The sequence below is a fragment of the Maritimibacter sp. genome (assembly GCF_016774595.1).
GTDB lineage: Bacteria > Pseudomonadota > Alphaproteobacteria > Rhodobacterales > Rhodobacteraceae > Maritimibacter > Maritimibacter alkaliphilus.
This window is the reverse complement of record NZ_JACBWT010000001.1, coordinates 2110061-2165964: the sequence shown is the minus strand read 5'-3', so window position 1 is coordinate 2165964 and position 55904 is coordinate 2110061. Positions and strand designations below refer to the sequence as shown.

Here is a 55904-nt window from a genome sequence, read left to right as displayed (position 1 = left end):
GACGGCCATCGGTGTCGGCGTGGTCGGGGAAGGCGACGGGTTCGTGTCGCTAGGAACGTCAGGTGTGCTCTTCGCCGCGACGGAAGGATACCGCCCGAATGCCGCGAGCGCGGTTCACACGTTCTGCCATGCCCTGCCAAACACTTGGCACCAGATGGGGGTGATCCTGTCTGCGGCCTCGGCGCTGGATTGGTTCGCAGGGATCACGGGGCATCCGGCGAAGGCGCTGACCGATGCGCTTGGCGCGGACCTTCGTGGTCCGGGGCAGGTGCGGTTCCTGCCTTACCTGTCCGGCGAACGCACGCCGCACAACGACCCGCACCTTGTGGGCAGCTTCGACGGGATGACACACGCGACGGATCGCGCGGCCATGACCCATGCCGTTCTTGAAGGGGTCGCCTTCGCCCTCGCCGAAAACCTCGACGCGCTCGAAGCCGCCGGAACCCGGCTGTCGTCGATACTGGCCGTCGGGGGCGGCTCACGGTCGCGATATTGGCTGGAACTGATCGCAACCATCCTCGGCGTCGAAATCAAACGACCCGCAGATGGGGATTTCGGGGCTGCATTCGGGGCTGCACGCTTGGGGATGATGACGACCGGCGCGAAAGCGACCAACGTTCTGACACCCCCTGCGATTAGCGAAACCATCGCGCCGAACGAGGTACTCCGCGCATCGTATCAGGACGCGCGGAGCGGATTTGCCGCCCGCAGGACGGCGCAGCTTTCTGTTCGTGGGTCGCGCTAGCCTTTCAGAAACGCGATGACCGACTCGACGATCAGTTCACGCACGCGCTTCTGACCCTCGTCCGTGAAGAATTCGCCGCCGAACTTCGTCGAATAGCTCGGCCGGTTCGCAACGTTGTAAAAGCACTGCGCCTGTATCTGCCAATGCAGGAACCGTCCGTCCACATCGGTGCGGAAGATGCCCTCGGCCTGACCGCGTTCGAGAACCTGACTGATACGCCTGAGCGACATCAAGTTGAGATCCCGGATGAAGTCCGACTTTTTGAGATAGGCCGCATGATTGACGTTCTCGTTCATCACCATACGGACGAGGTTCGGCTGCGATCTGTGATGGTCGAAGGTGAAACGGACGAGTTCCTGCATCGCCTCGACGGGGCCGAGCGCGTCGATTTCGATGTTTTCCTCACCGCCGCGCACACGCGCATAGGCGGCCTCGAGCGCGGCCAGATACAGCCCTTCCTTGTCACCGAAGTAGTAATAGATCATGCGTTTCGACGTTTTCGTCTTTTCGGCGATTTCGTCGATCCGGGCACCGGCAAGCCCGTGGTCCGCGAATTCGTCCATCGCGACCATCAGGATGTCGTGTTTAACGCCCTCTGCGTCCTGCTTCCAGGTCTTGCGCAGCTTTTCGTCTTTCATTTTTCTGCTCGCTCATACCCAATTTTCCACTGCCCTCAGAAGTTGACTTTTAACATAGTCTTTAATTTCCGCAAGGTAGGGTTACCCACATCATTCTAAATAGTTTATCATGATCAATGGGTTAGTCCGTGCCCGTTCGCGAAGCGTGAAAAGCCGAACGAGTCTTTGGTTAACAACGGGTTAACGGGGCAGCCGACGATGTCACACCCGGCAAACCGCGATCTCGTAGAAATCGGAAAGACCGACATAGTGCGAGACCCCTCATGACCCAGGCTTCCCCACGGCTCACGCTGCCCTTTTTGCAACCCGCGCAGGCCCAAAAACACGTGACCCACAACGAAGCACTTCGCTTGTTGGACACGCTCGTTCAGCTGACTCTGGCCTCCATCGGCACGACGACCCCTCCGTCAACGCCCGCGAACGGCGAAGCCCACGCAATCGGCGCAAGCGCCTCGGGCGACTGGGCGGGCCACGACGGCGAGGTCGCGACATGGTTCGATGCTGCATGGTATTTCCAGACGCCCAAATCGGGATGGATCGGCACGGTCGTAGGCGGAACCGACATCTACATCCACGACGGTTCGGACTGGGCGCTCGCCACCGCATCGGTCGATCTGGATAACGTGGCGGGCGTCGGCATCAACACGACCTCCGATGGCACCAACCGACTTGCGGTGCAGTCCCCCGCGACGCTTCTCACCCACGAAGGGTCCGGCCACCAGCTCAAGATCAACAAGGCGGGCGTGTCGGATACGGCATCTCTTTTGTTCCAGACGAACTGGTCGGGACGTGCCGAGATGGGCATCGCCGGGAACGACAGCTTCTCGATCAAGGTCAGCGGGGACGGGTCGTCTTGGGACGAGGTGTTGAAGGTCGGTCCCGGAGAAGGCGTGGTGACAACCGCGAACATGGTGGGAACGGTCGCGAACCCGGCAGGTCCGGGCGACGCCGTCTTCGAAACAGGGTCAGGCACGAACGGCAGCTTCACGAAATTGGCCGATGGCACCCTGAATTGCCAGATATCAGAGTTCCAGACCGCGTCCGGTGCCGCCACCACTTGGACCCTTCCCGAACCCTTCGCCTCGGCAAGCTACAGCGTCACCGCCTCGATCCTCGGATCGACCCCTGGCGTCGCGACGATTTCCGCGCAATCTGCCACATCGGTGGACATCGAAAGCTTCGACCTGATCGGCGACGATACCGTGGCACCCGATGTGAATCTGATCGCCATTGGCCGCTGGTTCTGACCAATTCGCCACGGCTGGCGGGAAAACAGGCGGTTTCGTCTCGGCCTTTGCGAAAACCCATGCTATGCGACGCCAACTTGAAGGGCGGAGCATATGTCGAAGACGATCCACATTCTGAACGGGCCGAACCTCAACCTGCTGGGCAAGCGCCAGCCGGAAATCTATGGCGCCGACACTTTGGCCGATGTAGAAAAGGCCTGCGCCGAACTCGCCGCCGATCTGGGCCTTTCGACCGAGCTTTTTCAATCGAACCACGAAGGCGAGATCGTCGGGCAGATACATCGCGCCCGTGACGAGGCTGCGGGGATCGTCATCAACGCCGGAGCCTACACCCACACGTCGGTTGCGATCCTCGACGCGCTCAACACGTTCGAGGGGCCGGTGATCGAGGTTCACATCTCGAACATCCATGCGCGCGAGCCGTTCCGGCACCATTCCTACATCTCGGCCCGTGCTCAGGGCGTGATCGTCGGCTGTGGGGTCGAAGGCTACGAATTTGCCGTGCGGCGGATGGCGACACTCCTCGCATGACCGACCGTTACGCGGTGTTCGGTCACCCACTTGGCCACACCAAATCCCCCTTCATCCACACCGAATTCGCCCGGCAGTTCGGCGAAGATCTGACCTATGAGGCGATCGAAGCGCCGGTCGATGGGTTCGAGTCCGCGCTGCGCCGGTTCATCGACGACGGCGGGGTCGGCGCCAACGTCACTGTGCCGTTCAAGCTCGAAGCCTTCGGTCTGGCCGACCACGCGAAAGACGCCGCTCGGATCTGCGGGGCGGCCAATACGCTGCGCTTCGTGGACGGCAGGATCGAAGCTGACAATACCGACGGTGTGGGTCTGGTGCGCGATATCACCCAAAATCTGGGCGTCCCGCTTTCCGGTGCTCGCGTCCTTTTTGCGGGCGCAGGTGGTGCGACGCGCGGGGCGGTGGCCCCGTTCCTTGCACAGGGGGCCGAGATCACCATTGCGAACCGCACGGTCGCCAAAGGGCATGAGATCGAGGCGCTTCTGGGGGACCGGGGGCCGGTCCGCGCGGTGTCTTATGAGAACCTGTCGGGGTTCTTCGACATCGTCCTGAACTCGACCACCCTTAGCCTGACGGGCAAAGCCCCGCCGCTGCCCGACACGGTGTTCGAAGGGGCGCGGCTGGCCTATGATCTGGTCTACGGAAAGGGGCTGACCCCATTCCTCGCAAAGGCCGAAGCGCGTGGCGCGCAGGTTGCGGACGGGGTCGGTATGCTGGTCGAACAGGCCGCCGAAGCCTTTGCATGGTGGCGCGGCAAGCGGCCGGACACGGCGCCAGTCATCAAGGCGATGACCGTCCCGCTGGTGTGAATCCGGTCAGACCATCCCTTTGAACAATCCGTGAAACCACGAAATCGGCAGGTGTTGCCCGACCGTGAACATGAGCGAGAACGGTTTGGGGAAGCTGTAGGAAAACACCCGCTTGTCGATGGCCTTGAGCACATGGGCGGCGGCCTCGTCCGGTTCCATCAGTTGCGGCATGTTGAACTCGTTCTTCTCCGTCAGGCGCGTCTTGATGAAGCCGGGGTTCATCCGCTGAACGAGGATGTCGGTTTTCGACAGGTCGATGCGAAGGTTTTCTGCCGTGTGCATGACCGCAGCTTTGGACAGGCCATAACCGACGGCACCGGGCAAGCCACGAAAACCCGAGAGCGACCCGATCAGCGCGATGTGACCCCGGTTCATCTCAACGAAACGCGGCACGACTTCCCCCAACACGTTGAGGCACCCGGTGATGTTGGTCGCAACCATCATCCGCGCGGCGTCGCCGTCCCATTCCGTCGATTTCATCGGCTCGTAGGCACCGACCGAATAGATGAACCCGTCGAAATCCCCCGCGTTTTTGGCCGCATTAGACACTGATTCAGGGTCGGTGACGTCAATCGGAACCACGGTCGCATCGCGCAGGCCCGAGGCAAGGTCTTTCAGCCGATCTTCGCTTCGCGCTGACAGGATCAGGGACGCACCGCGCGCATCCAGCGCCTCGGCCAGTGCGCGGCCAAGCCCCTCGCTTGCACCGACGATCCAGTAGCGTTTTGCCGGGAGGTCTTTGGCCATGTTCAGGTCACTTCCTGTGTCGGGGGTGGTGTGCGTTTGCGGAACGTGGCGCCCTTGATCTTGAGTTTCGCGGCCTGCCACAGGATGAGCGCCATCACACGAAGGGCGCCCGTCGGCCGCCGGACCGCCATTGTGATCACGGAACGCGTGGTCAACGGCGCAAGCGGTCCCGAGAGCGTTGCGATCAACCCCTTGTTCCCGTCTACGAGGTCGATGGTGATGTCGATCCGTTCATCGGACACATCGAAGCGGAAACGGTAATCGCCCGAGATGTCCTGAAACGGCGAGACGTGGAACTCCTTCTTCGACGTCAGAACGTCCTTCCCCCCGATGGGCACGAACCCTTCGTGGGCACACAGATAACTGTGGCGGTCGCCCATCGTGTTGTTCACCTCGGCGATAACGGCGACAAGATCCTCACCGCGCATCGCCAGCCAGAACGCGACCGGGTTGAACCAGAAACCCGCGAAACGGGGCTGGGCCAGGAGCAAAAGCTTGACCCCCGCCATGTCGAGACCCGCGTTACCCAACACCTTCTGCGCCCAAGACACACCTTCGCCATCACCGCGCACACCGCCGTGGTCCCGATCATGGAGCGAGAAAAGACCGGCGGAGTTGCGGGAAAAAAGCGGGGCGATGTCACGTGTGTCGTCCGGGTCGATCAAAAGGTAATCGACCGCGTAGCGAAATCGGTTACGGATCGCATCCTTGCGAGCATGCATAGTCTCGCCACGCATATGCCGGGGCGCAAAGCTCATGCGGCTATGACTTCCTGTGCGGGCTGAATGCGCTCGGCGATGGCCACCGCCGAGGCGAATCCATCCTCGTGGAACCCGTGACGGGTATAGGCCCCGGCGAACCACGTGTTGTTGTGGCCCTGAATCGCCTTGAGGTCTTTCTGCGCGCGCAGCGCCGCACGGTCGAACACCGGATGGCGGAACATCACCTCGTCATAAATCGCTTCCTGCCGGATGTCGGAGGACGGATTGAGCGAAATGAACATCGGGTCGTTGTCGGGAATGTTCTGAAGCCGGTTCATCCAGTACGTCACTCCGATCTGCGTGTCTTCGCCCGCCGTTTCGGCCTTGTAGGTCCACGACGACCAGCAGCGACGCCGCAAAGGCATCTGGCTGCTGTCGCTGTGAAGAAACGCGCGGTTGTCCTGATAGTTCAGATTGCCCAGCGCGGCCTCTTCCGAAGCGGTGGGGTTTTCGATCAGCCGGAGGGCATCGTCGGAGTGCGTCGCGAAGATCACCTGATCGAACGTCTCGGGCAACGAGCCTTGCGCCCGAACGGTCACCAGACCGGGATCGCGGCGAACGGATTGAACCGGCGTGCCGGGGCGGAGCGACACGCCGCGAACACGCAGATCGTTCGTCAGGCGGTTCACATACTGGATCGAACCGCCGTCGATCGTTTTCCACTGGTGTTGCTTCCACCCCAGAAGCGAGTGGTTCTTGAAAAAGTTGACCAGCGTTTTGGCCGGGAAGGCCCCGACATCCATCGTCGGCGTCGACCAGATCGCGCCGCAGATCGGCATCAGGTAATAACGCGCGAACCAGTCGCCCAGCCCAAGCGTCTCGACCAGTTCAGCGATGGTCACGTCATCGCTGTCGGCGGCTTCCTCGGCCTCGTTGTTGAACCGGATGAGATCCCGGATCATGCCGACGAAGGCCGGTCGCCCCAGATTGCGGCGCTGACCGAAGATCGTGTTGAGCGTCTGGAGCGAATACTCCACCCGACCGCGATCGACCGTCGCGCCGAAGCTCATGTTTGAATCCGCCACCGGAACGTCGAGCTTTTTCAGCATGTCCGTGAAGTGCGGATAGTTCACCTCGTTGAACACGATGAAGCCCGTGTCGACCGGCTGATCCCCGTTTCGCCCGGCCACCACCGTCCGCGCGTGACCACCCAGCCGGGGCGCCGCTTCGTAGAGGGTGACATCGTTTTGCGGGGCAAGCAGCCATGCGGCGGCAAGACCGGAAACGCCGCCGCCGATCACGGCGATGCGTTGCGGTCGAAGGGGTGGTGCGTCGAATGACATGCGAAATCCTCGTTTGTGCAGGCTGAGTTACGGCTCGCAAAAAGATACGGATCATTTCTGATCCAAGTTTCACCTGTCCCCGTAATGTTGGTATGCTGCGTCTCGACGAAGATACCCGCGATCATGACCTCGCCCCGCCTGCGGGGTTGGTCGCTACTGCTGTAATTGGGAAGACGGGGCGCCGCGTGGCGACGACGACGACAGAAGACCCGAAGCCGTTTTCAGAGCAGACCCTCTGGATGCTGGCGATCCGGGACAAACGTGACAAATACGCCTTCGGGCAGCTGTTCGACCATTTCGCGCCGCGGCTGAAAGGGTTCGTGATCCGCAGCGGGGCGCCCGCCGGTCAGGCCGAAGACATCGTTCAGGACGTGATGATGTCGGTCTGGCGCAAGGCGCACCTGTTCGATCCCGAGCGGGCCCAGGTGTCGAGCTGGATCTACCAGATCGCCCGGAACCGCCAGATCGACATCGTGCGGAAAGAGGGCCGGCCGATGCCGGAAGCCCTGAAGGCCGAACAGGACGACGGCACCCCCGATGCAGGGCAGGTGCTTGCGCTGGAGCAGGAAACGGACGTGTTGCGCGACGCGCTGAACCGTCTGAACCCCGACCAGCGCGAAATGATCGAGAAAGCCTACCTGGGTGAGCTTTCGCATAGTGACATTGCCGAGGCGACAGGACTGCCGCTCGGCACCATCAAGTCCCGCATCCGGTTGGGCCTCGACCGACTGCGGCATGAATTGAAGGATCTGAGGTAAGAAATGACTGATACGATCTCGCATCACATCCCCGACGCCGTGATGGCGGCTTATGTGGCCGGGAACCTACCCAAAGCCTTTTCGCTGGTCGTCGCCACGCATGTTTCTATGTGCGACGACTGCCGTGCAAATCTTCACGCGCACGAGGCGGCAGGTGGCGCCGTGCTCGACAGCATGGCCGAAGCACCGCTGTCCGGCGACCTTCGCGCTCAGATCATGGGCCGTCTGGACGACGCCATTGACCTCGACCGCGAGGAAGACGAGACGCCTGTTCGCGACGGCATCTATCCCGGTCCCGTGATGGCAGCGCTCAAGGGCAAGAAGCCGAAATGGAAGCGGCTGGGCGGCGGCGTGCGCCAGTGCATCGTGGATATGGACCGCGAAGGCTCCGCCCGGCTCCTCCACATCCCCGCTGGAAAGCCGGTGCCGGAGCACACGCACGGCGGGCTTGAGCTGACGCTGGTGCTTCAGGGCGGATTCTCCGACGCGACCGGGCATTTCGATGTCGGCGACGTCGAAGTCGCGAACGACGATCTGGAACACGTTCCGGTCGCCGACGAAGGTGTCGACTGCATATGTCTGGCCGCAACCGATGCGCCCCTGCGATTCTCGGCCTTCGTGCCGCGCATCCTTCAACCTCTGTTCGCGATATGAGTTTTTCGCGTTTGCGGTAACGCGGACCTACGTAGTTTCCCGTAGGGCAGCCTACATAATGACCCGGATGCGACGAATTTAACCGCCGCGTCCGGGTCTTTTCGTTTGAATATCCAAGACTTCCGGGTAGGGTGTGGCAGGCTGCGGGCAGGGAACCCGCACCGATAACAACGAAAAGACAAGACGTCTTATTGGAGGAGGAACCATGGAACGTCGTAAGTTTCTGAAGGGTGCCGCGCTTGGCACCGCCGGTACCGCATTGGCCGCTCCGGCGATCGCTGCCAGCCACGCAACGACCATGACCATCGTGTCGACCTGGCCCCGTGACTTCCCGGGTCTCGGTGTTTCGGCACAGCGTCTGGCCGCGCGCATCACCGAACTGTCGGAAGGTGCCATTCAGACCGAATATTTCGCCGCTGGCGAACGTGTGGGCGCGCTCGACGTGTTCGACGAAGTCGCGAACGGCAACTCGCAGGCCTACATCGGCGCCGACTACTACTGGACCGGCAAAGACCCGTCGCTGGCCTATTTCACCGCTGTGCCGTTCGGCATGACCTTCGCTGAAATCAACGCATGGTGCATCTACGGCGAAGGCCGCGCCCTGTGGGACGAAGTGCAGGATCAGTTCGGCCTCTACGGCCTTCCCGCCGGCAACACCGGCACGCAGGCCGGCGGCTGGTTCAACAAGGAAATCGAATCCGCTGACGACCTCAAGGGTCTGAAAATGCGTATTCCGGGCCTTGGCGGTCAGGTTCTGTCGAAACTCGGCGCGTCGACCGTGTCGCTTCCGGGTGGTCAGATCTACGAAAACCTCGTCTCCGGTTCGATCGAAGCGACCGAGTGGGTGGGTCCGTACAACGACTACTTCATGAAGTTCTACGAAGCCGCCAAGTTCTACTACACCGGCGGTATGCACGAGCCGGGCGCGCAGCTCTCGCTCACCTCGAACAAGTCGTGGTGGTCGGGTCTGACCGACACCCAGCGTGCGATCATCACGGCCGCCGCGCTGGAAGAGAACGCCAACTCCTACTACGAAGCGACCGCGCTGAACGGCGAGTACCTGAACAAGCTTCAGGACGAGCAGGGCGTGGAAGTGAAAGAGTTCAACGAAGACGTGTGGGACGCCATGGGCGAAGCCGCGATGGAAGTCTTCGAAGAGACGGCCGCCTACTCCGACCTCGCCGCGCGCGTGAACGAGAGCTGCCAGAAGCAGATGCGCGACTTCGGCCGCGGCATCGCACTCTTCGAAGGTCAGTTCGTCGCGAACCGCAACCGGATCTTCGACATCGGCTGATTGCGGTGGAATAACGCATCAAAAAGTGAAAAGCGGGGCTTCGGTCCCGCTTTTTTTCTGATAAACGACCGCGAAATCACGCTCACTTGCGTCCACGGGAGGGGCCATGACTGAGGTCTTCGATCACACAGAGATTCCGCGCCACGGACGGCCAGCGGTTCTGCAACGTCTGTTCGGCTGGATCACGCTTGGCGTGCTGGCCGCGTTTCTCATCAACAATGTTCTCGTGGTCTACTTCGGGTTCCCCGGAACGGCCGCGCTTGGCGGCGAAGGCGCGGGGCTGGCCTGGGTTCAGGCCGCGCTTTACCTGATCGGGGTCGCCATCGCGGCGGTCTTCGTCCTGTCGACGCAGGACCGGGCGATCCGGTGGGATGCGCACCGCGTCCATATGTTCAACGTCTACCTGATCCGGGCATTGTTCTGGTCGGTCTTTCTGGTGGGCATCGCCGACGCGACCATCGCGTTCATGCGCACCGAAGACATGATCGAGCCGATCCTCGGCACCGACATTTCGCGCCAGTTCGCCCGCGCCAACTGGGTCGGACCGTGGGTGCACGGACCGCTCATCGTGGTCGGCTTCATCCTCGCCCTGTTCACCCGCACGCTCGGTTTCGTCTGGCTCTCGCTCCTGATCGTGGCCGCCGAACTTCTGATCGTCATCTCGCGCTTCGTGTTCTCGTATGAACAGGCGCTGATGGGCGACCTCGTTCGCTATTGGTACGCCGCGCTGTTCCTCTTCGCTTCGGCCTACACGCTGTTCGACGAAGGTCACGTGCGGGTCGACATCCTTTATGCGGGCTTCGGCCGCACCAAGAAGGGTTTCGCCAACGCCTTCGGCACCATCCTTCTCGGGATGAGCACGGTCTGGGTGATCCTCGCCATTGGCTTCGGCGGCAAGCAATCGATCATCAACGCACCGCTGACCAGTTTCGAGGTCAGTCAGGCCGGGCCGTTCGGCATGTTCGTGAAATACCAGATGGCCGCCTTCATCGGCCTGTTCGGGATCACCATGCTGATCCAGTTCGTCAGCTATTTCTTCGACGCCGTTGCAGATGCCCGGGATGAACCGGGCCATCGCGAACCCGCGCAAGACGCCGGACACTGAGGGGACACCGGAACAATGGAAATCTTCTTCCTTCTTCTGCTGATCGTCATCATGGCGGCCGCGCTGGGCTCCGGTTTCCCGGTCGCCTTCGCGCTTCCGGGTGCCGCGATCATCACCATCGGTCTCGCCGCAGGGACCGGTTATCTGTTCGAGGGCAACACGGACGCCTACTTCCATTCCGGCGGTCCGCAACAGTGGCTGACGGCGGGGGTCACGAACCTCCGAGGGGTCTATTGGGAGGTCGAGAGGGATACGCTCATCGCCATCCCGCTCTTCATCTTCATGGGCATCATGCTCCAGCGGTCCAAGATCGCCGAAGACCTGCTTGTCACCATGGCCCAGCTTTTCGGCCCCGTTCCGGGCGGCCTGGGTATTTCGGTCGTCTTCGTGGGCGCGCTTCTTGCCGCGACCACCGGCATCGTCGGCGCCACCGTCGTCGCGATGGGTATGATCTCGCTCCCGGCCATGTTGCGGTCGAACTATTCGACACCGCTCGCAACGGGTACGATCGCGGCCTCCGGCACGCTCGGTCAGATCATTCCGCCGTCCATCGTGCTCATCATCCTTGCCGACCAGTTGGCGAGCGCCGCCGATCAGGCCTCGACGCTGCGCAAGAACCTCTACACCGACGCCACCGGCGACCTTCAGATGCCCTCGACCTTCGGGGTCAGCGGCACGTCGGCCGGTGAAATGTTTCTGGGTGCTCTCATTCCGGGTCTCGTCCTCGTCGGCATCTACATGATCTACATTCTGGTCTACGCGGTTATCCGGCCCAAAGCCGCGCCCGCCGTGCATGACAAGAGCCAGAAATGGAATCTCGCGTTCTGGGGCCGTGTCAGCCTGTCGTTGATCCCGCCGCTCGCGCTGATCTTCCTCGTGCTCGGCTCGATCATCGGCGGTATCGCCACGGTGAACCAGGCCGGCGCCATCGGTGCCGCAGGTGCGCTCATCATGGCCTCCTACCGATTGCCGCCCTCCGGCAGCCGGATGCTGTTCGGACCTGCGCTCGTCGCCATTGCGGGCCTCGTCCTGATTGCGGTCGCGCTTTCCATGTTCGAAATGAACGTGAAGGCGGTCGATAGCGCGCAGGACCAGCTTGGCATCGCAATCGGTGCCCTTGCGACCATCCTGATCGTCGCCGCCCTGATCTGGTCGGCGGTCCGTGCGATCCGGATCGAGTTCACGCTTCAGGGTGTGATGCTCGAGACGGCCAAGACCACATCGCTCGTGTTCATCATTCTGCTCGGCGCTGCCATGCTGACAGCCGCCTTCCGTGGCTTCGGCGGGGAAGAGCTGGTGCGTGAATTCCTGAACAGCATGCCCGGCGGGTTCTGGACCCAGTTCGTCATCGTCATGGCGGTGATCTTCGTCCTCGGCTTCTTCCTCGACTTCATCGAGATCGCCGTGGTCGTCGTGCCCATCGTCGCGCCGATCCTGCTGGCCGACCCCGGCGCCAACGTGACAGCCGTGTGGCTGGGCGTGATGATCGGCCTGAACATCCAGACGTCGTTCCTGACACCACCCTTCGGCTTCGCGTTGTTCTATCTGCGCGGCGTCGCACCCGCGGTGGTCAAGACGCTCCAGATCTACAAGGGCGTCGTGCCGTTCATCCTGCTGCAGCTCCTTGCTCTGGCAATCGTCGGGTCTTACCCGCCGCTGGTGAACTACCTCCCCAACCGCGTGAGCCTGTTGGGTGAAACCGCACCGCCGCCGCGCAACCCGCAGCTTCAGCTGTGCCTCGAAGACTACGTGGGTCAGCAGCTTGCGAGCAGCACGAGAACGGCCGATGCCGTCGCCGCCGCGAAAACGCTGGACCTCTCGGCGCTTCCCGAAGACATGCGCGATGACTTCAACGAAGGCGTCGAGGCAGGGGAAACCGCGCTCGCCCAGATGGATGCGATCCACGAGGCCGAGGCTGCGGTGGATGCCGCCACGCCGGAGTATCGCCCGCAACTCATTGCCGTTCGGAATCTCGAAAAGCAGATCCGGCGGCTCGAAGAGGAACGGGACGAGGATCAGACGCTTCTCAATCGTCTCGAAGCCGATAGCGAAAGCCGTGGGCCGCTCGAGGCGCGCGTCGCCGAGATCGACGAAGAAATCGCCGCGCTCGAAGCCCAGATCCCGGACGGGTGGGAGGCAGCGCATGACGCCTTCGTCGAACTGACGACCGCCGAGGATGCCGCGCGTAACCAGTATCGCCGTGCAGCCGACGATGCCTATTCGGGCCCGGCGGAAGTTCTGGCGGTGCTCGAAGACTACGACGCGTTCGTGGCGCTCGAGGCGCCGCTCAACGACCTTCGCTCTCTCATGGAGACGGGCGCGGGCGAAGCGGATGCGTTGAAAGTCGAAGAGGTCGAAGACCTCATCGGCGAAGTCGAGGGCGCGGGCGACGTGAAGTCCGCACTCGCCAAGGCCCGCCGCGAACTCGACGAGGACGAACCGGACCGCGAAGAGGTGTTGTCGAACTACGAAGACGCACTGGCCGAATACGCGGCTCAGGCCCAATGGCGCGCAGATGCCCAAGCAGCCCTGCCCGGCGTCCGCAACTACGTCGACGGCGTGATCGGCACCTTCGGTATCCGGTCGCAGGACCGGTTCACCCGGAAGCAGGCGCTCGCCATGGCGTCCTGTTCGGCCAACCACCGCGACGTGTCGCTGAACTTCTGATCCATCGCGGATCGCAAAAAATCACCGGCGCGGCCCTCCGCGCCGGTTTTCTTTTGGCCTCGGGCCCGATCCGATGCATGATCCCGCCATGCTGATTTTTCTCAACGGATATCCCGGCACCGGGAAGCTCACCATCGGTCAGGCGCTCATGGATCGTCTGGGCGGTCGACTGCTCGACGTTCACACCCAGATGAACCTCGCCTATGCCCTGACCGAGTTCAAAAGCGACGCGTTCTACGACACCGTGCGCGCCGTCTGGGACATCGCGGACAAGCGGATCGCAGAGATGCCGTCGGACGTGCCGCTCATCATGACCGACACCCTGCGCAGAGATTCGGATTGGTCGGCGGAAGCCTGGGCGCGGATCGAGAAACTGGCGGAAACGCACGGTCCGCTGCATGTCGTCCACGTCCATTGCGACCCCGACGAAAACGCACGCCGGATCGGGTCGGCGGGCCGCGAGGCGATGACCAAATCACGCAAACGGGCGCTGGCGCTCCAGTATCACGAACAGGGTCAGATCCTCATGGGCGGCGAGGCCGAGCGCGTGTTCCAGCTGGACACGACCGAACTCACCGCCGAGGAATGTGCCGAAAGCATCGCGGACTGGATCGCGACGGTCGCCGATTAGATCGGCAGGCCGTCCAGCCCCTGAACGTCGATCACCACGTCCTGAAAGTCGTTGTCCCAAGCGGAGGCGTCTTCGAACCCGATGCGGATCGTGTCTGCGCGACCGCCGTGTCCGATGACCGCATGGTTGGCCGCATCGCTGTTGCGGGACGTGTCCATGTGCCAGATGAACCGGTCGCTTTCGACTCCGTTCACGAGCAGCGATCCGTCGCTGTCGATTGAAAGCGGCTGGCGACCCAGCGTGGCCGCAAGATCCGCCCCGTCTTTAAAGAAGATGTGTTCATCAGGCATTCAAAGCGCCATCGCCGCCCAATCTTTTGGCAGAAATCCAGCTTGCGCCAGCCATTGCGGCGGCCGTGGCAAGGCAAAGAGGCAGCCCGCCGATCTGATAGCTGATGCCCGAGGCCAGCGTTCCGATCAACCGCCCGGCGGCGTTCGACATATAGTAGAACCCCACATCCATCGTGACCCGCTCCGCCTGTGAAAAGGCGAGGATAAGGTAGGAGTGGAGCGACGAGTTGATCGCGAAGACGAACCCGAAGGCCAAAAGGCCCGCGACGAGCACGCCGGCGATCCATGTCGCGGGCGTCAGCGACAGGGCGGCGAGCACCGCGATGATCGCGGTCAGGATGCCGACCCACCGGATCGCGAGGCGGACGGCCACCCGGCTTTCATGCGCGGCCTGTCCGAGCAATCGTGGCGCCGAGGCCTGCACCGCGCCATAGGCGATGATCCAGAGCGCCATGAAACCGCCGACAAGGAAGAACGCGGCGCGGTTGCCGTCCTCGCTCCCGTCCGAAATCAGGGCTGTGAAGTAGATCGGAATGCCCACGACGAACCACGTGTCGCGCGCGCCGAACAGGAACATCCGGGCCAGTGACAGCCGGTTTATGTTCCGGTCCTTGGACCAGACTTGGGTGAACTTGGCTGATTTAGAGCCTTTCGGCAGGCCCGCGGGCATGAACAGCACCACCGCGACAAGGATCACGGTCAGCACCACCGCCATCGACAGAACCGCGGCCTTGAACCCGATGGTGGCGAGCAGTCCGGCACCTAGGAAAAACCCGATACCCTTCACCGCGTTCTTCGATCCCGTCAGCACCGCGACCCATCGGAAAAGGCCGCCCCCTGCGGATGGTGCGAGGATCTTGACCGCCGACTTGGACGACATTTTCGCAAGATCCTTGGCAACCCCCGACATCCCCTGAACGATCATCACGAACGGGACCGACACCGCGACAGCCCAGCCGGGGTTCAACCGGGACAAAGCGACGAGCGCGACGATCTGGATCGAAAGACCGGCATAAAGCGTCGTGGTCAGACCGAACCGTGCCGCGATCCACCCGGCCGACAGGTTCGTGACCATTCCGGCGACCTCGTAGAGCAGGAACAACCACGCCAGCGTGATCGGCGAAAATCCAAGGTCGTGAAAGTGCAACAGCACCAGCATCCGCAACGCGCCGTCGGTCAGCATGAAGGCCCAGTAGGCCGCCGTCACCGCGACATAGGCCGCAAGTGCATTCTCCGGTTTCCCGGTCATATCGGTCACGTCAGTTCTTTCGCTGGAAGTAGAGGGGGCGCATGGTCCCGGCGACGAAAAGCTCGAGCGATGAGGCGTCGACATGGCTGACCAGAACGCAGCGATCCTCGCCCCCGTCGCGCGACACCAGCCGGAAGGCGGGTCCGCTCGACGGATTGTCCGGGCATCCGGTCTGGAAGTGCATCAAAAGCGGCATGTCCGGCATTTGCTGATAGTATTCCTCGAAGCTGGACCCATGGATCAGCACCTCGTAATTCGCATCGTCCTCGGACTGCCAGTAGCCCTGAATCGCTTGCCGGGTGGTTTGAAAGACGTCCGGTTGCGCGAATGAATAGTCGCTGATTGTAACAGTCGCTTCCGTCCCCTCGTAAAACATCATGTCGCCGGAAATGGTGATCGGGACATTCGTGCCCAGCGCCTCGAGCTCTTCCAGAACTGCGACCGGGGTCGGATCGTAGGATGAAGCGACGTAACTCCAGCCGTCGGCGAGCACGGTGCACCCGACCCCGGCATCGTACCAGTCGCAATGGCTGAGAATCCCCGTGATCGTATAGGGTTCGCCATGGGTGCCCGGCGGGTCTGCCACCACGTCGGATGCAGCGCTGTCGTATTGCTCGTCGGGATAGACGATCCCCTCTTCGGGGTCGCGCGGGCCGTGGTCAGCGATGTTGTCTTCCCGCCCGTCACCCGTATGCGTCAGGTTCATCGTGAAGGTGGTGAAACCTTCGGTCTCGATCTCGTTGAAGCCCTCGCGGTCATAGCCACGCGCCGTGCAATCCTCATCACCGATGATGGTGAAGACCTCGTCGCTGGTGCAGAACATGAAATTGGCATGGGACCACGACAGGTCACGGCTTTCCGCCCGCCAGTAATAATGCGTCTTGTCCAGATCGCGCGAGATGACGGTTTTGCAGGCACCCGCGTCGATGTTCCACCATCCCTCGGACATCCATCCGTCAGCGGATTTGTAGCCGATGGCGACAGAGGCCGATGAACCCGTCTGGTTGCAGAACTCAAGCCCCGCCTGAGCCACCGACGGCAGGCACGCGGCACCCGCGACCAATAACCACTTCATCCCATGTCCCCTTCGTTCCCCATGCAGCACCCGTCACGGCGCGCGATTCATCACCACCGGCTCGCTGAAGTCGTCGACGAACAGCAGCTCCATCTGAGTGTCGTCGATGTAGGACAGGAAGAAACAGGTCTCGGGGTCGTTCTCGTCCGACGGCATGAGCCGAACACCGACCCCGTCGCCCTGCGCGCCCGGGCAGCCATTCCGGAAATGCATGAAGCTCGACATTTCGGGTTCGCCCGTGAAGCTTTCGGTGAAGAAACTGCCGTAGATCTCGATCTCATAGTCCCGATTGGTCGCCCCGACCCAGCGGCCCTGCATCGCGTCGCGATCCGAAGCGAACTCATCGTCCGCGATGACCATGTAATCCGACAGTGCCAAAAGGGCGCGCCCATTCCCGCTTTCCATCACATCGCCCGAGAATTGCATGGCCGTATTGACCGGACGGGTCACCAGATCGTCGATAAGGGCCTGTGGGGTCGGTCCGGCCTCGGCCACGCCGACAACCCAGCCTTGGGTCGAGAAGAAACAGACCCGATCCGAGCCGTAGTCACCGCAATGACTGAACAACCCGGCATAGGTTCCGTATTCGCCATGGGTGCCCGGCGGATCGGCGTCAGCCGAGGGGGAGGTGTCGAGCAGGTTGTCGAAAAGGGACGGCACATCATCGTCGCGCTCGGTCTGGGCCGAAGGTTGCCCTTCGCGCCCACCGTCGCCGGTTATGTCGATGGTGAAGCCGGGCCGCCCCTCCATCGCGATTTCATTGAAGCCTTCGCGGTCGTAACCGCGGCTTTCGCAATTCGTGTCCCCGACAATCGTGAACACGTCGTCGGATGTGCAGAACATATAGGTATCATGCTCGAACGCGTAGGCGCCGGATTCGACCCGGTAGTAGTAATGGCTCTTGGGCGTATTCCCCGGCAGAACGGTCCGGCAATCGCCGGGATCGACGTTCCACCAGCCTTCCGACACCCAATCGGCGTCACCCTTGTATCCGATGGCCACCGAAACGACGGCATCGGTCGAATTGCAGAATTCCACGTCGGCGAATGCGGCAGCCGGGCAGAGCGAAAACAGGACGAACAGAAAACGTGGGTTCATGACAGCCCCCGAAAGTCATGGATCAAATGGATGCCAGAACCATCCGAGCCACGTCGGCAAGGCGGCAGGCATAGCCCCATTCATTATCATACCAAGCGTAGATTTTCACCTGAGTCCCGTTCACGACCATCGTGGAGGGCGCGTCGATGATCGAGGAACGCGGATCGTTCGTGTAATCGGTCGAGACGAGCGGGCGCGTCTCGTATCCGAGAATGCCTTTGAGGGGGCCATTCGCCGCCGCTTCGAGGGCCCCGTTCACCTCTTCGACCGTCGTGTCGCGCTCCACCTCGAAAACGCAATCGGTGAGGGACGCGTTCAGCAAGGGCACCCGCACCGCGTGCCCGTTCAAACGGCCGGTCAGCTCGGGAAAAATCTGGGTGATCGCCTTGGCCGAACCCGTCGTCGTGGGGATGAGCGAGTTCAGGGCCGACCGTGCGCGGCGCAGATCCTTGGCCGGGCGATCCACGATGGTCTGCGTGTTCGTCACGTCATGGATCGTCGTGATCGAGCCGTGCTTGATCCCGAATGCCTCGTGAATGACCTTGACCACCGGGGCGAGGCAATTGGTCGTGCAGGACGCGGCAGTGACGAGGTCCTGATCCGTATAAAGGTCGCTGTTCACGCCGTAGACGACATTCAGCGCATTCTCTTCTTTTACCGGGGCCGAGACGACCACCTTTTTCACGCCCGCCGCGTAATAGGGCGCCAGTTTCGCGTTGGTCTTGAACGCGCCCGTGCAGTCGATGACCAGGTCGATGCCGTCGAGCGGCAGGTCTTCGATCGTCCAGCTTGCTGTCAGGGGAATCTCGGTCCCGTTGATGGTGACCGATGCGTCGCTGTGCGAGATGTCGGCATCCCAGCGCCCGTGGACCGTATCGAACTCGAACAGATGGGCGTGAATCTCCGGTGTGCCGACCGGATCGTTCAACAGGGCGATCTCGGCCGCCACCCCGTTGTCGATCAACTCACGAAGTACGAGCTTTCCGATGCGGCCAAGGCCGTTGATGGCGATGCGTGTCATGTGAACCTCCGGTGATCGGTCGCGGGCTATCGGCCCGATGTAACGGTTTCATGACAAATCCACGAGACAAAGGAAAACCGCCGGAATGTCTGATCGACGTTCCGGCGGCTCCCGAAGATTGGCGTGAGTCTGGCTTACAGGGAAATCTTGCTGTAGATGCGCCGGCGCAGTTCGTCGCGCGCTTCCTCCCGCTTGATGCGATCCGCGTTGCGGATACGGTGTTCGCGTTCGAATCCGGTCTCGCGACGGGCCTCCGCCCCGGTTGCAGTGCGAATGACGTGGTTCATGATACCCAACATGGCGTTTCTCCTTTCCGCGTTGCATGAAAGGACCATGCGGGATTCGAGGGGTTCAAGCGAGTTTCTAAACTTTCAAAGTTGTAAGTTTCACTTACAGTAAAGGGATGGACTGGTCCCGAATCCCATCTCTCGCCGCGCTCCGCGCCTTCGAGGCCTTGGCGCGCCACAACTCCCTGTCCGCCGCCGCGCGTGACCTGAACGTGACCCATGCGGCCATCGCGCAGCACCTTCGCGCGCTCGAGACGCATTTTGGCGAAAGCCTTGCCACCCGCGACGGTCAGACGATGAAACTGACGGAGACGGGGCGCGATCTGGCGGATGCGCTGGGCGAGGGGTTCGGGCGGATCGCCGAGGGCGTGACGGACATCATGGACCGCAACGCCATCCGCCCGATCACGGTGACGCTCACCCCATCCTTCGCGGAAGCCTGGCTGATGCCGAGAATGGGCCAGTTCTGGTCGCAACATCCCGAGGTCGAGGTGCGGCTCGTGCCGTCGATGGCGCTGGCGAACCTGCGCCGCGATGGCATCGACCTCGCCATACGGTTCGGAAACGGCGACTGGCCCGGCAACGATGTCGAACCGCTCGCGGTCAGTCAGTTCGTCGTCGTCGCGGCCCCGACCTATACCAAGGCCCGCACCTTGGATGAATTGGGCGGACTTAGCGCGCACGACTGGTTCTTTTCAGCCGCCGCGAACGAGCAGCGCGTCTGGGGCAAGGCCATCGGCGTGGATTTCGATAAGGTTGGGGCGCAGGACATGGCGAACAACGGTATGGTCCTGTCGGCGGCCCGCGCCGGACTGGGCCTTTCGATCCAGTCAAAGGCGCTCGTCGCGCCCGATCTGGACTCAGGCCAGCTTACGACCCTTTACGAAGGCGACCCCGAAGGCTTGGGTTACTACATCGTCACGCGGCCCGGCGTTCTAAGCCCCGGCGCGCGCGCCTTCAGGGCATGGCTGCGGAAAATGGCTCAGGCACAGGTCTGACCGGCGCTTTCGCCCGCCGTTTTCCAACCGACGAACCGTTCGGAGGAAAAGGTCAGGATCAGACCATCCCAATCCAGTTGGCGGGCGATGCCCGGCGCACAGCCGGCAAGCGGGAGCGCACGCCCCGCGCCGAGTTCCCGTTCGAGAACCGGGATCATCCCCCTTGGGCTGCGACCGAAATCCATCCGCTGCCCAGTGCCGGAAACCAGAAGCCCCTGAGCATCCGGCGTGAAACTCACACCCTGCCGGGCGGGCGCAACATTCGAAGCTGTTCCGGCACAGCCCGCCAACAAGACACAGGCGACCGCCAGCGCGGCCTTCATTTCGGCGAGCGTTTCGCGAGGATACGTTGCAGGGTCCGGCGATGCATGTTCAGGCGGCGCGCCGTCTCCGACACGTTGCGGTCGCAAAGTTCGTAAACGCGCTGAATGTGTTCCCACCGGACGCGATCCGCGCTCATCGGGTTTTCCGGCGGCGGCGGCAAATCTTCACCGTTGGCGAGCAGAGCCTTGACCACGTCATCGGCATCGGCGGGCTTCGACAAGTAGTCGGTCGCCCCGATCTTGACCGCGGCTACCGCCGTCGCGATGGCACCGTAGCCCGTCAGCACGACGATCCGCGACTCCGGCCGCCGTTCGCGCAACGTCTCCACGACGTCGAGCCCGTTGCCGTCGCCAAGACGCAAATCGACGACCGCATAGGCCGGGGGCCGCCCGGTCGCGATGGCCTTGCCGCCCGCGACACTGTCGGCCGTCTCGACCTCGAACCCGCGTTTTTCCATCGCGCGCGCGAGTCGTTTTAGGAACGGTTCATCATCGTCGACCAGCAGGATCGACCGATCTTCACCCAAGTCATAAGCCACGTTCTCGGACATTTCCCGTCCTCCGCCTGTTCGCATTCACAAAGCTTTATGCATCACCTTTGCACGCGTCAAATTGATGCATGTCAAACTTCGGTTCAGTTTCTTCTACGGATCAGGAGGACGCGTCGATGAAACAAGACATGCTTTCGGCGATCTTCTCGGGGCTGTCGTCCCGCTTGAAGAACTCGACGAAGCCGGTTTCCGGCAGAACCAGATAGGTGAAGGTCGAATGATCGACGAGGTAATACTCATCGTCGCCTTCGTCCTGCTTCTTGTAATAGGTCTTGTAGGCCTGGCTCGCCGCCTTGACCTGTTCCGGCGATCCGGTCAGGCCTATCATGTCGTCGTGCAGGAAGGAGGTGAAATCCTTTAGCTGCTCCGGCGTGTCGCGATCCGGGTCGATGGAGATGAACGCCATCTGCGCGTCATATCCCCGTTCCTGCACCAGATCGAGCGCCTCGGCGTTCCGCGCGTTGTCGAGCGGGCAGACATCGGGGCAGAAGGTGTAGCCGAAGTAAAGCAGGGTCGGCTTGGTGAAGACATCCTGATCGGTGACCGTCTGACCGTCTTCATCCACCAGTTCGAAAGGCCCGCCAATCGTGCTCGTCCCGCTCCCCACGACCGAGGCACGGCAATCGGCGAATGCGTCGGTCTCGGACCGGCTGACATACCAAGTCGCTCCGATCAGGGCGACGATTGCGACGGCCGCGACGACGGCGATGATACGGGTCATGGGAACCTCCTGCGCACTTCGGGCGCATTGATCGGCTAGTCGCCCCCGACTAACAAGGGTAGACTTTGACGCAACCCCTCACTTTTGCGGGACACCATGCCAGACAGCAGCGCAGACCTGTTCGAAGCCAACCCCGGCCGAAGCTGGATCAAACTGCGGACCCTGAACATCCTCCGATGGGTCGCCGTCGGGGGCCAGATCGGTGCGATCGGTGTCGCGGATCGTGTGTTCGGCATCCAGATCGAGCTTGGGTATTGCGCGGCAGTCGTCGGGCTTTCGATCATCGCGAACATCGTGTTCCACTTCGTCTACCCCGAAAACAAGCGGCTGAACGAACGGGAAGCCGTCGGAATGCTGCTCTTCGATACGCTTCAACTGGGGCTGCTGATCGTGTTGACCGGGGGGCTGAACAACCCCTTCGCCGTCCTGATCGCCGCCCCGGTGACCGTCTCCGCAACCGCCCTGTCGCTGCGCGCGACATTGCTGGTCGGGGCTGCCGCGATTGCGTTCACGTCCTTCGCGGTCGATCTGCACATCCCGCTCTACACGGCGGATGGTTCGGTCCTCGAACTGCCCGAGGTGTTCGTGTTCGGCGCCTGGGTCGCCATCGTCACCGCGATCGGCTTTATCGCCGCCTATACCCGTCGCGTATCCTCGGAAACCCAAGCCATGAGTCAGGCCCTGCTCGCCACACAAATGGCATTGGCGCGCGAGCAGAAGCTGACCGACCTCGGCGGTGTCGTGGCGGCAGCCGCACATGAACTGGGAACGCCGCTCGCAACCATCAAACTGGTGTCGTCGGAAATGGTGTCGGACCTGCCCGAAGGCTCGGACCTGCGCGACGATGCGGAACTGATCCGGGATCAGGCCGACCGTTGCCGCGACATCCTCCGCTCGATGGGACGGTCCGGCAAGGACGACCTCCACTTGCGTCAGGCACCCCTCGTCGCGGTGGTCGAGGAAGCCGCCGAACCCCACCGCGACCGCGGAAAGGACATTGTGATCGAGGCGGACGAGCACAATCAGGCGATGATCCAACGCCGTCCCGAGCTGGTCCACGGTCTGCGCAACCTCGTCCAGAACGCGGTCGACTTCGCCGCGACGACCGTCTGGGTCGAGGCGGATACCACGGACACGGCGATCATGATCCGGATCGTCGACGATGGCGCAGGATACCCGCCGCACCTTCTGGGTCGGATCGGTGATCCGTTCATCCGGCGCCGGCGCACCGCCCCGGACGCGCAGAGACCGGAATACGAAGGCATGGGTCTGGGGCTTTTCATCGCCAAGACCTTGCTGGAACGCACGGGTGCCGAACTGACCTTTGCGAACGGACAAGACCCCTACACTGGTGTCGCGCGACCGAATGAACGGTCGGGCGCAATCGTCGAGGTTGTCTGGCCGCGTGGCACCGACAGCATCGAGGCCGCCGAGCGGCTTCCGATGCTCGGCGAGAACGTGGTCATCGCCGGGTAACGTCCCGTTTAAACATTCGTTAACCATCACAACTTTAGGATGCAGTGACAATTCACGGCTGGACCTTGATTCATGACCACACTGCTTGCGATCGCACTCGTTTTCGTTGCCTTTCTGGTGGCCTTTGCGGTGCTCTTGTTCATCGGGCTTTTCGACAGGCGCCCCTCTGGCGGCATCCGGCAGGTTTCCGTGGGCGAACGGGGTGCGATCACCTTCGTGTTCGAGAACGAAAGCCTGCTGGATGCCACCACATCCGCGCGCGATCTGCTGACGTCGGCCCCCCATCGGGGCACCGATTGGGCGCGGCTTTCGATCCTGCTCGAGCCCCGCTTCCCGGGGCTTGAGGCCTGGATTTTCGAACTCGCCGATCTGGGCGCGATGGAGCGTGTGTCGAATGACGGCACGAGCTTGCTACGTGCGGAATGGCACGATGGTCTCGCCCGGATCTCGCTGACCTCGACAGGCGTGGACGATACCGAAATCGGGCCTGACAAATACGCGGTCGCTGCCCTGAATCGTGAACTGGACACGCTCCGCTCCGCCACGGACCGCACCCCATTCCCGATTTGGCAAGAGGATGCGTCCGGGGTCATCACATGGTGCAACCGTGCCTACCTCGACCTCGCGGATTCGATGGAAGAAGGCGGCCAATCCTACAAGTGGCCTCCCACACGGCTGTTTGCAGGGCCGACTGCGGAGGACAGCAGCGATGCGGAATCACGGCGGGAACGGATGGCGCTCACCCCGACGGGCGAAGAGACGCGGCATTGGTTCGAGGTGGAGACGCGGCTGAACGGGGACGGCCAGATTTGCACGGCGATCCCGGCGGACGATCTGGTCAAGGCCGAAGTCTCCCGCACCGAATTCGTGACCACACTGTCCAAGACCTTCGCGTCCTTGCCCATCGGTCTGGCGATCTTCAGCCGCTCGCGCGAACTGGCGATGTTCAATCCCGCCCTTCTGGATCTCACCACGCTGCCGGTCGATTTTCTCGTGTCGAAGCCGTCCCTCGCCGCATTTCTGGATCGGCTGCGGGAAATGCAGATGATGCCTGAACCGAAGGACTACAAATCCTGGCGTCAACGCATCTCGGACCTCGTCGATGCCGCCCGAAACGGCACGTATGAGGAAAGCTGGACCCTGCCGGGCGGGCAGACCTACCGCGTGACCGGAAGGCCGCATCCGGATGGGGCCGTCGCCTTCCTGTTCGAGGACATTTCCGCCGAGATCGGCCTTGCCCGTCGATACCGGGCCGAGATCGAAACCGCGCAGGCCACATTGGACGCCCTGCCCTCTGCCATCGCCGTTTTCTCCACCTCCGGGGTGCTGACGCTGTCCAACAGCCACTATGCCGGGTTATGGGTCACCGAAGACGGCTCCGATCCTTCGACCATGCCGATTTATGAGGCCGTCGAACTGTGGCGGGACGCCGCCTTGCCCAGCGCGGTCTGGGACCAGATCAAGGGGGCCGTCGGTCATGCCGGTCCGCGGGAGCCTGTCGAGACCGGAATTTCGCTCAAGGATGGTCGAAGCCTGATCTGTCGCGTCGTGCCCCTGCCACGCGGCTTCACGTTGATCGAATTCGCTCATGTCGCAGCGGGTGAAAGCCGGGACGAGAGCGATGGGTTCGCCCGGTTCCCGATGCCGAGCCGCTCGGTTGTCGGGGTCGGGAATTAAACGACTTGCCCCCCAAACCGCGCCGGTTACAACAGGTGCATGAATGACGCGCCCGCCCATCGGATCAGGCTGACATCCCCCGAAAAAACGGCGGAACTCGCAGCCGCTTTCGCAAGGCTGGTGCGTCCCGGCGACGTGTTTTTGCTGTCAGGTCAGATCGGTGCGGGAAAGACCCATTTCACCCGCTCGCTCATTCAAGCGCGGCTCGCATATGCCGACAGACCTGTCGAAGACGTCCCCTCGCCCACGTTCACACTGGTCCAGACATACGAGGTCGACGGATTCGAAATCTGGCACGCGGACCTGTACCGCCTGACCCATCCAGACGAGGTCGAGGAGCTTGGATTGTTCGACGCCTTCGATACCGCCGTGTGCCTGATCGAATGGCCCGACCGCTTGGGCGACCTGGCCCCGGCCAAAGCCATCGAAATGGACTTCTCGGTGCCCGATGATCCGGAAACACGGATCGTCGACCTGTCCGGCCTTCCCGAACACCTCGAACCCGTTCTGGAGGCCGTGCATGACTGACCGCGCCGCAAAGATCGCGGCCTTCCTCGACGGGATCGGTTGGGGCACCGCGACACGCCGCAATCTGGCTGGCGATGCGTCCAACCGCCGGTATGAAAGGCTCGACCTGAACGGCACTCCGGCCGTCCTGATGGATGCCCCGCCGGACAAGGGCGAAGATGTCAGGCCGTTCATCCGCATTGGCGGGCACCTGAAAGCGATCGGTCTGTCGCCGCCCGAGATACTGGCGCAAGACGAAGAACTTGGGTTTCTTCTTCTCGAAGATCTAGGCGACGGCCTTTACGCGCGATTGCTCGTAGCCGATCCGTCGCAGGAATTGCCGTTGTATCTCGCGGCGACCGACGCCCTGATCGACCTGCACGCGGCCCCCCTGCCAAGCGCGCCGGATTATGGCCCGGAAACCATGTCGGACTTCGCCTGCCTCGCGACGGACTGGTATGCGTTCGGCGCCACCGGGAACCGGGATACCGCCGCGACCCAGACGTTGCGCGCGGCGATGCTGACCGCCTTCGGCGCCCTACCGCCTTGGTCCCCGGTCCTCGTGCTGCGGGATTACCACGCCGAAAACCTCCTCTGGTTACCCGCGCGACAAGGGTCGGCGCGTGTCGGCCTTCTGGATTTTCAGGACGCCGGTATCGGGCACCCCGCCTATGACCTCATGTCGCTGGCGCGCGACGCGCGACGGGAGGTTTCGCCCGCAACATTCGCGGCGATGATGGCGCGATACGTGGACGCAACCGGGTACGATGCGGAGGGTTTCGCCCGCGCCTGTGCGACCGTTTCGGCCCAGCGCAATCTGCGCATTCTCGGGGTCTTCGCCCGGCTGTCGCTACACTTCGGCAAGGCGCATTACGTCGATCTCATCCCGCGTGTCTGGCGGAACTTGCAGACCGACCTGTCACACCCCGGACTGTCCGAACTCGCTCGGTCCATCGGGCAGCTCTTGCCCGAACCGACCCCGGAAATCCTAGCGACACTGAAGGCCAAATGCGGCACCATCCCGACGCTCTGATGATCTTCGCGGCCGGCTTCGGCACGCGGATGGGCCCGCTCACCGCCGATCGCCCCAAGCCGATGGTCGAGGTTGCGGGCAAACCGCTCATCGACCACGCCCGCGCCATTGCCGAGGATGCCGGTATCGGCAGGATCGTCGCCAACCTGCACTACAAGCCGGAGCCTTTGATCGAACATCTGAACGGCACCGGAATCTTGCTGTCCCATGAACGGGATACGTTGCTCGACACAGGCGGCGGCTTGCGGAAAGCCCTGCCCTTGCTGGGCCCCGGCCCGGTCTTCACCCTGAATTCCGACGCGGTCTGGACGGGTGCCAACCCGTTGGGTGAGCTTCGATCCGCTTGGGACCCGGACCGGATGGATGCCCTTCTCCTCCTGCTCGATCCCCACGATGCGCGCGGCCATCCGGGCGCGGGCGATTTCACCTTGTCGGACGGGCGGCTCAACCGCGGGCCCGGCTACGTCTATTCGGGCGCGCAGATCATCAAGACCGAAAGCCTGCACGACGTTGCGGAGACCGTCTTTTCCCTGAACCTGATCTGGGACCGAATGATTGGCGCGGGACGACTGTCCGGCATAGTCCATCAGGGCGAATGGTGCGATGTGGGTCATCCGCAGGGGATTGCAGAAGCCGAGGCTCTGCTGGACTATGACCGAGATGTTTGAACCCAGCGAACGCCCCCGTGTTTTTGCCCAAGCGCCGGGCGTCGACTTTCCGAAAGCCGTGATCGAAGGGCTGCGTGCGCGGCTGAACGGTCAGCCACCAGAAGCCATGGCGCGCGTGACCCTGTTCGTGAACACGATGCGGATGAAGCGGCGTTTGATCGAACTGTTCGACCAAGGCCCGCCCGCGCTCCTCCCCCGCATCCGTCTGGTCACCGACCTTGGGCAGGACGTGGCGATGGCGGACCTTCCACCCGCCGTATCTCCGCTCAGACGACGGCTGGAACTGGCGAGCTTGATCTCAGAACTCCTCGACAGCCAGCCCGATCTTGCCCCTCGGCACGCGATCTTTCCGCTGGCCGACAGTCTTGCGAACCTGATGGACGAAATGCACGGCGAGGGTGTCCCGCCCGATGCGCTCGAAGACCTCGATGTCTCGCAGCATTCGGCTTACTGGGCGCGCAGTCTTGCCTTCATCCGGCTCATTGCCCGGTTCTTCGGGACCGGGGGCGCCGAGCCGCCCGACCTCGAAGCCCGTCAGCGGAAGGTCGTCGAACGGGTGACGGCGAACTGGATCGAACGGCCCCCTGCCGACCCGATCCTCGTCGCCGGGTCCACGGGGTCGCGCGGCGCGACCGCGATGTTGATGGAGGCGGTGGCCCGCCTGCCGCAAGGTGCCGTGATCCTGCCGGGATTCGACGCGCATATGCCGGCACACGTCTGGGCGAAAATGGACGACGCGCTGACGGCCGAGGATCATCCGCAGTTCCGGTTTCGCCGGCTTTTGTCGTCGTTGGGCCTGTCGCCGGGGGATATGGGTGACTGGCACGCGCAGGATGCCCCCAACCCGCGCCGAAACGCGTTCGTTTCGCTTGCGCTTCGCCCCGCGCCCGTCACCGACCAATGGCAGGATGAAGGTCCGAGCTTCGCGGATATCGACGCCGCTACGCGCGAACTGAGCCTGATCGAAGCTCCGAGCCCGCGAGAGGAGGCATCGGCGATTGCGATGATCCTGCGCGACGCGGCCCAACGCGGACGCGAAGCCGCGCTCATCACGCCGGATCGCGTTCTGACGCGGCAAGTGACGGCCGCGCTCGACCGCTGGCGCATCACCCCTGATGACAGCGCGGGGCGCCCGCTGCCGCTGACCGCCCCCGGCCGTCTGCTTCGCCATGTCGCCGAAATGCGGGGTCGCCGGATCACCGGTGTCGATCTTCTCACGCTGCTCAAGCATCCGCTCACGCACACGGGCGGCGAGCGGAACGACCATCTCAGGTTGTCCCGCGATCTTGAGCTTCAAGCCCTGCGCCGGGACATGCCGTTTCCCGACAAGGCGTCGCTCGCGGTTTGGGCCGGGGAGAAGCCGGACCGGGTCGAATGGGTCGAATGGCTTGCGCCCCTTGTCGCTGACCTTTCTGAAACCGGCACCCAATCCCTGACCGCTCACGTCGAACAGGTCGTCACACTCGCCGAACGGCTGTCGGCTGGACCGGATGACGGGAAGTGCGGCGAGCTTTGGGACAAGGAAGCGGGACGGGAAGCGCGACGTCTCGTCGACGAACTCCTGCGCGAGGCGCCGTTTGGCGGTGAAATGACGCCCTCCGACTTCCGTGACCTGTTTTCCGCCGTGCTGAACCGTGGATCGGTCCGAAACCCGGATACGCCTTATCCCGGCATCAAGATCTGGGGAACGCTCGAGGCGCGGGTGGGCGGCGCGGACCTCGTCATTCTCGCAGGTTTGAACGAGGGAACCTGGCCGGAACGACCCGCCCCTGATCCGTGGATGAACCGTGATATGCGGCAGAAGGCGGGTCTATTGCTGCCTGAAAGGCGCATTGGGTTGTCCGCCCACGATTTCCAGCAAGGCTTGGGCGCGCCCGAAGTCGTGCTCACGCGGTCCCTGCGGGACGACGAGGCCGAAACGGTTCCGTCGCGATGGATCAATCGCTTGATGAACCTGATGAACGGCATGTCCGACGCCGGGGCCGGTGCGTTGAAGGCCATGCGATCCAGAGGTGACGCTTGGCTGTCCCTCGCGCACGAACTCGATCGGCCCGGTCGTGATCACAAAACCGATCCCGCGCCGCGTCCATCGCCGCGCCCACCCGTCGAACACCGACCCAAGCGCCTTTCGTTCACCCAGATCGGCACTCTGATCCGCGATCCTTATGCGATTTATGCCGACAAGATCCTTGGCCTGCGCGGGATCGACCCCCTGCACCAATCCCCGGACGCGCCGCTTCGGGGCACGGCCGTTCATGCGGCCTTCGAGCGTTTCATCAGGGAACGACCGAAGGATGAGACGCGGGACCACGCCCGCGCACGCCTGTTGTCGGTCGCACGCGAGGTGTTCGAAGCTCAGGCGCCTTGGCCCGCCACGCGGCTGCTGTGGCTCGCCAAGCTGGAGCGCATCGCCGACGACTTTCTGGACGACGAGGACGAACGACAACGGGATGCGACCAATGCGCTGACCGAGATCAGGGGGGAGGCGACGTTCGGGACGCCTCCGTTCACGGTTTACGGAACGGCGGACCGCATCGATGTTCTGAACTTCGGGCAAGTCGCGATCTACGATTACAAGACGGGCCAACCGCCCAGCGAAAAGCAGCAGAAGGCCTATGACAAGCAACTGCTGCTCGAGGCACTGGTCGCCCGCAAGGGCGGCTTCGGTGACCTTGGCCGGATGAAGACCGCGCGCGTCGCCTATATCGGTCTGGGTGCCAAATCGAAATACGTTCCGATCGACGTGGATGAGACGCTTCTTGCCCGAACTCAGGCTGAATTAGAGTCTGTTCTTGCCGATTTCGCGAACCGCGAACGGGGATACACGTCGCGCCGTGTCGTGCTGAGCGCCAATCGGTTCGGCGGCGATTTCGACCACCTCGCGCGCTATGGCGAATGGGATCACACGGCGGAACCCAAAGGCGAAGAGGTCGGGGGATGAGCCGGGACGAAGCGACACAACGTCAGGTCGAAGCGGCCGACCCCGGCGGGAACACCTGGCTTTCGGCCAATGCCGGGTCCGGAAAGACGCGCGTGCTGACGGATCGCGTTGCGCGCCTTTTGCTCAATGGCGTCGAGCCGGGCCACATCCTTTGCCTTACCTATACCAAGGCCGCGGCGAGCGAGATGCAGAACCGGCTGTTCCAACGTCTCGGCGCATGGGCGATGCTTGGCGACGCCGATTTGCGGGCCGAACTCGATGCGCTTGGCGTGATGGGCGCACCGGACCTGAGAAAGGCGCGACGCCTGTTCGCGCGTGCGATCGAAACGCCCGGTGGCTTGAAAATCCAGACCATCCACGCCTTTTGCGCCACGATCCTGCGCCGCTTTCCGATGGAGGCCGGGGTTTCGCCGGATTTCAAGGAAATGGACGACCGGACGGCACAGCTCTTGCAGGAAGAGATCGTCGAAGAAATGGCCTCGGGCGACCTGCGGACGCGGGTCGAGGGTCTGGCCCGCTACTACACCGGCGCCGAGATCATTGGCCTGACGGGCGAGATCATCGGCATGCGTCAGCACTTCGTCGCGCCCGTCGAACGCCATGACGTCTTGGCGGAGCTTGGGCTGCCACGGGATTTCAAACTGGACGATGTGCTTTCCCGGGTGTTCACGCCCGGATTCAAATCCGCCATCCAGTCCGCCCCGCCGATCCTGTCCCAGCACAGTTCGACAATGGTCACGTTGGCGCAGAAATTGGCCGGAATAGATACTGTTTCGCCGTCCCAGAGCGGTTTCGATGTCCTTGCATCGGCTTTGCTCACTCAGTCGGGCACCGTGCGCAAGAACCTGTTGACCAAGCCGGCGATTGCGGATCTCGGCGACAGCGCGGAAACCTTGTTTGCCCTTGCCGAGGTGGTCGAGACCGAGGTCGACCGGGTGAAAGCTCTCGCCGTCGTCGACCGGACCGTAGTGCTCCACGAATTCGCGCATCCATTCGTTCGGATGTATGAGGAGCGCAAGGCCAGAAACGGCTGGCTGGATTTCGACGACCTGATCCTGCGGGCGTCGGCCCTGCTGAACGCCTCCGACGTCGCGCAGTGGGTGCTGTTTCGGCTGGATGGCGGGATCGACCACATCCTCGTGGACGAAGCGCAGGACACGAGCCCGTCACAGTGGCGGGTGATCGACAGCCTCGCGCGGGAGTTCATGTCGGGCGAAGGCGCCCATGCCGACCGCGAATGGTCGATCTTCGTCGTGGGCGACCCGAAGCAGTCGATCTATTCGTTTCAAGGCGCGGACCCGGACGAATTCGCATCGATGCGCGAGGCCTTCGACGAGAAACTCAGACAGATCGAGCGCCCGCTCCAGCAAATGCCGCTGGAATACTCGTTCCGCTCATCGCCTGCGATCCTGACGGCCGTGGACGTCACGCTTGACGGTGTGGATGGTCTGGGCGGCAGTAACCCGCACCACCGGGCGTTTCACGGCGACCGGCCCGGCCGCGTCGACCTGTGGCCCGCAATCGAGCCGGTCAAAGAGGATGAGCCGCGACCGTGGGACGATCCGCTGGACGTCGCCGCACCCACCGATCACACCGTTCAACTGGCTGACAACATCGCAGGCGAGATCGGCCGCCTGATCGAAGAAGAGCATGTGCCTGCGACCGAAAAGGGCGAAACGGGTTTCCGGCCTGTTGTGCCCGGTGACATCCTGATCCTTGTCCAGCGACGGTCCGACCTGTTTCACCACCTGATACGCGCGTGCAAGTCGCGCGGCTTGCCCATTGCAGGCGCCGACCGGCTGCGGATCGGCGGCGAAATGGCGGTGAAGGATCTGACCGCTCTGCTTTCGTTCCTTGCGACACCGGAAGATAACCTGACGCTCGCTTCCGTCCTGCGCTCGCCCCTGTTCGGATTGTCCGAGGATCAGCTTTACAGGCTGGCCTATGGGCGCGAGGGGTATCTTTGGCGGGCGTTGTGGGACAGCGGGCACAGGCGCGTTGTCGAGGCGTTGAGCGACCTTCGGGATCAGGCCGACTTCCTGCGGCCCTATGATCTGATCGACCGCGTTCTGACGCGGCATGACGGACGCCGTCTTCTGCTTGGGCGCTTGGGGGCCGAGGCCGAGGATGGGATCGACGCGATGCTGGCGCAGGCGCTGGCTTATGAGCGTGTCGAGGTGCCGAGCCTGACCGGCTTCCTGACGTGGCTCGACACCGAAGACGTCGAAATCAAGCGACAGATGGATTCCGATGCGCGCGAAATTCGCGTGATGACCGTGCATGGTGCCAAGGGCCTCGAATCCCCGATCGTCATTCTGCCCGATACCACCAAGCGCCCGGTTCGCGATCTCAGCGACCTTGTGGTGCTGGAAAACAACGTCGTCTGGCGGCCAGCGGCCCCGGATATGCCCTCGGTCCTTGCGCTCAAGAAAGAGCAAGCCCGGACGAAGGGGGCGGAGGAGCGGATGCGCCTGCTCTATGTCGCGATGACGCGCGCCGAAAGCTGGTTGATCGTCGCGGGCGCAGGCGACGTCGGCAAGGAAGCCTCGGACTCCTGGCATGGGCTGGTGCGCGATGGTCTGACGAAACTGGATGCGGTCCCGCGCGGCTTTCCGTCCGGGACAGGTGGGTTGCGGTTTCAGGTCGGCGATTGGCCCGCGGGCGAGAAACGGAACGTGACAGCCGACGCGGATCGGGAGCCTGACCCGCCGGACTGGTCGCTCGTGGCCGCACCCAAGCGAGAACCCGCGCCGAAACCCATTTCCCCCTCGGACCTCAAGGGTGCCAAGGTGGTGCCCGGTGCTGTCGAGGGATTGGACGGCGACGCTGCCAAGCGGCGCGGGCGGCAGATCCACCGCCTCCTCGAGTTTCTTCCGACCTATCCGCGCGAGGACTGGCCCGCGACCGCGCGGGCGCTTCTGGCATTTGGCGAGGATGCCGCGTCGGACGCCGAGCTCGCAGAGTTGCTGGCCGAAGCGACCGCGGTTCTGGACTCCCCCGCGCTCGCGCCGCTGTTCGAGCGCGGCGTTCTTTCCGAGGTCGAGATCACCGGACCCGCCGGGTCGTCGGGCGAGAAGCGTCTACACGGAATCATCGACCTGCTCGTGATTGAGCCGGACCGCGTGCTCGCCATCGACTTCAAATCGAACCTCACCGAACCGGACGCCGCCGAGGCGATTCCGGAGGGGATTCTGGCCCAGCTCGGGGCATATGAAAGTGCGCTTTCGGCGATCTATCCGGATCGGCGCATCGAAAGTGCGGTGCTCTGGACGCGCAGTGCAACCCTGATGCCTGTGCCACCCGGTGTGGCAATACGCACATTTCGTTTGCTTGACGCAGCAGGGACCGATACCTAGTTTCCTCCCAACGCATCACGCAAGGAGCAAGCTTATGGCTACCGTCGCTGTCACCGACGCCACGTTCGAAGAAGAAGTACTGAAATCCGATGTCCCGGTCGTCGTGGACTTCTGGGCCGAATGGTGCGGCCCCTGCAAGATGATCGGCCCGGCTCTGGAAGAACTGTCGACCGAGTACGGCGACAAGGTCAAGATCGCCAAGGTGAACGTGGACGAGAACCCGAATTCGCCGGCCCAGCTTGGCGTGCGCGGCATTCCGGCGCTGTTCATGTTCAAGGGCGGTCAGCCGATCTCGAACAAGGTCGGCGCGGCCCCGAAGGCGGCCCTGCAAAGCTGGATCGACGAATCGATCTGATCCGCGCTTCAGCGCAGTCGAAAAAGGGCCCGGTCGTGTTCGACCGGGCCTTTTTCTTGTGGGGTCATCAGATCAGATGCCCCTTAAAAGCGAAAACCCCGCCGCAAGCGACGGGGTTTCCAATTCCGTTCCGGGCAGGTTGCCCGGCGCGTTCATTAGCAGGGGGTAGCAACCACTGCACAGAACACACCCACGCCGACGAGGGCGAGGAAGATGAGCGGAACGATGATGCCGGCGTTCGACGACGACGACGACTGTTCCACGATGATTTCCGGCTCAACGATCGGGTCGATGAGGGTGCCGGCCTGAGCGGCGGTGGCGGCGAGAGCAGCAACGGCTGCAACAAGCATGACTTTTTTCATTTCAATCTCCAATTGTCCTTCCGACACTCGCGCGCCGGAACAAGGGTAGTTCTGTACCTCGTGCTTGCAGAAAACAGTATCACCGAAAAATTGCAACTAGTTTCCGGCGAAACCGACCTGTGGTGTCAGATAAGCAACACCTGAGAACCCACCGTCGCAAGGCTGAAAAGCTCAGCAATATTCTCATTGTAGAGCCCGATACAGCCGTTCGAAGAACGCCGCCCGATCTTGCGTGTGTCGTGCGTGCCGTGGATTCGGTAGTACTGCCATCCGAGGTACAGCGCGTGGGTGCCGAGCGGGTTTCCGGGACCGGCCGGAATGAAGTCCGGCCACTCGGGATTGCGCTCTTTCATCGACGGGGTCGGGCGCCATTCCGGCCCCTCGACCTTGCGAGTCACGCTGGTGCGCCCGCGACGGGTCAGATCTTCGGTCAGCGGCACCGAAGTCGGATACAGCTTGTAGACCCCGTCGTTGTTCCAGAAATGCAGGGCGCGCGAGGTGATGTCGACGAGTATTGCGCCGTTGTTGAGATTGTCGAAATACGGGCGCCAATCCAGCGTGCGGAAGCTCGAGATGTTCCGGCGCACCACTTCGGACAGGTCACGCTCGACCTCGGTCGAATTCTCGGTCTGGGCCAGTGCAGGCGCGACGCCCAGCGCACCGACTGCCGCAACGCTCGTGGTCAGGAAGGTGCGGCGCCCCATGCGGTCGAAACGGGAACCCGTCATCTGAAACATTCCTCGAATTCCGTGGTATTCACCGTTTCGTATAGAGCGGAGACCCGCTTGTCGCAATTCAAACCCATGTGCTCACGCCAATTTTTGCCGATGCCAAATTGATTGTCTCAACGATTGTCGCTAAGGCGATGGGGCTTACGAGACTGACCGGAAAGACCCACGTTCCATGACCCGCATTGCCCTTGTTCTGAGTGCGCTTCTGTTCACTTTGGCGGCCTGTAGCACGAACCAGCCGATGCGCATGGGGCCGGATGGCAAGCCGATGCCCTCCGTCTACAAGATTTCTCAGTCTCAGCAGAGCCAGATTCAATTTCGCGTTCTGGATTCCGTGAACGAGCTTCGGTCGGCGGCAGGTGTGCCGCCCGTTCGGTTGAACGCGGAACTGACCGCCGCCGCCGCGACCCATTCCCGAGATATGTCGGTGCAGAACCGGCCCTGGCATTTCGGTTCGGACGGCTCGTCGCCCATCGACCGGGTCCGTCGCGCCGGCTACAGCGGCCCGATGCTGGGCGAGAACATATCCGAGACCTTCGAGACGGAGCTTGAGACGCTCGCCGCATGGATGGGTCAGGAGGACACCCGCAACGTGATCCTCGACAGCCGTGGTCGCAACATGGGCTTCGCGTTCTATCAGGAGCCGAACGGCAAGATCTGGTGGACGATGGTCATGGGCGGCTGACGAACAAGGTCCCGGATACGACGAGGGGCGCCCGCGAGCGCCCCTTTTTTCATTCCCATCGAAGACCGGAGTTATTCCGTCCCGTTCGATGTGACGAGGATCTCGGTCCCCGCCTGAGCCTGCCACAGAACCGGGTCCATCGGCATGATCGGCTCGCGCCCATGGGCGACCAGAATGTCGGGTGCGGTTTCGTCGAACGGTTTCGGCGTGCCCGGACGCGGGCGCAGCAGCGGCGGCTGCTTCGCCGGGAAAATGTGGATCGGCGTGCCGTCACGCACCATCGCGTAGATGTCCTCGATCTCCTTGTTGGTGACCGCGATACATCCGGCGGTCCAATCCGCCTTGTTCTTGTCCTCCTTCCGGGTCGGGCCACCGTGAATGAAGATGTCGCCGCCCGGGGAAACCCCGACCTCTTTCGCGATCTTGCGATCCGTGTCGTTGGGGTAGTCCAGACCCACGGACAGGTGGAACGCGCTGTCGGGATTGCGGCGGTTGATCCGGTAGCTGCCCTCAGGCGTGCGACCGTCGCCCTTCTGTTGCTTGTGCCCATAGGGCGAAAAGCCCAGGTGCACATCGTATTCCGCAAGCGCCGTCTGATGATGCATCAGATACATCTTGCGGTTTTCCTTGAAGACGAAAATCTCGGTCACTTCCGGACCGTTGTACGTCTTGAACTTGGAACATGCCGTCAGCCCCAAAAAGGCCGCCGTCGATGCCAGCATCACGCGTCGGTTCATCATTGTCGTTGGTCCCAGAAATTCTGCCCGAGCCATGTTTTACACGATTTTCCCAAACCGGGAAAGATCGTCAGCGAGTGAAACACGCCGCCAGCTCGACATGCGGTGACCAGCGGAACTGATCGACCACGACGAGCCAATCCAGCGTGTATCCCGCATCGGTTAATATTTTGGCGTCGCGCGCGAAAGTCACCGGATTGCAGGACACCGCCGCGATGCGCGGAACACCGCTCGCCGCGATCTCGACCATCTGCGCCTCGGCCCCCGCGCGGGGCGGGTCGATGACCACCGCATCCGCCCTCAGCTCGTCCGAAAGCAGCGGACGGCGGAACAGATCGCGGGTTTCCGTTTTGACGGCGTGAAGCCCTTTGCTGTGCCGCCATCCCGCGTCGAGCGCCAACAGCATGTCATCCACGCCTTCAACCGCAAGCACTCCGGCGCGCTCGGCTATGGGAAGGGTGAATGTCCCGCTTCCGGAAAACAGATCGATGACACGCGATGCGTTTCCGACGGCCTCGAGGACCGCCGCCGTCAAAGCCGTTTCCCCCGGCTTGGTCGCTTGCAGGAAAGCCCCCGGCGGCGGGGTGACAAGCGCGGAGCCGAACCGTTGCGCGGGCGGTCGCGCCATCGCCACAATCTCGCCATCCCATGCCAGTCGGGCGACATCGAACTCGCCGGCGATCCCCGCAAGCTCCGTTTCGAGCTTCAAATCAAGGGGTTTTCCGCCACTGACCGATATGTCGAGCCCGGCCTCGGATTCCGTCACGGTCATTTTGACTTCGCCTTTCCGCGAACCCCCCACGGTGGCAAGAGCCTCGCCAATCGGTAGCGCGGACATCAGGGCCGGGGTCAGCAGGTGGCAGTTGGGGATCGGCGTGATGACATCCGACTTCGGCGCATGAAAGCCGACGAGAGCGCCCTTCTTGGTGCGCCGGACCGCCAAAGTCGCGCGGCGCCGGCTGTTCGGGGGAGATGTGGCGATACCGCGTATCTCCGTCGTCAGCCCCTGCGCGGTCAGGGCCTGCTCGACGATCCCGACCTTCCACTGTGCCACGAACGCATCGCTGGCGTGTTGCAGGGCGCAACCGCCGCAGGATTTGAAATGCGGGCACGGCGGTTTGATCCGATCGGCGGACGGACGCACGATTCGCGGTGCCTCGATCCGGCCATCCTCGATCTGCCCTTCGACGATCTCGCCCGGCAGGACACGCGGCACGAACACAGGCCCCGGCCCGATACCGTCGCCCTGATGACCAAGCCGTTCGATGGTGATTTCCGTCATGGCAGGCCCAACAACTGTTCGCGGGTGAGTTTGAAGCCCGAATCGACCCATTTCGATTCCAGCGCCTTGAGCCGTGCCCCGAGCTCCGCGCCCTGAAACCTCGGGATCAGATCGTTCGCCGTGACCGGAAGAACCGCGTGCGAACCGGCACTGCAAGCGTCGATGAAATCGTCCGGGGGAGGTGTTTCCATCAGCGCCGCATTCATGAGCACGACATCCCTCGCAACGTCCGCGCCCAGACGGTAGCCCAGCGCGGCGGGTTTTTCCGTGCTTCCCCGATGATCCAACAGGGTATCAAGCCGCCTTGCATCGAGATTCGATAGGCGCAGCGCATCTTTGTGATCACAACCCCCCAGCACTGCAAGGCGGCGCATGGCGTCGGGTGCGACGCCCCGGTCCTGTTCGAAGTGCACCAAAATCGGTAGCGCCGTGGCGTCGAGGCCGGGCATGATGCGGGCCAGAACGCCCGAGCCTGCCATCGCCGCGATGGAAGGTGCAGGATCGGGGGCGGCCAGAAGCTTGACGACTTCGGACCCGACCCGCTCACGCGAAAGAGTGTCTATTCCATCCGAAAGCTCGGAAATCGCAGCCAGCGCATCGGGATCGAGCCCGGCATCGGCATCGCCATACCATGCGTGGAAACGAAAGAACCTGAGAATGCGAAGGTAATCCTCGCGAATACGGTCATGCGCGTCGTCGATGAAGCGCACTTTCCGCGCCAACAGGTCTTGCAGGCCGCCGAGCGGATCGATGATTTGCCCGTCAGGGGCCGCATAAAGAGCGTTCATCGTGAAGTCACGGCGTCTGGCATCGTCCTCCAACCGATCGGCGAACGCCACCACGGCGCGCCGCCCATCCGTCTCCACGTCCTTGCGCCATGTCGTGACCTCGAACGGATGACTGTCTGCAACCACGGTAACCGTGCCATGCTCGATCCCAGTCGGCACCGCGTGAAACCCGGCCTTTCGGCTAAGTTTAGACACTGTTTCCGGGTGCGCGTTGGTCGAAATATCGAGATCCGTCACCGGAGCACCGATGAGGGCGTTTCGCACGCATCCGCCAACGAAATGCGCCTGGTATCCGGCCGACGTCAGCATGGCGCAAACGGACTGCGCCAGCGGGTCGTGAAGCCATGTCTCGGTGATGCGTGCGCCGGTCATTGTGCAAGCCGGTCTGCCAGAACGCGCAGCATCCGGGCGGTTGCGCCCCAAATGTAATAAGGCCCCCACGGCACGGTGAAATATCGACGGAACTGCCCACGGAAGTGACGCCCCTCGATAATGTAGCGGCCCGGATCGGCGATATGGTCGAACGGCACGGTGAAAACTTCGGCCACCTCGCCCGGCTCAGGGGTGAAGCGGAACGGCGCTTTCACGCGCGCGACCACTGGGGTTACCTGAAACGACGTAATCGTTTCGTGGAATGGCAGGATACCCAGCACCTCGACATTCTCGCGTGACAGCCCGACCTCTTCCTCCGCCTCGCGCAGGGCCGCTGCGGTTTCGTCCGCGTCGACCGGATCGACCTTTCCGCCCGGAAACGCGATCTGGCCGGGATGATGTTTCAGGGCCGATGATCGTTGTGTGAGGATCAGATCGACCCCTCGCTCCGTCTCCATGAACGCGACCAGAACCCCTGCCGCCCGGAAGGTGCGGTTTTGGGGGCGAACCTCCGGGTTCAGGTCGAAGTCGGACGAGCTGTCGCCCTCGGGCCCGCAGGCGCGGGCGAGCGCGGCGAAAACGTCAGACGCTTCCATCGCTGTCTTTGCCAAGGATCTTGGGGTCGAATTCGTAATGCGCGCCGCAGAACTGGCAATCGGCCGTAACGATCCCATCGTCCGTGGTCATGTAGGCGATATCCTTGGCCGAATAGATCGACAGGCTTTCGATCACCCGGTCCTCAGAACACGTGCACCCGAAGGCGACGGGCTGCGGATCGTAGACGCGCGGCCCCTCTTCGTGGAAAAGGCGGGCGAGCATTTCGGTCGGCTGCACTTCGGGCCCGATCATTTCTTCGGCCTGAACCGTATCGAGCAGAATGTTCGCGCGGCTCCAGTTTTCGCGGTCGTCCTCGGTCGGGAGGATGTCTTCCGCGGTCAGCAGGCCGTTTTCCCCCGAACCGCCCTCGCCGGTCGCGAACGGAGAAGCCTTTGGCATGTGCTGAAGCATGACGCCGCCCGCGCGCCAAAGCTCTTCCTTCTTGAAGGACAGGATGAAGCGGGTGGGAAGTTGTTCTGACTGCGCGAAATACGTTTGCGCGCAATCCGACAGCGATTCCCCGGCGATCGGCGTCAGACCGGAATAGGGCGTCGTGCCCGCCCCCTGATCGATCAGAATGGCGAAATAGCCGCGGCCGATCTGGTCGAACGGTGACCCGTCCGGCTCGATCCGATCCTCGTCATAGCTGGCATAGGCACGGATGCGTCCCGGCTCGCCGTCTTTCTCAGGGGCATAGTAATCGGTCGCGATGAGTCGCGCGGGGCCGTCGCCACGAACCTGAAGCGAAAGCTTCCAGCGCAGCTTGATCGTCTGGCCGATAAGCGCGGTCAGCAACACCGCTTCCGCGACGAGGTTTTCGACGGACGGCGGATAATCGTGTTGTTCCAGCACCTTGTCCAAGACACCATCCAACCGGACGACCCGGCCGCGAACATCGGCCTGATCGAGTTGGAAGGGCAGGATCGTATCATCCCAGGCGATTTGCGACCCGAGGCTCATGCGCGGTTTTCCTTGTCTGTTTGGCGTGGCATACCGCGAAGCCATGTAGGGAGCAACCGAGCGGGAGACCAGAGATGCGGCGCTATGGTGAAGCCATTGTGAGCGGACAGCGCTACCGCCCGCGCCCCGGCGCCTACGCCATTCTTCCGCGCGATGGCCGGATTCTGCTGACGCATCAGGACGAGCCGAACCCCGAGTTTCAGTTGCCCGGCGGAGGGATAGATGCCGGCGAATCCCCTTTGCGCGCGCTGCACCGCGAAGTGCTGGAAGAAACGGGCTGGCGCATTGCTCGCCCGCGTCGGCTGGGCGTTTTCAAACGGTTTGCCTATATGCCGGAATACGACCTGTGGGCCGAGAAGATCTGCACGATTTTCGTGGCGCACCCGGTGCGGCAGCTTCACGCGCCGACCGAGCCGGGGCACGAGGCGATCTGGGCCGATGCCCGCCTTGCCGTTTCCTTGCTTGCGAACTTCGGCGATCAGGTCTTCTTGGCCGACTTCTTGTCAGGCGCACGTCCTCGGTAGTCCAGAACGACGCTCGATATATCGTCGGGCATCGCCTGACCGTCCGCGAAACGGTCGAGATCCCAAGTCAGGGCTTCGAAAAATTCGCCGCCGCGCAAGCCGGCGTTCTTGGTCAGCAGCTGCGCCAAGCCGCCCTCCTCCAATTCCTCATCCGCCGCGTCCCTGCATTCCGTGAAACCGTCCGAATAAAGGACAAGCCGTTCGCCCGGAGCGATCTTGAAGCGATGCGTTTCATAGGTCGCATCCGTCACCAGCCCGATAGGCAGACCGCCCGTTCCGTGAAACCGCACCACGCCATCGGACGCGATGACCGCCGGGTTCGGGTGGCCGCATTGCGCGATCTGGACGTCGCCGGTGCCCTGATCGACATATGCGAGCGTCATCGTGAAATAGAGGTCGGATTTCAGCTCCGACACCATGAGTTCATTGAGCGTCTGCGCGACTTCGTCAGGCGGCCTGATGCGAAAGCCCTGACCCGGCACGGCTTCGAACGCGACATTGCGCGCCGGCGTCCCATCGGTCAGATAGCCCGCGATCCGGGCGGTCAGCAGCGCCGAGGCGATCCCGTGGCCCGAGACATCGATAGCATAGATCGCCACGGTCCCGTTGCCGCCGTCAAAGCAGCCGACCAGATCGCCACCCACATGGCCGCTGGGTTTCAGGAGGAGCGAGACCTGCGACTGACCGAAGTCGCGCAGCTTGTCCTTGACCAGCGACATCTGCATCTTGCGCGCTTCGACGAGGTCGCGGTCGAGTGCGTCGTAGAGTGTCGAGATTTCGTCCAGCGTCGCGATGACGAGCCGGTTCTTTTCGTTCAACTCGCGTTCCATGCGAAGAATGCGGTCCCCCGCCGATATCCGCGCGCGCAGTTCATCGGGACTGGTCGGTTTTGTAAGGAAATCGTCGGCACCGATATCCAGACCGCGCGCGACGGCACCCTTTTCGTTCTTGGATGTCAGGAGGATGAAATATCCATACTGGTCGCGCGGCATTTTCCTGAATTGTCGGCAAAGCTCCAACCCCGTCATGCCGGGCATCATCCAGTCGGACAAAACCAGATCGATGTGCGTGGAACCGAGGATCAGCAACGCCTCCTCGCCGCTTTCGGCTTCGATCACATCGAAGCCTAGGCGGGTGAGCGTCGCCACCAGAACCCGGCGTTGGGCGCGGCTGTCATCGACGACAAGCACCTGCCGGATGACGCTATCGTCCAGATGCCCGCGTACAGATTTGGATTTCAACAGGTGTGCCGGCACGACTTGCCCCGCTAGAAGGTTCGATCAGTTCCCGTGGGGCATATCCACGTCAGCTTAACACAGCGTGAAATGTCGAATTTTCATGAGTTTTCCTGCGTCCGACACCCCGTCTTAACCGGCAGGACAGCATGGTTTTCCGAATGAAGGAGCGCGCGATGATCGACTGGCAACAGGTTGACACCCTCAAGGGTGAAATAGGGGACGACGACTTTGACGAAGTCGTCGGGATGTTTCTGGAAGAGGTCGAGGGTGTGTTGGACGACCTGAGGAACCAGCCGAACGGTCAAACGCTCGAAGGTGCGCTTCATGCCCTGAAGTCCTCGGCGCTCAATCTGGGGTTTTCCCGTTTCGCCGACCTTTGCGCTTCGGGCGAGGCACAGGCGGCAAATGGCGGCGCCGTTGACCTTGAACCGATCTTTGCCGCCTACCAGTCATCAAAGACTGTGTTCGAAGCCGCCCGCGCCTGATCTGGCAAGGGGAGTGAGAGCGATCACCCTTGCCCGCAACGGGGCTTGCCGATAAACCGCGCCGGACAGTGAAAAGGAGTCCCTCGATGTCCGCGCCGAAGAAAGTCGTGCTCGCCTATTCCGGTGGTCTCGATACCTCGATCATCCTGAAATGGCTGCAAACCGAGTATGGGTGCGAGGTCGTCACCTTCACCGCCGATCTGGGACAAGGGGAAGAGCTTGAGCCTGCGCGCGAAAAGGCGATCATGCTCGGCATCAAGCCCGAGAATATCTACATCGAAGACCTTCGTGAAGAGTTCGTCCGCGACTACGTGAACCCGATGCTCCGCGCGAACACGGTGTATGAGGGGCAGTATCTGCTCGGCACCTCCATCGCGCGCCCACTGATCTCCAAGCGGCTCGTCGAAATCGCGGAAGAGACAGGGGCCGACGCGGTGGCACATGGCGCAACGGGCAAGGGCAACGATCAGGTGCGGTTCGAACTCGCCTGTTATGCGTTGAACCCGAACATCAAGGTGATCGCGCCGTGGCGGCTGTGGGATCTGACCTCGCGCACAAGGCTGCTTGAGTTCGCTGAACAGAACCAGATCCCGGTGGCCAAGGACAAACGCGGAGAGGCCCCGTTCTCGGTCGACGCGAACCTTCTGCACACCTCGTCCGAGGGCAAGGTTCTGGAAGATCCGGCGGAAATGGCGCCCGATTACGTGTTCCAGCGCACGAACAACCCCGAAGACGCGCCGGATGAGGCGCAGATCGTGGAAATCACCTTCGACAAGGGTGACGCGGTCGCCATCGACGGCAAGGCGGTCAGCCCGGCCGAAATGCTCACCCAGCTCAACGAATTGGGCAAGACACATGGCATCGGGCGGCTCGATTTCGTCGAGAACCGCTTCGTCGGTATGAAATCGCGCGGCATCTACGAAACGCCGGGCGGCACCATCCTGCTGGAAGCGCACCGGGGGATCGAACAGATCACGCTCGACAGCGGGTCCGGTCACCTCAAGGACAGCCTGATGCCGCGCTACGCCGAGCTGATCTACAACGGTTTCTGGTTCTCGCCGGAGCGCGAGATGCTGCAAGCCGCCATCGACAAGTCGCAGGAGCTTGTGTCGGGCACCGTTCGCCTGAAACTCTACAAAGGCTCGGTGTTCTGCGTGGGCCGCTGGTCGGAAAACTCGCTGTATTCCGAAGCGCATGTGACGTTCGAGGACGACGCGGGCGCTTACGACCAGAAAGACGCCGCCGGGTTCATCAACCTGAACGCCCTGCGTCTGAAACTTCTCGCAGCCCGGAAGCGGCGCTTGGCGAAGTAACCCATTTTCGGTTCAGGAATGCGGGGAGGCAACGTCAGCGTTGCCTCCCCCTTTTTTTGCGCCCATATGCGGGCGGACATGCCCGAGGATAGCACCATGAGCCTTGCTGAAATCGCCGACAGAATGAACGAAGCTCTGGCCGATCGCCCGCTGGACAATTCCATCAAGTTTGACTGTGGCGAGGATGGTGCGATCACGATCTCGGGCACCGAAGCGCGTCTCGCCGACGAGCCGGCCGACTGCACGATCCGCATTTCCGAGAAGAACCTTGTGAAGCTTCTGACGGGCAAACTGAACCCTATGGCCGCCTTCGCCATGGGCAAGATCAAGGTCTCCGGCGATATGTCCGTCGCCATGAAACTCAGCCAGCTCGTGAACTGAAAAGGGCGGCCCGATGGGCCGCCCTCGAACAGAGAACTCGTTAACAAATCGTCGCGTTACTGCGCGGTGATCGTTTTCATGACGAGGTTTTCGTCCACGCGGATCGGGCCGTCTTCCTTGGCGCCGAGCGTGTATTCGAAAACACCCGTCGACATGCCGCCCTCTTCCGAGTGGATCATCAGCATGAGCATGTCGCCCGGTGCCACGTCCTCCTGAAGGATGGCAGCGACATCGGCGTTTTCACCCATGCGCAGCGGGGCGTATCCCACGACCGGGCCGGGGGCCATGTCGCTGTCGGTGCGGTGCACAACGAGCCAGCCGTTGGCGGGCGCGTTCACCATATCGGCCGACACCACGCCATTTTCGACGGACTGGTCGGATGCTTCCACCATCGGAGCCATTTCGTGGCTGGCAGCGAAAGCGGTCGTAGCGAGGGCGGCAGCGGTAAGTCCGGTAGCAAATGCGAATTTCATGAATCGTCTCCTGTTGGTTTCAAACTGCGTCTGCCCGCAGTCCCCCGAACACACGTAGGACGATCAGAAAAGTTTCAGGTTTGCGATCACGCGGGATCACGGAAGCGTCAGATCACTCACCTCGAAGGAGTGCTTCGACCTCGTCACGGTCAGGCATCGCCTGCGCCGTTCCCGGCCGCGTCACCTGTAGTGCTGCGGCTGCGACACCGAAGCGTAGCGCCTCGGGAACCGGGCGGCCCTGATCCAGCGCCGCGACCACAGCCCCGATAAAGCAGTCCCCGGCCCCTGTCGTGTCCACCGGATCGACCGGGAAGGCGGGCTGCTCAAAAGTCTTTGCCCCGCGCCATGTCGCCCCTTTGGCCCCGTGCGTGACGATGAGGTTGGGCACCGGAAGATCGGATATGTCGCAACCCAGATGGTCGGCCAATTGCTGCGCCTCGATGTCGTTGACCACCACGAGATCGGCGAGGGGCAGCATTTCGGCCACCTTCCCGGCCTTGAACGGTGCAGCGGAATAGACCACGAAACACCCCCGCGCCTTCGCCAGACGGGCGGCGTCCGCGCCGAGCGTCGCTTCGTTCTGGAGCATGAAGTGATCGCCGGGCACCGCCTCGGCCAAGGCACCTTCGATCAGGTCGAGCGATTGTTCGTGGTTCGCGCCGGGCAGGACGACGATCAGGTTTTCGCCTTCGCCGTCGACGTAGACACAGGCGTTCCCCGTCACCGATCCGTCGGTCCCCACATACCGCACATCGACGCCGAACTCGGCAAGCATGTCGCGCCCCGATGCGTCCGGCCCGACCATGCCGATGTGAACGACCTTCGACCCCATTTTGGTGGCTGCGACCGACTGGTTCGCGCCCTTCCCCCCAAGCCCGAAATCGTAACCCGTGGCCGCCAACGTCTCACCCGGAACCGGCAGATGCGGCACCCGGTAGAAATGGTCGACGTTGATGGACCCCAGATTGAAGATCGTCATCAGCCGACCTTGCAGGCCGCGAGAACCGCCATGTTCAGAATGTCGTTCGCGGTCGATGTGGTGGAACAGATCTGGATGGGTTTCTGAACACCCGTCAGAATCGGGCCGATCACCGTGGCGCCGGCCATTTCCTGCATCAGCTTGACCGAGATCGAGGCCGAGTGCCGGGCAGGCACGACGAGGATGTTCGCCGGTCCCGACAGACGACAGAACGGATAATGGGACAGCACGTCGGCATTGAGCGCGACGTCGACCGTCATTTCCCCGTCATACTCGAAATCCACGCCCCGCGCTTCGAGGATACCCGGAGCTTCGTGCATCTTCTCGGCCCGTTCCGAAATCGGGTAGCCAAAGGTCGAGAACGACACGAAGGCGACCCGCGGCTCAAGCCCAAGGTCGCGGGCCACGGCCGCAGCGCCCTCGGCAATATTGGCGAGGTCTTCGGCCTCCGGCCATTCGTGAACCAGCGTGTCCGCGATGAGCACGATCCGGCCCTTATGAAGCAGCGCGGTGACACCGACCGCGCCATCTTGTGGCCGGGCATCGAAGACGTGGTTGATAAGTTCCAGCACATGCGCCGATTTCCGGGTTGCGCCGGTGACCAGTGCGTCACCGTGACCATGCGCCAACATCAGCGACGCGAAAACGTGCCGGTCGCGGGCGGCAAGCCGATGGATGTCTTTGCGATCATGCCCAGCGCGTTGAAGTCGTTCGTAAAGGAACGCCTTGTAGGTCGCGAGGTGATGGGTGTTGGCGGCATTGACCACTTCGAGTTCGGCGACGGCATCGGCGAGCCCTGCACCTTCGAGCTTCTCTTTCACATCGGAATCGCGCCCGACGACCAGCGCCTTACCGAAACCGTTGCGCTGATAGGCGACAGCGGCCCGCAGAACATGCGGATCATCCCCTTCCGCAAAGATCATCGTGGCCTGCGCAGCGCGCGCACGGGCATTTATCGACCGAAGGATCGAGGCCGTCGGGTCCATCCGCGCCTTAAGCTGGTTCTCATACCCGTGCATGTCGATGATCGGCCGCCGCGCCGCGCCACTGTCGGCCCCGGCTTTCGCCACGGCGGGCGGGATCGTGTAGATCAGACGGGGGTCGAAGGGCGTCGGAATGATGTAGTCGCGTCCGAAGGTCAGCTTCTTGCCATAGGCAATGGCGACTTCGTCCGGCACGTCTTCACGGGCGAGTTTGGCCAAAGCCTCGGCACAGGCGATCTTCATCTCGTCGTTGATAGCCCGCGCATGGATGTCGAGCGCACCGCGGAAGAGATAGGGAAAACCCAGGACGTTGTTGACCTGGTTCGGGTAGTCCGAGCGACCCGTGGCGACGATCACATCCTCGCGGACATCGTGCACCTCTTCCGGCGTGATCTCCGGGTCCGGGTTCGCCATGGCGAAGATCACGGCGTTTTCCGCCATGCTAGACACCATTTTCTGCGTCACGGCCCCTTTGACCGACACGCCGAGGAACACATCGGCGCCCACCATCGCCTCTTCGAGTGTGCGCAGGTCGGTCTTGACCGCATGGGCCGATTTCCATTGGTTCATGCCCTCGGTGCGACCCTGAAAGATCACGCCCTTGGTGTCGCAGACGATGCAGTTGTCTTGCTTGGCACCCATCGTCTTGAGAAGCTCGATACAGGCGATCCCCGCCGCCCCTGCCCCGTTCAACACGATGCGGCAATCGGCGATATCCTTGCCCGAGATATGGAGCGCATTGATAAGCCCGGCGGCACAGATCACCGCCGTCCCGTGCTGGTCGTCATGGAAGACGGGAATATCCATCTCTTCCTTGAGTCGCTGTTCGATGATGAAGCATTCGGGCGCCTTGATATCCTCAAGGTTGATGCCGCCGAACGTCGGCCCCATCAACCGAACCGCATTGATGATCTCGTCCGGGTCTTCGGTGTCCAATTCGATGTCGATCGAGTTCACGTCCGCGAACCTTTTGAAGAGCACCGCCTTGCCCTCCATCACGGGTTTCGACGCGAGCGCGCCAAGGTTGCCGAGGCCCAGAACAGCGGTCCCGTTCGAGACGACAGCGACGAGGTTGCCCTTGTTGGTATAGTCATAGGCGGTCTCGGGCGACGCATGGATCGCTTCGCAAGGAACAGCCACACCCGGCGAGTAGGCAAGCGACAGGTCACGCTGGGTCGTCATCGGCACTGACGGCGCGATATCGAACTTGCCCGGGCGCGGTTCGATATGGAACTGAAGCGCCTCTTCGCGCGTGATCTTGGGCTTTTGCGGCATTTTGGTCGTCCCTTCCTGTCGTCCGGGCTTCTCTAGCCGGGGCGCATTGCCGCCTCAACCGCTATCCCGTTTCTTTAATTCGCCATTCTTCGGGCTTGGCGACATTTTCGTAAATGGCGAGCGGGTTCAAGCGCAATATTCGTATGCATCCCCATGTCCCACCGAAATCGCCCTTCCGGCGTGAACTTCACCCCCGCCCATACTAGATTTGGTCCGAATCAGGCAGGGGATCACAATGGGCACAATCCTTCTTACCGGCGGTGCGGGTTACATCGGATCTCACACCTATGTGGAGCTCGTATCGGCCGGGCATGAGGTCGTGATCGTCGACAACTTCTCCAACGCACGGGCCGATGTGGTGGAACGGCTTCAATCCATCACCGATGGGCCGGTGACCTGCTATAAGGGAGACGTGCTGGACAAGGCGTTTCTTGCCGACATCTTTCGGCGCCACCAGTTCGACGCCGTCATTCACTTTGCGGCCCTCAAGGCGGTGGGCGAAAGCGTGCAAAAGCCGCTCGACTATTTCGAGGTCAATTGCACCGGGTTCTCGAACCTGCTGATGGCGATGAAGGATGCCGGGGTTTTCCGGGTCGTCTTTTCCTCGACCGCGACCGTCTATGGCGAACCCGTCTCGCTGCCCTATACCGAAGATCACAGGATCGCACCCGTGTCGCCCTATGCCCAAACCAAGGTGATCTGCGAAACCCTCTTGCGCCAATTGAAGGAATCGGACGATCGCTGGACCTATGGCGTCCTGCGCTACTTCAATCCCGCCGGCGCGCACGATTCCGCCCTTATCGGCGAAGACCCGAACGACATTCCAAACAACCTCATGCCGTATATCGCGAAAGTGGCGACAGGGGAGCTTCCGCATCTGAACGTGTTCGGAAACGACTACGACACGCCCGACGGAACCGGGGTGCGCGATTACATTCATGTCGTCGATCTGGCGCAGGGCCATGTGCAGTCCGTGAACAAACTGATGGACGAGGACGACACGCATGTCGTGAACCTCGGCACCGGCACGGGATATTCCGTGTTCGACATGCTGAAGTCGTATGAAAAAGCCTGTGGCAAGACGCTGCCGTACGAAATCGCGCCACGTCGCGCAGGCGACATCGATTGCTTTTATGCCGACCCGACCACCGCGCGCGATTACCTTGGGTTCGAGGCGAAGCGCGGTCTTGACGATATGTGCCAGACATCGTGGAACTGGGTCTCGCGCATCCGCAACAGCTAGGGGTTTCAACCCCTCGCCGTGCCCGATAGATTCCGCCAAAGCCTGTCGGTCGGGGGACCCGCGTGAACACTGCCAACGCTGCCGTAACGCCCATGATGGCGCAGTTTCTTGAGATCAAATCCGGCTATCCGGATGCTCTCCTGTTTTACCGCATGGGCGACTTCTATGAGCTTTTCTTTGACGACGCGGTCGCGGCGGCCGAGGCGCTGGATATCGCTCTCACGAAGCGCGGCAAACATCTGGGTGACGACATTCCCATGTGCGGTGTGCCCGTCCATGCCGCCGAGGGTTACCTGCTGACGCTCATCCGCAAGGGCTTTCGGGTCGCCGTTTGCGAGCAGATGGAAGATCCCGCCGAGGCCAAAAAGCGCGGCTCCAAGTCCGTCGTGAAACGCGATGTGGTGCGTCTGGTCACGCCCGGAACGCTGACGGAGGATTCTCTGCTCGACGCCCGGCGTCACAATTTCCTTGCCGCATTCGCCGAGGTTCGGGACGAGGGTGCGCTGGCGTGGGTCGACATATCGACAGGCGCGTTTCGGATCATGCAATGTCCCCGCTCCCGCCTTGGCCCTGAACTCGCGCGCATCGCACCGCGCGAAGTCGTCGTCAGCGAGTCATCTGAAGCCGAATTGGCCGAGTTAGTCACTGATCTGGGTGCGGCGATCACACCGCTGGGTCGGGCGGCGTTCGACAGCACGGGCGCCGAGAAGCGCCTTTGCGATCTGTTTTCCGTGTCGGCGCTGGACGCTTTCGGCACCTTTTCGCGGGCGGATCTGGGGGCATTGGGTGCGATCGTCGATTACCTCGATATCACCCAAAAGGGCAAACTCCCGCTTCTGCGTCCGCCTGTCGTTGAAATCAGCCAGACCGCGATGCAGATCGATGCCGCGACGCGACGAAATCTTGAATTGACCCATGCCCTTGCGGGCGGGCGCGACGGATCGTTGCTTTCGACAATCGACAAGACGGTGACGGCTGGTGGCGGACGCTTGCTCGAACGACGACTTTCCAGCCCGTCAAGAACCCTCGATACGATTGAGAGCCGTCTTGAGGCGGTTGGTTTTCTGGTGGACGAGAGCCTTTTTCGGGCCGATCTGCGCGACGCGCTGCGCAAGGTGCCGGATATCGATCGCGCCGTCTCCCGGCTTGCCCTCGACCGTGGCGGTCCGCGCGACCTGACCGGCATTCGTGACGGCCTTGGCGCAGCGGCCGAGATCGCCGCGCAGCTTTCTTCGGTCGAACCACCAAAGCTGATGCGCGAAGCCGGGATGTCATTGACCGGACACGATGTACTCGTGGGGCTGCTGGAGCGTGCTCTCGTGGCCGATCCGCCCCTGCTGGTTCGCGACGGGGGGTTCATTGCCACAGGCTATGACGCGGAACTGGACGAAGCGCGGACCCTTCGCGACGAAGGGCGCGGTGTCATCGCTGGAATGCAGGCGAAATACGCCGAGATGGCTGGGGTTTCGTCGCTCAAGATCAAACACAACAATGTCCTTGGGTATTTCATCGAAACCACCGCGACCCACGCGGAAAAGATGCTGTCGGCGCCGCTGTCCGAGACGTTCATTCACCGTCAGACGACCGCGAATGCCGTTCGCTTCACGACCGTCGATCTGTCGGAACTCGAGACCAAGATTCTGAATGCCGGAAACCGAGCGTTGGAGATCGAAAAGCGTCTCTATGACAGCCTGAAAGCCGAAGTCCTCTCCAACGCAGCGGCGCTTGGTGACGCGGCGCGAAGTCTTGCCGAGCTCGACGTTTCAGCGGCGCTGGCTGAACTTGCGGCCAGCGAAGACTGGTGTCAGCCCATTGTCGAGAATTCGCGCGCGTTCGAGGTTTTGGGCGGTCGGCATCCGGTCGTCGAACGGGCGCTTCGGGCGCAGGGCGGCGATCCGTTCATCGCCAACGATTGCCGCTTGGCTGACGGGTCGGATGGGGCCGACATCTGGCTTTTGACCGGGCCGAACATGGCGGGTAAGTCCACATTCCTGCGCCAGAACGCCCTGATCGCGCTTCTCGCTCAAGCCGGGAGTTTCGTCCCTGCGACATCGGCGCGGATCGGCATTGTCAGCCAATTGTTCTCGCGCGTTGGCGCCGCCGACGATCTGGCACGCGGTCGGTCGACCTTCATGGTCGAAATGGTAGAGACGGCAGCGATCCTCAATCAAGCCGACGACCATGCGCTTGTGATCCTTGATGAGATCGGACGCGGAACCGCGACTTACGACGGCTTGTCCATCGCTTGGGCAACGCTCGAGCATCTGCACGAAACCAACCGATGCCGCGCCCTGTTCGCGACGCATTATCACGAGTTGACCCAACTGGCCGGAAAGCTGGACGGTGTCGACAACGCGACCATCGCCGTCAAGGAATGGGACGGCGAGGTGATTTTCCTGCACGAGGTCATCAAGGGGGCGGCCGACCGTTCATACGGTGTGCAGGTGGCGAAGCTGGCCGGACTTCCATCGAGTGTGATCGACCGCGCCCGGATCGTGTTGGATGCGCTTGAGAAAGGCGAACGCGAAGGCGGCGCAGCACAGAAGGCCTTGATCGACGATCTTCCGCTGTTCTCGGCCGTTCCCGTGCAGTCCGCCCCGGTGAAAACGGCTCCTTCTGTTCTAAAAGAAAAGCTCGCCGGGATTCATCCCGACGAGCTGACGCCCCGTGAGGCGCTGGATCTGATTTACGAGTTGAAGTCGCTCGAGAACGATTAGGCGTCAGCCCGGATTGGACGACACGCCCACTTGCGCCGCGCGAAGCAGACGGTCGTGCAGCATGAAACCTTCGGCCATCACCTGAATGATTTCGCCCTTGTTCGTGCCGGGCACGGGCGCCTCGAACATGGCTTCGTGCTCGATCGGGTCAAACTTGTCGCCCACTTCGGGCGCAAGAATGCGGATGCCGTGTTTGGAGAAGATGTTCAGCAACTCCCGCATGGTGAGTTCCAGACCTTCGGTCAGGCCCGATGCTTTTTCGCGCAGATCGTCGTCAATCGCTTCCATCGCGCGTTTCATGTTGTCGTAGACCGGCAGCATGTCACGGGCGAGTTTCGATCCGCCGTAGTTCTCGGCCTCGCGCCGATCCCGGTCGGACCGTTTGCGCGCATTCTCGGCATCCGCCAAGGCCCGCATGAATTTGTCTTTGAGCTGATCGCGCTCGATGCGAAGCGCCTCGACCTCGTCTACCTCTTCGAGCGGATCGGTTTCCGGTGCCACGTCTTCGTCTTCCGGCAGATCGGACTTGCCCTGATCCGCCATGATTTCTTCGATTGCAGCCTCGATATCCTCGAGCGGCTCTTTCTTCTTCGGGTCGGCCATTCTTTCCCTCATTACCCCCGGTCGGAGATCAGTTTCCCGACCAGCTGCGCAGTGTAATCCACGATCGGCACGATCCGCCCATAGTTGAGCCGGGTGGGTCCGATGACCCCAACCGCACCGACGATCTTTCGGTCAGCGTTCATATATGGAGAAACCACCAGAGAGGAACCGGAAAGTGAGAAAAGTTTGTTCTCAGAGCCAATAAAAATCCTCACACCTTCGCCATCTTCCGCCAGTTCGAGGAACTCGGCGATGTCTTGCTTACGTTCGAGGTCATCGAAGAGGCTCTTGATCCGGTGAAGCTCGGCCTCGTCCGCTGGATCGGTAATCAGATTCGCCCGCCCCTGCACGATCAGGCGATCGGTTCCCGCACCATCCTTGTTCCAAACCGCAAGCCCGCTTTCGACCATGGCGCGGGCGACCTCGTCGACTTCGCGCCGTCGTTTTTCGACCTCCCGCAAGATCACCTCCCGCAGTTCGGACAACGTCCGCCCTTCGGCCAGCGAGTTGAGGAAATTCGCAGCCTCCCGCATCGAGCTGGGCGTGTGACCTTTCGGCGGGGTGAACAGCCGGTTTTCGACCTGACCATCTGCAAAGACCAGAACGGTGAGCGCCCGGTCCACACCAAGGCTTACGAATTCGATATGCTTGATCGGCGCTTCGGACTTCGGCGTCAGCACAAGGCTCGCGCCGGACGTGATGCCCGACAGCGCCTTGCCGACCGAGCTCATCAGCGCCGGAACATCGGCGGAGTTCGAGCCGAGCGTTTCCTGAATTTTGTCGCGATCCCCATCGGTCAGATCACCGACTTCCAAAAACCCGTCTACGAACATACGCAGGCCAAGCTCGGTCGGGATGCGACCGGCTGAGACGTGAGGGGAATTCAACAGCCCGAGGTATTCAAGATCCTGCATGACGTTTCTGATCGTCGCCGCCGAGACCTTTTCCGACAAGGTGCGCGTCAGGGTGCGCGAGCCGACCGGATCACCGCTTTCAAGGTATGCCTCGACGAGCCGCCGAAACACCTCACGCGATCGGTCGTTCAGTTCGTCCAGTCTGGGTGACCCGTCGGTCATGCCATTGTCTCCATCGGGCGGCCGCCCTTGCTTTTTTCATGGCGGCGTGACACCCACGCCGCAGAAAAATCAGGAAGGATACGCCATGCGCCCATCTGGCAGGAATGTAGATGAACTGCGCCCGATTTCAATTGAAACGGGCGTCACGAAACATGCCGAAGGGTCCTGCCTCATCAAGGTCGGCGATACGCATGTGCTGTGCACCGCATCGTTGGAAGAGCGTGTGCCGCCCTGGCTTCGCAACACCGGTATGGGGTGGGTCACCGCCGAATACGGAATGCTGCCGCGGTCCACATCTTCGCGTATGAGGCGCGAGGCGACCGCAGGCAAGCAAGGCGGGAGAACCGTTGAAATTCAACGGCTTATCGGTCGTTCGCTGCGCGCGGGTGTCGATCGGCAGGCGCTTGGCGAACGTCAGATCACGGTCGATTGCGACGTCATTCAGGCCGACGGGGGCACGCGTTGCGCCTCGATCACCGGCGGATGGGTTGCCCTGCGTCTTGCGGTTCAGAAACTGATGAAGGCTGGCGACATCGTGTCGGACCCCCTGATCGATCCGGTCGCCGCCGTCTCTTGCGGCATTTATGCCGGTCAGCCCGTCCTCGACCTCGACTATCCCGAGGACAGCGAAGCCGGTGTCGACGGGAACTTCGTCATGACGGGAACCGGACGATTGATCGAGGTGCAGATGTCGGCCGAAGGTTCCACCTTCTCCCGCGCTCAGATGGATGACCTTATGGGTCTTGCCGAAAAGGGCGTTGCAGAGCTGGTGGCCGCACAAAAGGCCGCCGTGGCATGACCCGCGCGTTCACCGGCGACCGTTTGGTCATCGCCTCGCACAACAAAGGCAAGCTGCGCGAAATCGCCGCCTTGGTTGAACCGTTTGGCGTGACCTGTTCCTCGGCATCGGAATTCGGGCTCGAAGAACCGGATGAAACCGAGGACACGTTCGCCGGGAACGCCCGGATCAAGGCCCACTTCGCGGCGAAGGAAACCGGATTGCCCGCATTGTCGGATGACAGCGGGATCATGGTCGATGCGCTCGACGGTGCCCCGGGTGTCTATACGGCGGACTGGGCCGAGACACCGGAAGGTCGCGATTTTCCCATGGCCATGAAAAAGACGTGGGATCTTCTCGACGAACGAGGCGCAGCCGAACCGCGCACGGCGTCTTTCAATTGCACCCTGTGCCTCGCCTGGCCGGATGGACATGACGAGATTTTCGAGGGCCGCGTGTCCGGTCGTCTGACATGGCCGATGCGCGGCGATCAGGGTTTCGGGTACGACCCGATCTTCATCCCGGACGGTTTCGACATCACATTTGGTGAGATGGGCCCGAAACAGAAGCACGAGATGAGCCATAGGGCCGTCGCATTCGCCAAACTGGTCGAGGGCTGCTTTGACCGATAACTGGAGAGAGGGCGGTTTCGGCCTCTACATCCATTGGCCTTTCTGCGCGGCCAAGTGCCCCTACTGCGACTTCAACAGCCATGTGTCCTCACAAATCGACATGGCCGACTGGCAGGCCGCCTATCTTGCCGAGTTGGAGCGTTATGCACGCGAAACCCCGAATCGTGTCCTGAGCTCGGTTTACTTCGGCGGCGGGACCCCTTCCCTGATGGACCCCGCCGTCGTCGGTGCGGTGCTGGATGCTGTCGCGGGGCACTGGACGCCCGCGAACGACATTGAAATCACGCTCGAAGCGAATCCAAGCTCGGTGGAAGCCGAACGTTTCGCTGGCTATGCAGCGGCGGGCGTGAACCGGGTTTCAATGGGGTTTCAGGCCCTGAATGACCGGGATCTGAAGGCGCTCGGCAGGCTCCATGACGTTGAAACGGCCTTGGCTGCTTTGGACGTCGCGCGTTCGACGTTCGACAGGATCAATTTCGACCTCATTTACGGACGTCAGGATCAGTCGCTCGAAGACTGGACTGCGGAGCTTGAGCGGGCGGTCAGCTTCGAGCCGGATCACCTGTCGCTCTATCAGCTCACCATCGAGGACGGCACCGCATTCGGAGATCGGTTCGCGCGTGGAAAGCTGCGGGGCCTGCCCGACGAAGATTTGTCGGCCGATATGTATTTTGCCACGCAAGACATTTGCGACGTTGCCGGACTGTGGGCTTATGAAGTCTCTAATCACGCCAAACCCGGCCAAGAATCCCGGCATAACCTGATCTACTGGTCCGCTGGTGATTACATCGGCATCGGCCCGGGCGCACATGGGCGCCTGAGCCTTGGGGGTCAACGCTGGGCCACCTGGACTGAGTTGTCGCCTTCGAAGTGGCTGGATCAAGCGCTAAAGCACAACGGCGAGGCCGGCCGCGAAGCTTTGAGTCGCGCTGACCAAGCCGGTGAATACCTTATGATGGGTCTGCGCACCACGCGAGGACTAGATCTAGACCGATACGAGGCTATTTCTGGTGTGCCATTAGATGAAACGGTTCTTCAGGACTTCGTCCGAGATGGCTATTTGAGCCTGAAAAACCGCTACCTCGCCCCGACACGATCTGGCCGCGCCGTCCTGAACGCGGTCATACGCGAGCTTTTGCCAAGCTAGACGTCACCGCCGAGCATGCGGCACAGATCGTCGAATTGATCGAGCGT

General features: G+C 62.2%; 56 protein-coding genes (2 of these 56 running past the window's edge). 29 read left to right on the top strand and 27 right to left on the bottom strand.

Annotated features, from left to right (window positions below; all coding sequences use genetic code 11):
- Positions 1-745: the 3' portion of a xylulokinase gene (xylB, locus tag HOY44_RS10905; protein ID WP_287434687.1), read on the top strand. The gene continues 707 nt to the left of window position 1, outside the view; only the last 745 of its 1452 coding nucleotides appear in the window; its start codon lies off the left edge, out of view; it ends in the stop codon at positions 743-745.
- On the opposite strand, the gene HOY44_RS10900 is transcribed toward xylB, so the two are convergent.
- The gene (locus HOY44_RS10900) at positions 742-1383 is read right to left on the bottom strand and encodes a TetR/AcrR family transcriptional regulator (RefSeq protein ID WP_138422188.1); all 642 of its coding nucleotides are present in this window, start codon (positions 1381-1383) and stop codon (positions 742-744) included. The two genes, xylB and HOY44_RS10900, sit on opposite strands and share 4 nt — an antisense overlap.
- A gap of 263 nt (positions 1384-1646) precedes the next feature.
- On the opposite strand from HOY44_RS10900, the gene HOY44_RS10895 reads away from it, so the two are divergent.
- From HOY44_RS10895 to aroE, 3 genes are all read left to right on the top strand, one after another.
- Positions 1647-2630, top strand: coding sequence for a DUF2793 domain-containing protein (locus HOY44_RS10895; RefSeq protein WP_287434686.1), 984 nt, complete (start codon positions 1647-1649; stop codon positions 2628-2630).
- Between the two features lie 93 nt (positions 2631-2723).
- Complete coding sequence (gene aroQ, locus HOY44_RS10890) at positions 2724-3161, top strand: type II 3-dehydroquinate dehydratase (protein WP_287434685.1); 438 nt, start codon at positions 2724-2726, stop codon at positions 3159-3161.
- Positions 3158-3970, top strand: a complete 813-nt coding sequence (aroE, locus tag HOY44_RS10885) for a shikimate dehydrogenase (RefSeq protein WP_287434684.1) — start codon at positions 3158-3160, stop codon at positions 3968-3970. The genes aroQ and aroE overlap by 4 nt, the downstream gene beginning before the upstream one ends.
- A gap of 6 nt (positions 3971-3976) precedes the next feature.
- On the opposite strand, the gene HOY44_RS10880 is transcribed toward aroE, so the two are convergent.
- From HOY44_RS10880 to HOY44_RS10870, 3 genes are read right to left on the bottom strand one after another with little or no spacing between them, the layout of a single operon-like run.
- Positions 3977-4717, bottom strand: coding sequence for an SDR family NAD(P)-dependent oxidoreductase (locus tag HOY44_RS10880; RefSeq protein ID WP_287434683.1), 741 nt, complete (start codon positions 4715-4717; stop codon positions 3977-3979).
- Positions 4718-4719: 2 nt separating this feature from the next.
- A complete protein-coding gene (locus HOY44_RS10875; protein ID WP_287434682.1) occupies positions 4720-5475 on the bottom strand; it encodes a DUF1365 domain-containing protein in 756 nt (251 codons plus the stop codon).
- On the bottom strand, positions 5472-6761 hold the full coding sequence (locus tag HOY44_RS10870; protein WP_287434681.1) for an NAD(P)/FAD-dependent oxidoreductase: 1290 nt from the start codon (positions 6759-6761) through the stop codon (positions 5472-5474). The genes HOY44_RS10875 and HOY44_RS10870 overlap by 4 nt, the downstream gene beginning before the upstream one ends.
- 239 nt (positions 6762-7000) lie before the next feature.
- Between HOY44_RS10870 and HOY44_RS10865 the strand changes: the two genes are divergently transcribed.
- The 6 genes from HOY44_RS10865 (at position 7001) to HOY44_RS10840 (ending at position 13870) form a co-directional block, all read left to right on the top strand.
- Positions 7001-7519 carry a sigma-70 family RNA polymerase sigma factor gene (locus tag HOY44_RS10865; protein WP_008332565.1) on the top strand — a complete coding sequence of 173 codons (519 nt, stop codon included), beginning with the start codon at positions 7001-7003 and terminating at the stop codon, positions 7517-7519.
- Positions 7520-7522: 3 nt separating this feature from the next.
- Positions 7523-8173 carry a ChrR family anti-sigma-E factor gene (locus HOY44_RS10860; RefSeq protein ID WP_008332563.1) on the top strand — a complete coding sequence of 217 codons (651 nt, stop codon included), beginning with the start codon at positions 7523-7525 and terminating at the stop codon, positions 8171-8173.
- 205 nt (positions 8174-8378) lie between these two features.
- On the top strand, positions 8379-9467 hold the full coding sequence (locus HOY44_RS10855) for a TRAP transporter substrate-binding protein (protein ID WP_008332562.1): 1089 nt from the start codon (positions 8379-8381) through the stop codon (positions 9465-9467).
- A gap of 106 nt (positions 9468-9573) precedes the next feature.
- On the top strand, positions 9574-10572 hold the full coding sequence (locus tag HOY44_RS10850) for a TRAP transporter small permease subunit (protein ID WP_008332560.1): 999 nt from the start codon (positions 9574-9576) through the stop codon (positions 10570-10572).
- A 15-nt stretch (positions 10573-10587) separates the two neighbouring features.
- Positions 10588-13239, top strand: a complete 2652-nt coding sequence (locus HOY44_RS10845) for a TRAP transporter large permease (RefSeq protein WP_287434680.1) — start codon at positions 10588-10590, stop codon at positions 13237-13239.
- Between the two features lie 88 nt (positions 13240-13327).
- Positions 13328-13870: an ATP-binding protein gene (locus HOY44_RS10840; RefSeq protein ID WP_287434679.1), complete on the top strand. Its 543-nt coding sequence runs from the start codon at positions 13328-13330 to the stop codon at positions 13868-13870.
- Here the strand turns inward: HOY44_RS10840 and HOY44_RS10835 are convergent.
- The 6 genes from HOY44_RS10835 to HOY44_RS10810 all read right to left on the bottom strand — a co-directional run bounded on the left by HOY44_RS10835 (position 13867) and on the right by HOY44_RS10810 (position 18902).
- The gene (locus HOY44_RS10835; protein ID WP_287434678.1) at positions 13867-14160 is read right to left on the bottom strand and encodes a hypothetical protein; all 294 of its coding nucleotides are present in this window, start codon (positions 14158-14160) and stop codon (positions 13867-13869) included. The two genes, HOY44_RS10840 and HOY44_RS10835, sit on opposite strands and share 4 nt — an antisense overlap.
- On the bottom strand, positions 14153-15409 hold the full coding sequence (arsJ, locus tag HOY44_RS10830) for an organoarsenical effux MFS transporter ArsJ (RefSeq protein ID WP_287434677.1): 1257 nt from the start codon (positions 15407-15409) through the stop codon (positions 14153-14155). Before arsJ ends, HOY44_RS10835 begins: the two co-directional genes overlap by 8 nt.
- Positions 15410-15419: 10 nt before the next feature.
- Positions 15420-16484, bottom strand: coding sequence for a DUF1036 domain-containing protein (locus tag HOY44_RS10825; RefSeq protein ID WP_287434676.1), 1065 nt, complete (start codon positions 16482-16484; stop codon positions 15420-15422).
- Positions 16485-16517: 33 nt separating this feature from the next.
- Complete coding sequence (locus HOY44_RS10820) at positions 16518-17582, bottom strand: DUF1036 domain-containing protein (RefSeq protein WP_287434675.1); 1065 nt, start codon at positions 17580-17582, stop codon at positions 16518-16520.
- A gap of 22 nt (positions 17583-17604) precedes the next feature.
- A complete protein-coding gene (locus HOY44_RS10815) occupies positions 17605-18603 on the bottom strand; it encodes an ArsJ-associated glyceraldehyde-3-phosphate dehydrogenase (RefSeq protein ID WP_287434674.1) in 999 nt (332 codons plus the stop codon).
- Positions 18604-18737: 134 nt separating this feature from the next.
- A complete protein-coding gene (locus HOY44_RS10810; protein ID WP_008332548.1) occupies positions 18738-18902 on the bottom strand; it encodes a hypothetical protein in 165 nt (54 codons plus the stop codon).
- Between the two features lie 104 nt (positions 18903-19006).
- Here HOY44_RS10810 and HOY44_RS10805 point away from each other — a divergent pair, with 104 nt between their 5' ends.
- Positions 19007-19888 carry a LysR substrate-binding domain-containing protein gene (locus HOY44_RS10805; protein ID WP_008332547.1) on the top strand — a complete coding sequence of 294 codons (882 nt, stop codon included), beginning with the start codon at positions 19007-19009 and terminating at the stop codon, positions 19886-19888.
- On the opposite strand, the gene HOY44_RS10800 is transcribed toward HOY44_RS10805, so the two are convergent.
- The 3 genes from HOY44_RS10800 to HOY44_RS10790 form a co-directional block, all read right to left on the bottom strand.
- Complete coding sequence (locus HOY44_RS10800) at positions 19873-20127, bottom strand: hypothetical protein (protein WP_287434673.1); 255 nt, start codon at positions 20125-20127, stop codon at positions 19873-19875. The genes HOY44_RS10805 and HOY44_RS10800 overlap by 16 nt on opposite strands.
- Positions 20128-20207: 80 nt before the next feature.
- On the bottom strand, positions 20208-20762 hold the full coding sequence (locus tag HOY44_RS10795) for an ActR/PrrA/RegA family redox response regulator transcription factor (protein ID WP_008332545.1): 555 nt from the start codon (positions 20760-20762) through the stop codon (positions 20208-20210).
- Between the two features lie 100 nt (positions 20763-20862).
- Positions 20863-21483: an SCO family protein gene (locus tag HOY44_RS10790; RefSeq protein WP_008332544.1), complete on the bottom strand. Its 621-nt coding sequence runs from the start codon at positions 21481-21483 to the stop codon at positions 20863-20865.
- 96 nt (positions 21484-21579) lie between these two features.
- On the opposite strand from HOY44_RS10790, the gene regB reads away from it, so the two are divergent.
- The 8 genes from regB to trxA all read left to right on the top strand — a co-directional run bounded on the left by regB (position 21580) and on the right by trxA (position 33496).
- Positions 21580-22959, top strand: a complete 1380-nt coding sequence (regB, locus tag HOY44_RS10785; RefSeq protein ID WP_287434672.1) for a sensor histidine kinase RegB — start codon at positions 21580-21582, stop codon at positions 22957-22959.
- Between the two features lie 72 nt (positions 22960-23031).
- A complete protein-coding gene (locus HOY44_RS10780; RefSeq protein WP_287434671.1) occupies positions 23032-24636 on the top strand; it encodes a PAS-domain containing protein in 1605 nt (534 codons plus the stop codon).
- Between the two features lie 39 nt (positions 24637-24675).
- Entirely contained in the window at positions 24676-25164 is a 489-nt protein-coding gene (gene tsaE, locus HOY44_RS10775) for a tRNA (adenosine(37)-N6)-threonylcarbamoyltransferase complex ATPase subunit type 1 TsaE (RefSeq protein WP_287434670.1), read from the top strand.
- Complete coding sequence (locus HOY44_RS10770) at positions 25157-26176, top strand: aminoglycoside phosphotransferase family protein (RefSeq protein ID WP_287434669.1); 1020 nt, start codon at positions 25157-25159, stop codon at positions 26174-26176. The genes tsaE and HOY44_RS10770 overlap by 8 nt, the downstream gene beginning before the upstream one ends.
- Positions 26152-26844, top strand: coding sequence for a nucleotidyltransferase family protein (locus HOY44_RS10765; RefSeq protein ID WP_287434668.1), 693 nt, complete (start codon positions 26152-26154; stop codon positions 26842-26844). Before HOY44_RS10770 ends, HOY44_RS10765 begins: the two co-directional genes overlap by 25 nt.
- Positions 26828-29785, top strand: coding sequence for a double-strand break repair protein AddB (gene addB / locus HOY44_RS10760; RefSeq protein WP_287434667.1), 2958 nt, complete (start codon positions 26828-26830; stop codon positions 29783-29785). The genes HOY44_RS10765 and addB overlap by 17 nt, the downstream gene beginning before the upstream one ends.
- Positions 29782-33141, top strand: a complete 3360-nt coding sequence (gene addA, locus HOY44_RS10755) for a double-strand break repair helicase AddA (protein ID WP_287434666.1) — start codon at positions 29782-29784, stop codon at positions 33139-33141. The genes addB and addA overlap by 4 nt, the downstream gene beginning before the upstream one ends.
- Before the next feature lie 34 nt (positions 33142-33175).
- Positions 33176-33496, top strand: coding sequence for a thioredoxin (gene trxA / locus HOY44_RS10750; RefSeq protein ID WP_008332536.1), 321 nt, complete (start codon positions 33176-33178; stop codon positions 33494-33496).
- 155 nt (positions 33497-33651) lie between these two features.
- Here the strand turns inward: trxA and HOY44_RS10745 are convergent, their stop codons facing one another.
- A complete protein-coding gene (locus HOY44_RS10745) occupies positions 33652-33858 on the bottom strand; it encodes a hypothetical protein (RefSeq protein WP_050771961.1) in 207 nt (68 codons plus the stop codon).
- 125 nt (positions 33859-33983) lie between these two features.
- A complete protein-coding gene (locus tag HOY44_RS10740) occupies positions 33984-34595 on the bottom strand; it encodes a L,D-transpeptidase (RefSeq protein WP_008332533.1) in 612 nt (203 codons plus the stop codon).
- Positions 34596-34761: 166 nt separating this feature from the next.
- Between HOY44_RS10740 and dalA the strand changes: the two genes are divergently transcribed.
- A complete protein-coding gene (dalA, locus tag HOY44_RS10735) occupies positions 34762-35274 on the top strand; it encodes a divisome-associated lipoprotein DalA (protein WP_040884878.1) in 513 nt (170 codons plus the stop codon).
- A 71-nt stretch (positions 35275-35345) separates the two neighbouring features.
- Here the strand turns inward: dalA and HOY44_RS10730 are convergent, their stop codons facing one another.
- From HOY44_RS10730 to hslO, 5 genes are all read right to left on the bottom strand, one after another.
- Positions 35346-36014 carry a L,D-transpeptidase family protein gene (locus HOY44_RS10730; RefSeq protein WP_353806630.1) on the bottom strand — a complete coding sequence of 223 codons (669 nt, stop codon included), beginning with the start codon at positions 36012-36014 and terminating at the stop codon, positions 35346-35348.
- Positions 36015-36081: 67 nt separating this feature from the next.
- On the bottom strand, positions 36082-37293 hold the full coding sequence (locus tag HOY44_RS10725; RefSeq protein WP_287434665.1) for a class I SAM-dependent RNA methyltransferase: 1212 nt from the start codon (positions 37291-37293) through the stop codon (positions 36082-36084).
- The gene (locus HOY44_RS10720) at positions 37290-38453 is read right to left on the bottom strand and encodes a CCA tRNA nucleotidyltransferase (protein ID WP_287434664.1); all 1164 of its coding nucleotides are present in this window, start codon (positions 38451-38453) and stop codon (positions 37290-37292) included. The genes HOY44_RS10725 and HOY44_RS10720 overlap by 4 nt, the downstream gene beginning before the upstream one ends.
- Entirely contained in the window at positions 38450-39049 is a 600-nt protein-coding gene (locus HOY44_RS10715) for a CoA pyrophosphatase (protein WP_008332528.1), read from the bottom strand. Before HOY44_RS10715 ends, HOY44_RS10720 begins: the two co-directional genes overlap by 4 nt.
- Positions 39036-40010, bottom strand: a complete 975-nt coding sequence (gene hslO / locus HOY44_RS10710) for an Hsp33 family molecular chaperone HslO (RefSeq protein ID WP_008332527.1) — start codon at positions 40008-40010, stop codon at positions 39036-39038. The genes HOY44_RS10715 and hslO overlap by 14 nt, the downstream gene beginning before the upstream one ends.
- Before the next feature lie 74 nt (positions 40011-40084).
- Between hslO and HOY44_RS10705 the strand changes: the two genes are divergently transcribed.
- Complete coding sequence (locus tag HOY44_RS10705) at positions 40085-40534, top strand: NUDIX hydrolase (RefSeq protein WP_287434663.1); 450 nt, start codon at positions 40085-40087, stop codon at positions 40532-40534.
- Here HOY44_RS10705 and HOY44_RS10700 read toward each other — a convergent pair.
- A complete protein-coding gene (locus HOY44_RS10700; protein ID WP_287434662.1) occupies positions 40489-41775 on the bottom strand; it encodes a PP2C family protein-serine/threonine phosphatase in 1287 nt (428 codons plus the stop codon). The genes HOY44_RS10705 and HOY44_RS10700 overlap by 46 nt on opposite strands.
- A gap of 170 nt (positions 41776-41945) precedes the next feature.
- Here HOY44_RS10700 and HOY44_RS10695 point away from each other — a divergent pair, with 170 nt between their 5' ends.
- The 3 genes from HOY44_RS10695 (at position 41946) to HOY44_RS10685 (ending at position 43951) form a co-directional block, all read left to right on the top strand.
- Entirely contained in the window at positions 41946-42257 is a 312-nt protein-coding gene (locus HOY44_RS10695) for an Hpt domain-containing protein (RefSeq protein ID WP_287434661.1), read from the top strand.
- A gap of 86 nt (positions 42258-42343) precedes the next feature.
- Positions 42344-43570, top strand: coding sequence for an argininosuccinate synthase (locus tag HOY44_RS10690; protein ID WP_287434660.1), 1227 nt, complete (start codon positions 42344-42346; stop codon positions 43568-43570).
- A gap of 96 nt (positions 43571-43666) precedes the next feature.
- Positions 43667-43951, top strand: coding sequence for an SCP2 sterol-binding domain-containing protein (locus HOY44_RS10685; RefSeq protein ID WP_148912499.1), 285 nt, complete (start codon positions 43667-43669; stop codon positions 43949-43951).
- Between the two features lie 56 nt (positions 43952-44007).
- Here the strand turns inward: HOY44_RS10685 and HOY44_RS10680 are convergent, their stop codons facing one another.
- From HOY44_RS10680 to HOY44_RS10670, 3 genes are all read right to left on the bottom strand, one after another.
- The gene (locus HOY44_RS10680; protein ID WP_040884871.1) at positions 44008-44424 is read right to left on the bottom strand and encodes a DUF7282 domain-containing protein; all 417 of its coding nucleotides are present in this window, start codon (positions 44422-44424) and stop codon (positions 44008-44010) included.
- Positions 44425-44536: 112 nt separating this feature from the next.
- Entirely contained in the window at positions 44537-45403 is an 867-nt protein-coding gene (locus tag HOY44_RS10675) for a ribokinase (protein ID WP_008332515.1), read from the bottom strand.
- Positions 45403-47661, bottom strand: a complete 2259-nt coding sequence (locus HOY44_RS10670; protein WP_287434659.1) for an NADP-dependent malic enzyme — start codon at positions 47659-47661, stop codon at positions 45403-45405. The genes HOY44_RS10675 and HOY44_RS10670 overlap by 1 nt, the downstream gene beginning before the upstream one ends.
- A 235-nt stretch (positions 47662-47896) precedes the next feature.
- Between HOY44_RS10670 and galE the strand changes: the two genes are divergently transcribed.
- The gene (galE, locus tag HOY44_RS10665; protein WP_287434658.1) at positions 47897-48904 is read left to right on the top strand and encodes a UDP-glucose 4-epimerase GalE; all 1008 of its coding nucleotides are present in this window, start codon (positions 47897-47899) and stop codon (positions 48902-48904) included.
- A 92-nt stretch (positions 48905-48996) separates the two neighbouring features.
- Positions 48997-51621, top strand: coding sequence for a DNA mismatch repair protein MutS (mutS, locus tag HOY44_RS10660; RefSeq protein WP_287434753.1), 2625 nt, complete (start codon positions 48997-48999; stop codon positions 51619-51621).
- Positions 51622-51624: 3 nt separating this feature from the next.
- Here mutS and HOY44_RS10655 read toward each other — a convergent pair whose 3' ends face one another.
- On the bottom strand, positions 51625-52224 hold the full coding sequence (locus HOY44_RS10655; RefSeq protein ID WP_138422224.1) for a nucleotide exchange factor GrpE: 600 nt from the start codon (positions 52222-52224) through the stop codon (positions 51625-51627).
- An 11-nt stretch (positions 52225-52235) separates the two neighbouring features.
- On the bottom strand, positions 52236-53300 hold the full coding sequence (gene hrcA, locus HOY44_RS10650; RefSeq protein WP_287434657.1) for a heat-inducible transcriptional repressor HrcA: 1065 nt from the start codon (positions 53298-53300) through the stop codon (positions 52236-52238).
- Between the two features lie 85 nt (positions 53301-53385).
- Here hrcA and rph point away from each other — a divergent pair, with 85 nt between their 5' ends.
- From rph to hemW, 3 genes are read left to right on the top strand one after another with little or no spacing between them, the layout of a single operon-like run.
- Positions 53386-54099, top strand: coding sequence for a ribonuclease PH (gene rph / locus HOY44_RS10645; RefSeq protein WP_040884868.1), 714 nt, complete (start codon positions 53386-53388; stop codon positions 54097-54099).
- The gene (gene rdgB, locus HOY44_RS10640; RefSeq protein ID WP_287434656.1) at positions 54096-54710 is read left to right on the top strand and encodes an RdgB/HAM1 family non-canonical purine NTP pyrophosphatase; all 615 of its coding nucleotides are present in this window, start codon (positions 54096-54098) and stop codon (positions 54708-54710) included. Before rph ends, rdgB begins: the two co-directional genes overlap by 4 nt.
- Positions 54700-55857, top strand: coding sequence for a radical SAM family heme chaperone HemW (gene hemW / locus HOY44_RS10635; protein ID WP_287434655.1), 1158 nt, complete (start codon positions 54700-54702; stop codon positions 55855-55857). The genes rdgB and hemW overlap by 11 nt, the downstream gene beginning before the upstream one ends.
- Here the strand turns inward: hemW and HOY44_RS10630 are convergent.
- Positions 55854-55904, bottom strand: partial view of a ParB/RepB/Spo0J family partition protein gene (locus HOY44_RS10630; RefSeq protein ID WP_287434654.1) — the final stretch only. 849 nt of this gene lie beyond the right edge of the window; only the last 51 of its 900 coding nucleotides appear in the window; its start codon lies off the right edge, out of view; the stop codon is at positions 55854-55856. The two genes, hemW and HOY44_RS10630, sit on opposite strands and share 4 nt — an antisense overlap.

What these genes read in the sequence shown, in the direction of transcription:
- HOY44_RS10680 (WP_040884871.1), bottom strand. Translation starts at nt 44,424, where the DNA reads ATGAAATTCGCATTTGCTACCGGACTTACCGCTGCCGCCCTCGCTACG.
- HOY44_RS10720 (WP_287434664.1), bottom strand. Translation starts at nt 38,453, where the DNA reads ATGACCGGCGCACGCATCACCGAGACATGGCTTCACGACCCGCTGGCG.
- regB (WP_287434672.1), top strand. Translation starts at nt 21,580, where the DNA reads ATGCCAGACAGCAGCGCAGACCTGTTCGAAGCCAACCCCGGCCGAAGC.
- rdgB (WP_287434656.1), top strand. Translation starts at nt 54,096, where the DNA reads ATGACCCGCGCGTTCACCGGCGACCGTTTGGTCATCGCCTCGCACAAC.
- HOY44_RS10655 (WP_138422224.1), bottom strand. Translation starts at nt 52,224, where the DNA reads ATGGCCGACCCGAAGAAGAAAGAGCCGCTCGAGGATATCGAGGCTGCA.
- addA (WP_287434666.1), top strand. Translation starts at nt 29,782, where the DNA reads ATGAGCCGGGACGAAGCGACACAACGTCAGGTCGAAGCGGCCGACCCC.
- trxA (WP_008332536.1), top strand. Translation starts at nt 33,176, where the DNA reads ATGGCTACCGTCGCTGTCACCGACGCCACGTTCGAAGAAGAAGTACTG.
- addB (WP_287434667.1), top strand. Translation starts at nt 26,828, where the DNA reads ATGACCGAGATGTTTGAACCCAGCGAACGCCCCCGTGTTTTTGCCCAA.
- HOY44_RS10765 (WP_287434668.1), top strand. Translation starts at nt 26,152, where the DNA reads ATGCGGCACCATCCCGACGCTCTGATGATCTTCGCGGCCGGCTTCGGC.
- HOY44_RS10810 (WP_008332548.1), bottom strand. Translation starts at nt 18,902, where the DNA reads ATGTTGGGTATCATGAACCACGTCATTCGCACTGCAACCGGGGCGGAG.
- hrcA (WP_287434657.1), bottom strand. Translation starts at nt 53,300, where the DNA reads ATGACCGACGGGTCACCCAGACTGGACGAACTGAACGACCGATCGCGT.
- mutS (WP_287434753.1), top strand. Translation starts at nt 48,997, where the DNA reads ATGATGGCGCAGTTTCTTGAGATCAAATCCGGCTATCCGGATGCTCTC.
- HOY44_RS10820 (WP_287434675.1), bottom strand. Translation starts at nt 17,582, where the DNA reads ATGAACCCACGTTTTCTGTTCGTCCTGTTTTCGCTCTGCCCGGCTGCC.
- HOY44_RS10715 (WP_008332528.1), bottom strand. Translation starts at nt 39,049, where the DNA reads ATGGAAGCGTCTGACGTTTTCGCCGCGCTCGCCCGCGCCTGCGGGCCC.
- HOY44_RS10900 (WP_138422188.1), bottom strand. Translation starts at nt 1,383, where the DNA reads ATGAAAGACGAAAAGCTGCGCAAGACCTGGAAGCAGGACGCAGAGGGC.
- HOY44_RS10895 (WP_287434686.1), top strand. Translation starts at nt 1,647, where the DNA reads ATGACCCAGGCTTCCCCACGGCTCACGCTGCCCTTTTTGCAACCCGCG.
- HOY44_RS10780 (WP_287434671.1), top strand. Translation starts at nt 23,032, where the DNA reads ATGACCACACTGCTTGCGATCGCACTCGTTTTCGTTGCCTTTCTGGTG.
- HOY44_RS10740 (WP_008332533.1), bottom strand. Translation starts at nt 34,595, where the DNA reads ATGTTTCAGATGACGGGTTCCCGTTTCGACCGCATGGGGCGCCGCACC.
- HOY44_RS10825 (WP_287434676.1), bottom strand. Translation starts at nt 16,484, where the DNA reads ATGAAGTGGTTATTGGTCGCGGGTGCCGCGTGCCTGCCGTCGGTGGCT.
- HOY44_RS10795 (WP_008332545.1), bottom strand. Translation starts at nt 20,762, where the DNA reads ATGTCCGAGAACGTGGCTTATGACTTGGGTGAAGATCGGTCGATCCTG.
- HOY44_RS10705 (WP_287434663.1), top strand. Translation starts at nt 40,085, where the DNA reads ATGCGGCGCTATGGTGAAGCCATTGTGAGCGGACAGCGCTACCGCCCG.
- HOY44_RS10865 (WP_008332565.1), top strand. Translation starts at nt 7,001, where the DNA reads ATGCTGGCGATCCGGGACAAACGTGACAAATACGCCTTCGGGCAGCTG.
- HOY44_RS10685 (WP_148912499.1), top strand. Translation starts at nt 43,667, where the DNA reads ATGAGCCTTGCTGAAATCGCCGACAGAATGAACGAAGCTCTGGCCGAT.
- HOY44_RS10690 (WP_287434660.1), top strand. Translation starts at nt 42,344, where the DNA reads ATGTCCGCGCCGAAGAAAGTCGTGCTCGCCTATTCCGGTGGTCTCGAT.
- galE (WP_287434658.1), top strand. Translation starts at nt 47,897, where the DNA reads ATGGGCACAATCCTTCTTACCGGCGGTGCGGGTTACATCGGATCTCAC.
- HOY44_RS10675 (WP_008332515.1), bottom strand. Translation starts at nt 45,403, where the DNA reads ATGACGATCTTCAATCTGGGGTCCATCAACGTCGACCATTTCTACCGG.
- HOY44_RS10695 (WP_287434661.1), top strand. Translation starts at nt 41,946, where the DNA reads ATGATCGACTGGCAACAGGTTGACACCCTCAAGGGTGAAATAGGGGAC.
- HOY44_RS10745 (WP_050771961.1), bottom strand. Translation starts at nt 33,858, where the DNA reads ATGAAAAAAGTCATGCTTGTTGCAGCCGTTGCTGCTCTCGCCGCCACC.
- HOY44_RS10845 (WP_287434680.1), top strand. Translation starts at nt 10,588, where the DNA reads ATGGAAATCTTCTTCCTTCTTCTGCTGATCGTCATCATGGCGGCCGCG.
- hslO (WP_008332527.1), bottom strand. Translation starts at nt 40,010, where the DNA reads ATGAGCCTCGGGTCGCAAATCGCCTGGGATGATACGATCCTGCCCTTC.
- HOY44_RS10670 (WP_287434659.1), bottom strand. Translation starts at nt 47,661, where the DNA reads ATGCCGCAAAAGCCCAAGATCACGCGCGAAGAGGCGCTTCAGTTCCAT.
- HOY44_RS10835 (WP_287434678.1), bottom strand. Translation starts at nt 14,160, where the DNA reads ATGCCTGATGAACACATCTTCTTTAAAGACGGGGCGGATCTTGCGGCC.
- aroE (WP_287434684.1), top strand. Translation starts at nt 3,158, where the DNA reads ATGACCGACCGTTACGCGGTGTTCGGTCACCCACTTGGCCACACCAAA.
- arsJ (WP_287434677.1), bottom strand. Translation starts at nt 15,409, where the DNA reads ATGACCGGGAAACCGGAGAATGCACTTGCGGCCTATGTCGCGGTGACG.
- HOY44_RS10725 (WP_287434665.1), bottom strand. Translation starts at nt 37,293, where the DNA reads ATGACGGAAATCACCATCGAACGGCTTGGTCATCAGGGCGACGGTATC.
- rph (WP_040884868.1), top strand. Translation starts at nt 53,386, where the DNA reads ATGCGCCCATCTGGCAGGAATGTAGATGAACTGCGCCCGATTTCAATT.
- HOY44_RS10855 (WP_008332562.1), top strand. Translation starts at nt 8,379, where the DNA reads ATGGAACGTCGTAAGTTTCTGAAGGGTGCCGCGCTTGGCACCGCCGGT.
- aroQ (WP_287434685.1), top strand. Translation starts at nt 2,724, where the DNA reads ATGTCGAAGACGATCCACATTCTGAACGGGCCGAACCTCAACCTGCTG.
- HOY44_RS10805 (WP_008332547.1), top strand. Translation starts at nt 19,007, where the DNA reads ATGGACTGGTCCCGAATCCCATCTCTCGCCGCGCTCCGCGCCTTCGAG.
- HOY44_RS10790 (WP_008332544.1), bottom strand. Translation starts at nt 21,483, where the DNA reads ATGACCCGTATCATCGCCGTCGTCGCGGCCGTCGCAATCGTCGCCCTG.
- HOY44_RS10730 (WP_353806630.1), bottom strand. Translation starts at nt 36,014, where the DNA reads ATGATGAACCGACGCGTGATGCTGGCATCGACGGCGGCCTTTTTGGGG.
- HOY44_RS10850 (WP_008332560.1), top strand. Translation starts at nt 9,574, where the DNA reads ATGACTGAGGTCTTCGATCACACAGAGATTCCGCGCCACGGACGGCCA.
- HOY44_RS10870 (WP_287434681.1), bottom strand. Translation starts at nt 6,761, where the DNA reads ATGTCATTCGACGCACCACCCCTTCGACCGCAACGCATCGCCGTGATC.
- HOY44_RS10770 (WP_287434669.1), top strand. Translation starts at nt 25,157, where the DNA reads ATGACTGACCGCGCCGCAAAGATCGCGGCCTTCCTCGACGGGATCGGT.
- tsaE (WP_287434670.1), top strand. Translation starts at nt 24,676, where the DNA reads ATGAATGACGCGCCCGCCCATCGGATCAGGCTGACATCCCCCGAAAAA.
- HOY44_RS10815 (WP_287434674.1), bottom strand. Translation starts at nt 18,603, where the DNA reads ATGACACGCATCGCCATCAACGGCCTTGGCCGCATCGGAAAGCTCGTA.
- HOY44_RS10840 (WP_287434679.1), top strand. Translation starts at nt 13,328, where the DNA reads ATGCTGATTTTTCTCAACGGATATCCCGGCACCGGGAAGCTCACCATC.
- HOY44_RS10880 (WP_287434683.1), bottom strand. Translation starts at nt 4,717, where the DNA reads ATGGCCAAAGACCTCCCGGCAAAACGCTACTGGATCGTCGGTGCAAGC.
- HOY44_RS10860 (WP_008332563.1), top strand. Translation starts at nt 7,523, where the DNA reads ATGACTGATACGATCTCGCATCACATCCCCGACGCCGTGATGGCGGCT.
- dalA (WP_040884878.1), top strand. Translation starts at nt 34,762, where the DNA reads ATGACCCGCATTGCCCTTGTTCTGAGTGCGCTTCTGTTCACTTTGGCG.
- HOY44_RS10875 (WP_287434682.1), bottom strand. Translation starts at nt 5,475, where the DNA reads ATGAGCTTTGCGCCCCGGCATATGCGTGGCGAGACTATGCATGCTCGC.